Origin of the sequence: Pseudomonas sp. W2-17 (assembly GCF_041060445.1) — a bacterium.
Classification (GTDB): Bacteria; Pseudomonadota; Gammaproteobacteria; order Pseudomonadales; family Pseudomonadaceae; genus Aquipseudomonas.
The window spans coordinates 1-50,385 of sequence record NZ_JAUFNS010000033.1 but is presented as its reverse complement, the minus strand read 5'-3'; the positions used below and the strand labels follow the sequence as shown (position 1 = coordinate 50,385).

General features: G+C 60.0%; 45 protein-coding genes and 1 pseudogene. 17 read left to right on the top strand and 29 right to left on the bottom strand.

Features of this window, described 5'->3' with window-relative positions:
• The 5 genes and pseudogenes from QWI20_RS25860 to QWI20_RS25840 form a co-directional block, all read right to left on the bottom strand.
• Positions 1-1,146: pseudogene (locus QWI20_RS25860) on the bottom strand (RHS repeat protein); the annotation flags it as partial.
• 388 nt (positions 1,147-1,534) lie between these two features.
• Positions 1,535-2,248, bottom strand: a complete 714-nt coding sequence (locus tag QWI20_RS25855) for a PA5502 family lipoprotein (protein WP_369307819.1) — start codon at positions 2,246-2,248, stop codon at positions 1,535-1,537.
• Between the two features lie 157 nt (positions 2,249-2,405).
• Positions 2,406-3,188, bottom strand: coding sequence for a zinc ABC transporter permease subunit ZnuB (znuB, locus tag QWI20_RS25850; protein ID WP_172610143.1), 783 nt, complete (start codon positions 3,186-3,188; stop codon positions 2,406-2,408).
• A complete protein-coding gene (znuC, locus tag QWI20_RS25845) occupies positions 3,181-3,981 on the bottom strand; it encodes a zinc ABC transporter ATP-binding protein ZnuC (protein WP_369307818.1) in 801 nt (266 codons plus the stop codon). Before znuC ends, znuB begins: the two co-directional genes overlap by 8 nt.
• Positions 3,981-4,463 carry a Fur family transcriptional regulator gene (locus tag QWI20_RS25840; RefSeq protein ID WP_369307817.1) on the bottom strand — a complete coding sequence of 161 codons (483 nt, stop codon included), beginning with the start codon at positions 4,461-4,463 and terminating at the stop codon, positions 3,981-3,983. The genes znuC and QWI20_RS25840 overlap by 1 nt, the downstream gene beginning before the upstream one ends.
• Before the next feature lie 57 nt (positions 4,464-4,520).
• On the opposite strand from QWI20_RS25840, the gene znuA reads away from it, so the two are divergent.
• The gene (gene znuA, locus QWI20_RS25835) at positions 4,521-5,450 is read left to right on the top strand and encodes a zinc ABC transporter substrate-binding protein ZnuA (protein WP_369307816.1); all 930 of its coding nucleotides are present in this window, start codon (positions 4,521-4,523) and stop codon (positions 5,448-5,450) included.
• A gap of 92 nt (positions 5,451-5,542) precedes the next feature.
• On the opposite strand, the gene QWI20_RS25830 is transcribed toward znuA, so the two are convergent.
• Together QWI20_RS25830 and QWI20_RS25825 are read right to left on the bottom strand one after the other, a co-directional pair.
• On the bottom strand, positions 5,543-6,493 hold the full coding sequence (locus QWI20_RS25830; RefSeq protein WP_369307815.1) for a homoserine kinase: 951 nt from the start codon (positions 6,491-6,493) through the stop codon (positions 5,543-5,545).
• A gap of 34 nt (positions 6,494-6,527) precedes the next feature.
• Entirely contained in the window at positions 6,528-6,818 is a 291-nt protein-coding gene (locus tag QWI20_RS25825) for a DUF2782 domain-containing protein (protein ID WP_133774125.1), read from the bottom strand.
• A gap of 74 nt (positions 6,819-6,892) precedes the next feature.
• On the opposite strand from QWI20_RS25825, the gene polA reads away from it, so the two are divergent.
• Positions 6,893-9,658, top strand: coding sequence for a DNA polymerase I (gene polA / locus QWI20_RS25820; protein WP_369307814.1), 2,766 nt, complete (start codon positions 6,893-6,895; stop codon positions 9,656-9,658).
• A 238-nt stretch (positions 9,659-9,896) separates the two neighbouring features.
• Here the strand turns inward: polA and yihA are convergent, their stop codons facing one another.
• Positions 9,897-10,532, bottom strand: a complete 636-nt coding sequence (gene yihA / locus QWI20_RS25815) for a ribosome biogenesis GTP-binding protein YihA/YsxC (protein ID WP_065987940.1) — start codon at positions 10,530-10,532, stop codon at positions 9,897-9,899.
• Between the two features lie 234 nt (positions 10,533-10,766).
• Between yihA and QWI20_RS25810 the strand changes: the two genes are divergently transcribed.
• The 6 genes from QWI20_RS25810 to QWI20_RS25785 all read left to right on the top strand — a co-directional run bounded on the left by QWI20_RS25810 (position 10,767) and on the right by QWI20_RS25785 (position 17,768).
• Positions 10,767-11,384 carry a cytochrome c gene (locus QWI20_RS25810; RefSeq protein ID WP_369307822.1) on the top strand — a complete coding sequence of 206 codons (618 nt, stop codon included), beginning with the start codon at positions 10,767-10,769 and terminating at the stop codon, positions 11,382-11,384.
• Positions 11,385-11,575: 191 nt separating this feature from the next.
• Positions 11,576-12,217, top strand: coding sequence for a thiol:disulfide interchange protein DsbA/DsbL (locus QWI20_RS25805; RefSeq protein ID WP_108121293.1), 642 nt, complete (start codon positions 11,576-11,578; stop codon positions 12,215-12,217).
• A 9-nt stretch (positions 12,218-12,226) separates the two neighbouring features.
• Positions 12,227-13,108 (top strand): endonuclease/exonuclease/phosphatase family protein, encoded by an 882-nt coding sequence (locus QWI20_RS25800; protein WP_192174445.1) that lies wholly within the window; start codon positions 12,227-12,229, stop codon positions 13,106-13,108.
• On the top strand, positions 13,105-15,180 hold the full coding sequence (locus QWI20_RS25795; protein WP_369307813.1) for a diguanylate cyclase: 2,076 nt from the start codon (positions 13,105-13,107) through the stop codon (positions 15,178-15,180). Before QWI20_RS25800 ends, QWI20_RS25795 begins: the two co-directional genes overlap by 4 nt.
• Positions 15,181-15,279: 99 nt before the next feature.
• Positions 15,280-16,056: an N-acetylmuramoyl-L-alanine amidase gene (locus QWI20_RS25790; protein ID WP_369307812.1), complete on the top strand. Its 777-nt coding sequence runs from the start codon at positions 15,280-15,282 to the stop codon at positions 16,054-16,056.
• Between the two features lie 92 nt (positions 16,057-16,148).
• Positions 16,149-17,768: an EAL domain-containing protein gene (locus tag QWI20_RS25785; protein ID WP_369307811.1), complete on the top strand. Its 1,620-nt coding sequence runs from the start codon at positions 16,149-16,151 to the stop codon at positions 17,766-17,768.
• Between the two features lie 15 nt (positions 17,769-17,783).
• Here the strand turns inward: QWI20_RS25785 and QWI20_RS25780 are convergent, their stop codons facing one another.
• Together QWI20_RS25780 and algB are read right to left on the bottom strand one after the other, a co-directional pair.
• Positions 17,784-19,571: a KinB sensor domain-containing domain gene (locus QWI20_RS25780; protein WP_369307810.1), complete on the bottom strand. Its 1,788-nt coding sequence runs from the start codon at positions 19,569-19,571 to the stop codon at positions 17,784-17,786.
• A gap of 10 nt (positions 19,572-19,581) precedes the next feature.
• A complete protein-coding gene (gene algB, locus QWI20_RS25775; protein ID WP_192174450.1) occupies positions 19,582-20,928 on the bottom strand; it encodes a sigma-54-dependent response regulator transcription factor AlgB in 1,347 nt (448 codons plus the stop codon).
• A gap of 255 nt (positions 20,929-21,183) precedes the next feature.
• On the opposite strand from algB, the gene QWI20_RS25770 reads away from it, so the two are divergent.
• From QWI20_RS25770 to QWI20_RS25745, 6 genes are all read left to right on the top strand, one after another.
• Entirely contained in the window at positions 21,184-22,038 is an 855-nt protein-coding gene (locus QWI20_RS25770) for a BON domain-containing protein (RefSeq protein WP_192174451.1), read from the top strand.
• 272 nt (positions 22,039-22,310) lie between these two features.
• Entirely contained in the window at positions 22,311-22,595 is a 285-nt protein-coding gene (locus tag QWI20_RS25765; protein ID WP_369307809.1) for a hypothetical protein, read from the top strand.
• A gap of 89 nt (positions 22,596-22,684) precedes the next feature.
• Positions 22,685-22,849 carry a DUF1328 domain-containing protein gene (locus QWI20_RS25760; RefSeq protein ID WP_002555679.1) on the top strand — a complete coding sequence of 55 codons (165 nt, stop codon included), beginning with the start codon at positions 22,685-22,687 and terminating at the stop codon, positions 22,847-22,849.
• A gap of 65 nt (positions 22,850-22,914) precedes the next feature.
• Positions 22,915-23,319 carry an inhibitor of vertebrate lysozyme family protein gene (locus QWI20_RS25755; RefSeq protein ID WP_369307821.1) on the top strand — a complete coding sequence of 135 codons (405 nt, stop codon included), beginning with the start codon at positions 22,915-22,917 and terminating at the stop codon, positions 23,317-23,319.
• Positions 23,320-24,018: 699 nt separating this feature from the next.
• The gene (gene gltP / locus QWI20_RS25750; protein ID WP_369307808.1) at positions 24,019-25,350 is read left to right on the top strand and encodes a glutamate/aspartate:proton symporter GltP; all 1,332 of its coding nucleotides are present in this window, start codon (positions 24,019-24,021) and stop codon (positions 25,348-25,350) included.
• A gap of 97 nt (positions 25,351-25,447) precedes the next feature.
• Positions 25,448-26,686, top strand: a complete 1,239-nt coding sequence (locus QWI20_RS25745; protein ID WP_369307807.1) for a nucleoside recognition domain-containing protein — start codon at positions 25,448-25,450, stop codon at positions 26,684-26,686.
• Here QWI20_RS25745 and QWI20_RS25740 read toward each other — a convergent pair.
• The 9 genes from QWI20_RS25740 to QWI20_RS25700 all read right to left on the bottom strand — a co-directional run bounded on the left by QWI20_RS25740 (position 26,659) and on the right by QWI20_RS25700 (position 36,986).
• Positions 26,659-27,297: an ABC-type transport auxiliary lipoprotein family protein gene (locus tag QWI20_RS25740; RefSeq protein WP_369307806.1), complete on the bottom strand. Its 639-nt coding sequence runs from the start codon at positions 27,295-27,297 to the stop codon at positions 26,659-26,661. The genes QWI20_RS25745 and QWI20_RS25740 overlap by 28 nt on opposite strands.
• Positions 27,294-28,232, bottom strand: a complete 939-nt coding sequence (locus QWI20_RS25735; RefSeq protein WP_369307820.1) for an MlaD family protein — start codon at positions 28,230-28,232, stop codon at positions 27,294-27,296. Before QWI20_RS25735 ends, QWI20_RS25740 begins: the two co-directional genes overlap by 4 nt.
• Positions 28,232-29,038 carry an ABC transporter ATP-binding protein gene (locus QWI20_RS25730; protein WP_369307805.1) on the bottom strand — a complete coding sequence of 269 codons (807 nt, stop codon included), beginning with the start codon at positions 29,036-29,038 and terminating at the stop codon, positions 28,232-28,234. Before QWI20_RS25730 ends, QWI20_RS25735 begins: the two co-directional genes overlap by 1 nt.
• Entirely contained in the window at positions 29,035-30,204 is a 1,170-nt protein-coding gene (locus tag QWI20_RS25725) for an MlaE family lipid ABC transporter permease subunit (RefSeq protein ID WP_369307804.1), read from the bottom strand. The genes QWI20_RS25730 and QWI20_RS25725 overlap by 4 nt, the downstream gene beginning before the upstream one ends.
• A 10-nt stretch (positions 30,205-30,214) precedes the next feature.
• Positions 30,215-31,390 carry a DUF5924 family protein gene (locus tag QWI20_RS25720; protein WP_369307803.1) on the bottom strand — a complete coding sequence of 392 codons (1,176 nt, stop codon included), beginning with the start codon at positions 31,388-31,390 and terminating at the stop codon, positions 30,215-30,217.
• 99 nt (positions 31,391-31,489) lie between these two features.
• A complete protein-coding gene (locus tag QWI20_RS25715; RefSeq protein ID WP_369307802.1) occupies positions 31,490-32,872 on the bottom strand; it encodes a M16 family metallopeptidase in 1,383 nt (460 codons plus the stop codon).
• Positions 32,873-32,939: 67 nt separating this feature from the next.
• Positions 32,940-34,583, bottom strand: coding sequence for a Na/Pi cotransporter family protein (locus tag QWI20_RS25710; RefSeq protein ID WP_192174461.1), 1,644 nt, complete (start codon positions 34,581-34,583; stop codon positions 32,940-32,942).
• A 261-nt stretch (positions 34,584-34,844) separates the two neighbouring features.
• Positions 34,845-35,612: a TerC family protein gene (locus tag QWI20_RS25705; protein ID WP_369307801.1), complete on the bottom strand. Its 768-nt coding sequence runs from the start codon at positions 35,610-35,612 to the stop codon at positions 34,845-34,847.
• 66 nt (positions 35,613-35,678) lie between these two features.
• A complete protein-coding gene (locus QWI20_RS25700; RefSeq protein WP_369307800.1) occupies positions 35,679-36,986 on the bottom strand; it encodes a CitMHS family transporter in 1,308 nt (435 codons plus the stop codon).
• Positions 36,987-37,309: 323 nt separating this feature from the next.
• On the opposite strand from QWI20_RS25700, the gene QWI20_RS25695 reads away from it, so the two are divergent.
• On the top strand, positions 37,310-37,711 hold the full coding sequence (locus tag QWI20_RS25695) for a GFA family protein (RefSeq protein WP_369307799.1): 402 nt from the start codon (positions 37,310-37,312) through the stop codon (positions 37,709-37,711).
• A 30-nt stretch (positions 37,712-37,741) separates the two neighbouring features.
• Here QWI20_RS25695 and QWI20_RS25690 read toward each other — a convergent pair whose 3' ends face one another.
• From QWI20_RS25690 to QWI20_RS25645, 10 genes are all read right to left on the bottom strand, one after another.
• A complete protein-coding gene (locus tag QWI20_RS25690; RefSeq protein ID WP_369307798.1) occupies positions 37,742-39,703 on the bottom strand; it encodes a DUF4105 domain-containing protein in 1,962 nt (653 codons plus the stop codon).
• A complete protein-coding gene (locus tag QWI20_RS25685; RefSeq protein WP_037017155.1) occupies positions 39,700-40,020 on the bottom strand; it encodes a DUF2388 domain-containing protein in 321 nt (106 codons plus the stop codon). The genes QWI20_RS25690 and QWI20_RS25685 overlap by 4 nt, the downstream gene beginning before the upstream one ends.
• Before the next feature lie 38 nt (positions 40,021-40,058).
• A complete protein-coding gene (locus QWI20_RS25680) occupies positions 40,059-40,364 on the bottom strand; it encodes a DUF2388 domain-containing protein (protein ID WP_369307797.1) in 306 nt (101 codons plus the stop codon).
• A gap of 115 nt (positions 40,365-40,479) precedes the next feature.
• Positions 40,480-40,797, bottom strand: coding sequence for a DUF2388 domain-containing protein (locus QWI20_RS25675; protein ID WP_133774179.1), 318 nt, complete (start codon positions 40,795-40,797; stop codon positions 40,480-40,482).
• A 362-nt stretch (positions 40,798-41,159) separates the two neighbouring features.
• Positions 41,160-41,375: a DUF1127 domain-containing protein gene (locus QWI20_RS25670; RefSeq protein WP_093466716.1), complete on the bottom strand. Its 216-nt coding sequence runs from the start codon at positions 41,373-41,375 to the stop codon at positions 41,160-41,162.
• A gap of 319 nt (positions 41,376-41,694) precedes the next feature.
• Positions 41,695-43,188, bottom strand: a complete 1,494-nt coding sequence (locus tag QWI20_RS25665; RefSeq protein ID WP_369307796.1) for an acetyl-CoA hydrolase/transferase family protein — start codon at positions 43,186-43,188, stop codon at positions 41,695-41,697.
• A gap of 186 nt (positions 43,189-43,374) precedes the next feature.
• On the bottom strand, positions 43,375-44,820 hold the full coding sequence (locus QWI20_RS25660) for an NAD(P)(+) transhydrogenase (Re/Si-specific) subunit beta (protein WP_369307795.1): 1,446 nt from the start codon (positions 44,818-44,820) through the stop codon (positions 43,375-43,377).
• On the bottom strand, positions 44,820-45,140 hold the full coding sequence (locus tag QWI20_RS25655; RefSeq protein WP_074892477.1) for an NAD(P) transhydrogenase subunit alpha: 321 nt from the start codon (positions 45,138-45,140) through the stop codon (positions 44,820-44,822). Before QWI20_RS25655 ends, QWI20_RS25660 begins: the two co-directional genes overlap by 1 nt.
• An 11-nt stretch (positions 45,141-45,151) precedes the next feature.
• Entirely contained in the window at positions 45,152-46,273 is a 1,122-nt protein-coding gene (locus QWI20_RS25650; protein ID WP_369307794.1) for a Re/Si-specific NAD(P)(+) transhydrogenase subunit alpha, read from the bottom strand.
• A 424-nt stretch (positions 46,274-46,697) separates the two neighbouring features.
• Positions 46,698-47,594 carry a LysR family transcriptional regulator gene (locus QWI20_RS25645; RefSeq protein ID WP_369307793.1) on the bottom strand — a complete coding sequence of 299 codons (897 nt, stop codon included), beginning with the start codon at positions 47,592-47,594 and terminating at the stop codon, positions 46,698-46,700.
• 171 nt (positions 47,595-47,765) lie between these two features.
• Here QWI20_RS25645 and QWI20_RS25640 point away from each other — a divergent pair, with 171 nt between their 5' ends.
• Both QWI20_RS25640 and QWI20_RS25635 read left to right on the top strand, forming a co-directional pair.
• The gene (locus tag QWI20_RS25640) at positions 47,766-48,947 is read left to right on the top strand and encodes an acyl-CoA dehydrogenase (protein ID WP_122534346.1); all 1,182 of its coding nucleotides are present in this window, start codon (positions 47,766-47,768) and stop codon (positions 48,945-48,947) included.
• Positions 48,948-48,957: 10 nt separating this feature from the next.
• Positions 48,958-50,178 carry a CaiB/BaiF CoA transferase family protein gene (locus QWI20_RS25635; protein WP_369307791.1) on the top strand — a complete coding sequence of 407 codons (1,221 nt, stop codon included), beginning with the start codon at positions 48,958-48,960 and terminating at the stop codon, positions 50,176-50,178.
• Positions 50,179-50,385: the final 207 nt, after the last annotated feature.

The following is a 50,385-nucleotide window of genomic DNA, read 5'->3' as shown; positions in this document are numbered from 1 at the left end:
GAAATCGGTATGGGTAACCGACTCCGAACCCATCGCAAAACTGATGCTCCTGGCCGTCGACCCACAAGCACATTCACAAGGGCACGGACACGTACAGTTCTTCCGCTTGTTAGGCCGGGCTTTCGCAGGCTTCTCGAAACCAACCGCCTCCAGTTTCCCTTCGCCGCCCTGGCGCCTGGCCTGATTAACAACCCCCGGTTTGATGTTGAAGGCTTGCCCATGCCCATTTCGCGAACGCCAACTGACAACTGCCCCAGCCAACGTCTGCAGCAACGCCCCGATGGAGTACTGAGCCCCGGGATCCGCCAACCCCTTGATCTGCGTCCGAAGCTGAGGAGCCAAAACACGCAACAAATCGGCCTGTCTGACCACCTTTTCTTTAACTGCTTCAGGCACGAGATGTTCGACGGCGCCATTCACCGCACCCTTGCCCGCCGCAACGCAAACCTCCGCAGCCGCCGCAAAAATATTCCCAATCGCCGCCTTAGGGTCGTAAGCCCAGAGATCCCCGGCGGCATGGACCAACTGCTCCGCTTCCAGCAAATCAGCCTTGGCGTTGAGGTCCGGCTTAACCAGCTTTTCAAGGCCAGCAGCGATCTCAATCAGCACGCCTTCCCCAAGCTTTCCCGCATCCTCGAGAATCCCGGGAAGCTTGGCCTGCGCCTGACTCACAAAATCATCGAGGGTCCCGACGATGGTTGCATTCAGGTGCCCGATTAGAACCTCGATCAGCGCATCCCCCAGCACCATCTTCCCCGCCTGGCGCATCTCCTGACGCACCAGAAACAGCATCGGCCGCAGCGTCATTCGCGCTGCCGCCATGCCCGGCGGAATAGGCACCATCCCGATCAGGTTGATGCCCAAACTCACCCAATCGAGCGGGTCGCGCTTGTCACTGGTCGCCAGCCGAACGATGTCATTCAGCGCATCGACCAGCGCCATGATATTGCCCACCACCGGCAGCCCACCGGCCACAGTCTTGATCCGCTCAAGCGTGACAACCCCGCCGCTGATCTCCTGCAGCCAGGCATCAACATTCGCCGCACCAAGACCAACGTCTTCAACCTGAATTTGATCAAGCGGAACAATCGCGACCTGAGGTTCGCGTTTATCGCCACCAACGGGAAGATTTAAGGGGGTTGCCAAGGATGCTCTCCGTGCTCAAAAAACCATCGGAAAAGGCGTGAATGCCAATCCGGGGGCCACGGAGATATCAAGGGCTGTGCCAGCCATAAATTAAGGAAGCAAAATCAATAGCTTAAAAGGATAAATAGCAGGTTTGAGCGAACGCTAAACCCGATAACAAAGTGAAAGTGCGCAAGAAGTTGCGCACCCCTGTGCAACTTCTTGTGCACTCGTCTACAGGCCACAAAAGACGAGGCATACAGCGCAGAAAGCACCCTGAAACACACAATCAAGTGCGCAACTTCTTGCGCAGTCGATCCCGCGCCTTTCCCGTGGGAAGGGAGGCAAGCAAGCGCAAAAAAAGGCGTTGCCCGCGAGGGCAACGCCTTTTCTTTTGATCAAAAATCAATCAGAGCTGAGCAGGTTTCAACACGATCCTCGCAGGCTCGGTCCGCTCAATTTCGCGCTGCATCTGCAACTCGAAATCCGGGTTGATCTTCGTTACACGCTTGGTCAGCAAGGTCGCCAGCCAAGGGTAGTCGTCGGTGCGCGGCACCTGCACGGTGACGTCGCAGTTGAAGGCTGTCACGTCTTCAGCGATGTCACTTAGCTGACGGCGCAGCTGCTTCATATCGCTGAGCTTCAGCTCGATGGTCGTGCTCTCGGCGCTCGGGTCGATCACCTTCGCCTTGCGCTTGGCTTCGGCAGCGCGCAGATCGGCTTCAGCCTTTTCCAGCTCGGCTTTACGGGCGTGGGCGATAGCGCCGTTGACACCACTGGTCAGCGCCGGGGCCTTAGGCATCAGGGCGCGAGCGCGGCTCAGCGCAGTAGCGGCAGCATTCATGTCGCCTTTTTGCAGCACGATCTGACTGCGGCTCAAATACGCCTCAGCCAATTGGCGCTGGTATTGCTCGAGTCGGGGATCGTCCGGGGATTTGCTTTGCAGCGCGGCCAGTTGATCTTCGGCGGTGGCCAACTCGCTGCTGGCGATATTCTGTTCCAGCTGCTGATAGGCATCGGGCGCAGCCACAGGCGCGGGCTGCTCGACGGGCTTGCTCTGGCAAGCGCTCAACAGAACGGAAAATGCAGCAAGCAGCAGATAACGGGATGCGAACGGCTTCATTCCTGCGATTCTCTATTTGCGCAAAAAACGAGCAAGTCTACACACAAGTGACTTGCCCCGAAAATAACTGATCACTATCGGTGGGCGCGCAAGGAGTCATTGCACATTGCCGCCATTGGATTATTGCGGAGTATGACTCTACCCGCCACCCAAGGTTCTACCGCTTGGGCAAAAGGAAGCTGAGCAGAAACAGCGCCGCTGCCGAGACCACGATGGACGGGCCTGCCGGGGTGTCCTTGAACCAGGACAACGCCAGACCCGCGCACACCGCAATGACGCCGATGATGCTTGCCCCCAGGGCCATTTGCTCCGGCGAGCGGGCATGACGTTGTGCCGCAGCGGCGGGGATGATCAACAGCGAGGTAATCAGCAGCACGCCGACGATTTTCATGGCCACTGCGATGACCACCGCGATCAGCAGCATCAACGTCATGCGCAGCGTTGCCACTGGCAGCCCTTCAACCGTCGCCAGTTCTTCATGCACGGTGATGGCCAGCAACGGTCGCCACAGCGCACAGATCAACACCAGTACCAACGCGCTGCCCGCGAGAATCCACGCCAGATCGTTCGGGCTGATGGCCAGCAGGTCGCCGAACAGATAGCCCATCAGGTCAATGCGCACGTCACGCATGAAGCTCAACACCACCAGCCCGAGGGACAAGGTGCTTGGCGCCAGAATGCCCAGCAGCGTGTCGGACGCCAGCGGTTGACGCTGCTGCAGGGTCACCAGCAAAACCGCCAATAGCAGGCAACCCACGGTGACGGCGATCGTCGGACTGATGTCCAGCAGAAAGCCCAGCGCCACGCCGAGCAGCGCGGCATGGGACAGCGTGTCGCCGAAATAAGCCATGCGCCGCCAGACCACGAAGGACCCCAAAGGGCCTGCCACTACCGCTAACGCGAGGCCTGCGAGCAAGGCGTAAAGAAGAAAATCAGCCATGCTTGCAGCTGTCCCCGTGGTCGTGATTGTGGGTATGGACGTGATCGTGGATGGGCGCGGGTTGGCAGACTTCGCCATGCAGGTCGTGCGCATGATCGTGATGGTGGTGATAGATCGCCAGGCTCGGCGCGTTCAGGCCGAACAGCTCAACGAAAGCCGGATCGTTACTGACCTGCTCGGGATGACCGGAGCAGCACACGTGGCGATTGAGGCAGACCACTTGATCGGTGGTGCTCATCACAAGGTGCAGGTCATGGGAAACCATCAGCACACCGCATTGATGCCGATTGCGCAGCTGCGTGATCAGCGCGTACAGCTCGGCCTGTCCGGCGACATCCACGCCCTGCACCGGCTCGTCGAGCACCAGCAGCTCCGGTTTGCGCAATAGCGCTCGCGCCAGCAGCACGCGCTGCATCTCGCCACCGGAGATCCCTTGCAGCGGGCTGTCGATGACTTTCTCGGCGCCAACCTCGACCAGCGCTGCCCGAGCGGTGTCGCGATCAACGCCGGGCACCAGCCGCAGGAAGCGCAGGACCGACAACGGCAGCGTGGCATCAATGTGCAGCTTTTGCGGCATGTAACCGACGCGCAGTTTCGGCTTGCGCCAGATCTCCCCCGAGTCAGCCTTGAGCAGCCCGAGAACAGCGCGCACCAGTGTGGTCTTGCCCGCGCCGTTCGGGCCGATCAGGGTGACGATTTCGCCCGAGCTGACGCTCAGCTGGATGTTTTCCAGCACGCTCTGGCCGGCGCGGGTCACGCTGACGTCCTTCAGGCGGATCAGTGCATCGCTCATCAGGCGGCCTTGCACCCGGCACACACGCCAACGACTTCGACGGTCTGGGTTTCAACGTCAAAACCGACCTCGTTGGCGGCGTCAACGATGGCGGCGCTGATGGCGGCGTGCTGCAACTCGATAGCGGCGTGACACTCGCGGCAGATCAGGAACTGGCCCTGATGCGCGTGGGTGGGGTGGTTGCAACCGGCGAAGGCGTTCAGCGACGCGATGCGGTGAACCAGACCGTTTTCCAGCAGGAAGTCCAGCGCGCGGTACACCGTAGGCGGCGCGGCGCGGCGGCCGTCTTCTTCGCTGAGCACGGCGAGAATGTCATAGGCGCCCAGCGGCTTGTGGCTTTGCCAGACCAGCTCCAGCACCCGACGACGCAGGGCCGTCAGGCGCAGGCCTTTGCCCGCGCACAGCGTGTCGGCTTCAGTGAGCGCACTGTGCACGCAGTGGGAGTGATCGTGGGGGCGACTGGCCAGGGGTGTTTTAGACATGAGCGGCGACGGCCTTTGAGAGAGACGTTATTATGTTACCCGTTCCTGCCCTCATGAGTGGTTATCGTGTCCCGACTTTTTTTACTTTTTGTCGTATTTATTACCGGTTTTTCAACCATCACTGCTGCTGAAGCGAACGTCCGCGTACTGACCAGCATCAAGCCGTTGCAGCTGATCGCCGCGGCTGTGCAGGACGGAGTCGCGGTGCCGGAAGTCCTGCTTCCCCCAGGCGCTTCTCCTCATAACTACGCGCTACGGCCGTCCGACGTACGGCGCGTACAGGAAGCCGATTTGCTCTACTGGATTGGCCCGGACATGGAGACGTTCCTGCCACGCGTGCTGTCCGGGCGCAGCAAAGCCTCGGTCCCGGTCGAGTCGTTGCCGAGCATGCACCTGCGTCATTTCACCGCCAGCGCCGAGCATCACGATGATGACGAAGACGAGCATGACCACGATCATCGCCCGGGCAGCGTCGATGCGCATTTGTGGCTGTCGTCAGTCAACGCGCGGGTAATTGCGGCGAAGATGGCCGCTGACTTGAGCCAGGCCGATCCGGCCAATGCGGCGCGTTACGAGAGCAATGTCAAAGCCTTCAGCGCACGCCTTGACGCGCTGGACGCCAAAATCAAACAGCGGGTCGCCGGTATTTCAGGCAAGCAGTATTTCGTGTTCCACGAGGCGTTTGATTATTTCGAAGAAGCGTATGGGTTGAAGCATGCGGGCGTCTTTGCTGTAAGCAGCGAGGTCCAGCCGGGCGCCCAGCACGTCGCCGCCATGCGCGCGCGGTTGACCGAATTCGGCAAGACCTGCGTGTTCAGCGAACCGCCCCTTCGCCCGCGTCTGGCCGACACGTTGAGTGCGGGTCTGCCGGTCAAACTGGCCGAGCTGGACGGATTGGGCGGCTACACCCCCGCCACCGCCCAGGGTTACGAGCAATTGCTGAGCAAACTGGCGGATGATCTGGCGGGGTGTCTGGAGAATCTTTAACTCCTGTGCCAACGCCTTCGCGAGCAAGCTCACTCCTACAGTTGAACGCGGTCCCTGTGGGAGTGAGCTTGCTCACGAAGCTTTTAAGATGTCTACAACGCAAACGGCAAAGGGATATGGGTTTCCTGCCGCTGTTCCAGGCGTTTGCGGAATTCGTCCGGGTCATGGATCAGCACGTCCTGCCCTGCGAAGGTTTCGGCGGCGATGAGACGTGACAGCCAGAAGCGCACGCAACCCACACGCAGCATCGTCGACCACAGCTCGGCTTCGGCGGCAGTAAACGGCCTTAGCGAGGCGTAGGCACCCAGAAACGCCCGGGCGCGCGGCGCATCGATGGTGCCGTTCTCAAACGAGCACCAGTCATTCACGGCAATCGCCACGTCGTACAGCATCGGCCCTGAACAGGCGTTATAGAAATCGATCACGCCCGTCAGGTGGGTACCTTCGAACAGCGTGTTGTCGCGGAACAGGTCGGCGTGCAGATTGGCTCGCGGCAGCGCCATGATGGCCGCCTTGCGATGCTGAATTTCCTCGACAGCTTTGGACAGCAGCGCGCCCTGCGCCTCATCCAGGTGAGAGATGAAATTAGCGCCCTCCTCCAGCATCCAGTCCAGACCCCGATCTGTTTTGCGTTCAATGGTCTGGCTGCGCGTGGCCAGGTGCATGTGCGCCATGAACTCGCCAATCTGCACGCAGTGCTGGGTGTTGGGTTCGGCCGGGTGCTTGCCGGACAGACGCGGTTGCAGCAGCGCCGGTTTGCCTTTCAGCTCGCGCAGGGCCTGGCCGTCGGTGGTGCGCAGCGCGTAGGGCACAGGCAGGTTGGCGTCGTGAAGAACGTCCAGCAGTTCGATGAAGAACGGCATTTCCTGAACCGGGCCTCGCTCGACCAGGGTTAGCACGAATTCGCCCTGCTCCAGGCTGATGAAGAAATTGGTGTTTTCACTTCCAGCGGCAATGCCCTGAAAATCACGCAGGGCGCCAAGCCCGTACGGGGCGAGAAAAGCTTCCAGCTCGGGCCGAGCCAGGGGAGTAAAAACGGACATAGAAGACTGCCAGCAAGAGAGTGAATGTAGGGCGTTACCAGCTGAATAGTACCCATTGGGGTATCAGCATGTCCGGTTGATCCGAACGGATGAATTGACCACTTGTGCCGTCGGCGCGCACCAGATAATAAGGCTTGCCGTGTTTGGGCGTGATCTTCACGGCGTACACGAATCCGTTCGCACGATACTCCTTGATGAAGCCGTCGCTGTCCTGACGGATGGTCACATCAGGCTCTGCCGATGGCGCTTCATCGTCCGCCGCGACCGCCAGCCACGGACAGGCCAGCAACCCGCCGAGCAGTAACAGGCGATTCAGCGCGCGCATGATAACCTTGTGCCTTTGTCGTCAACGGTCCGCGCATTCTAGCGCCGACCCCGCCGAAAAGGTTGATCTTGCACATGAGTCTTGCGCCCCTCGTCCTGGTGGACGGTTCTTCTTATCTTTACCGCGCGTTCCATGCGCTGCCACCGCTCATGACCTCCAAAGGCCTGCCCACCGGTGCGGTCAAGGGCGTGCTGAACATGCTCAAAAGCCTGCGCAGGCAATATCCCGAAAGCCCGTTTGCCGTGGTGTTCGATGCCAAGGGCGGAACGTTCCGCGACGCGCTGTACGGCGAATACAAAGCCAACCGCCCGAGCATGCCGGACGACATGCGCGTGCAGATCGATTTCCTGCACAACTGCGTGCGAGGCCTCGGTTACCCGCTGTTGTGCGTTGAAGGCGTGGAGGCCGATGACGTGATCGGCACATTGGCGCGCAGCAGCGCTGCCGCTGATCGCCCGGTGGTCATCTCCACCGGTGACAAGGACATGGCGCAGCTGGTCGACGGCCACATCACGCTGGTTAACACCATGACCGGCAGCGTGCTGGACGTCGCCGGCGTGAAAGAAAAGTTCGGCGTCGGCCCGGAACACATCATCGATTACCTGGCGCTGATGGGTGACAAAGTCGACAACATCCCCGGCGTGCCCGGTGTCGGTGAGAAAACCGCAGCAGGCCTGCTGGTGGGCATCAACGGCGGCCTGAAAGAGCTTTACGCAAACCTCGACAAAGTGGCAGCGCTGCCGCTTCGCGGTGCTAAATCTTTGCCGGCCAAGCTCGAAGAACACAAGGAGATGGCCTTCCTGTCCTACGAGCTGGCGACCATCAAGATCGACGTGCCGCTGGACATCGAGCTCGACGCTCTGCACTGCGGCGAGCCTGATCGTGAAGCGCTGATGGCGCTGTACACCGAGCTGGAATTCAAAAGCTGGATCACTGATCTGCAGCGTGATGCCCGCCAGGAAGGCGCGGAAGTCGTTCCCGCTGCCGAACCGGCGCCGATCATCGAGGCCACGTATGAGCTCATTCTTGAGCAAACCCAATTCGACGACTGGCTGAAGAAGCTCAACGCCGCGCAGCTGTTCGCCTTCGTGGTGCAGAGCAACGGCACCGACGCCCAGCGCGCGCAAATCGTCGGCCTGTCGTTTGCGATCAAGACCCACGAAGCCTGCTACATCCCACTGACCCATTCCTACATGGGCGTGCAGCAGCAACTGGATCGCGACGCGGTGCTGAAAGCGGTCAAGCCCATCCTGGAGGACGCGAGCAAAATCAAGGTCGGCCAGCACGCCAAGTTTGCGATCAACCTGCTGGCCAACTGCGCCATTGACGGCGACCAGAGCCAGGGCATCAACGTGCAGGGCGTCAAGTTCGACACCATGCTCGAATCCTACGTGCTCGACTCCACCGCGACGCGCCACGACCGTGACAGCCTGGTCGCCAAGTATCTGGATCACACGCCGGTGAATTTCCAGGACATCGCGGGCAAAGGCGCAAAACAACTGAGTTTCGATCAGATCGCGCTGGAACAGGCCGGCACCTATGCGGCTGAAGAGGCTGACCTGACGCTGCGCCTGCACGAGGTGCTGCAGGACAGGCTGGCCAAGACGCCGAGTCTGGCCCCTGTGCTGAACGACATTGAAATGCCGCTTATGCCCGTACTGGCGCGTATCGAGCGTCAAGGCGCACTGGTCGATGCCAATCTGCTGGGCAATCAGAGCGTCGAGCTGGGCAACAAAATGACCGAGCTTGAGCGCGAAGCGTTTGCCATCGCCGGTGAAGAATTCAATCTCGGCTCGCCCAAGCAGCTCGGGGTGATTCTCTACGAAAAGCTCGGCATGCCGATCATCAGCAAGACCGCCACCGGCCAGCCTTCCACGGCTGAAGCGGTGCTCGCTGAACTGGCCGAGCAAGAATATCCGCTGCCGAAAGTGCTGATGCAGTACCGCTCGATGAGCAAACTGAAGAGCACCTACACCGATCGCCTGCCGGAGCAGATCAATCCGCGCACCGGGCGAATTCACACCTCCTACCACCAGGCGGTGGCGGTGACCGGGCGTCTGTCCTCCAGCGACCCGAACCTGCAGAACATCCCCATCCGGACCGCCGAGGGTCGTCGCATTCGTCAGGCGTTTGTCGCTCCCCAAGGCTACAAGCTGCTGGCGGCGGACTACTCGCAAATCGAACTGCGGATCATGGCGCACCTGGCCAAGGACGAAGGCTTGTTGCACGCCTTCCGCAACGACCTGGACGTGCACCGTGCGACCGCGGGCGAGGTGTTCGGTGTCGAACTGCCGGATGTGACCAACGACATGCGCCGCAGCGCCAAGGCGATCAACTTCGGTCTGATTTACGGCATGAGCGCGTTCGGGCTGGCCAAGCAGATTGGTGTCGATCGCAAGCAATCCCAGGCGTACGTGGATCGCTACTTCGCGCGCTATCCCGGCGTGCTGGATTACATGGAGCGCACCCGTGCGCAGGCGGCGGAACAAGGGTATGTCGAGACCATCTTCGGTCGTCGTCTGTACCTGCCGGACATCAACGCGAAGAATCAGGCGCTGCGCAAAGGTGCCGAGCGCATGGCGATCAACGCGCCGATGCAAGGCACGGCGGCGGACATCATCAAACGGGCGATGGTCGCGGTGAACGGCTGGCTGGAAGACTCAGGTCTGGATGCTCGCGTCATCCTGCAGGTTCACGATGAACTGGTGCTGGAAGTGCATGAGGATCTGGTCGAGCAGATCAGCAAAGACATCTGCGTGCACATGAGCGGCGCCGCCGAGCTGGATGTTCCGCTGTTGGTTGAAGTGGGTGTGGGGAACAACTGGGACGAGGCGCACTGATACTGGTTTGTCGTTCCGATTCTGCAGGGAGTCGGAATCCCGCCATCATTAAATTTCCGCCGGTTTTGAACTTCGGCGGACAAAACCCGGTCAGAGTTTGCGAATGGCTGACGTAGCCATTCATGCTCCTATGTTGTGTTAAGTGTTGGCAGATATCCGGACCCCTCCCGAGAGGTCTGGACTTGAACCCCGAACTTCCCCTCCCCACATGAAGTCCGGGGTTTTTTTTGCCTGCGATTCAGGCCGCCGGTGCCTTGTCTTCCAGTTCCATCCAGTCGGCCAGCACGGTGTAAGCCTCTTCCAGGCCCATGCGCTTGGGTGCCGAGAACAGCTGGATGGTGATTGCGTCACCCCAACCGCGATGGATTTCCGACTGGACTTTGAGCAGCGTGTTTTTCGCCGCGCCGAAGGTCAGCTTGTCGGCTTTGGTCAGCAGAATATGCATCGGCATGCCGCTGGCGATGGCCCAGTCGAGCATCAAAAGGTCGAAGTCGGTCATCGGGTGGCGGATGTCCATCATCAGGATCAGCCCCTTCAGACTTTCACGGCCGCCCAGATAGGCTTCGAGGTGGCGCTGCCAGTGCAGCTTCAGCGGAATTGGCACCTTCGCGTAACCATAGCCAGGCAAGTCGACCAGACGGCGGTCGTCATCCAGGCTGAAGAAGTTCAGCAGCTGGGTACGGCCAGGGGTTTTCGACGTGCGCGCCAGGCTGGCGTGAGTCAGGGTGTTCAGCGCGCTGGATTTACCGGCGTTGGAGCGGCCGGCGAACGCGACCTCAAAGCCTTCGTCGTCCGGGCATTGGTCGACTTTGGCAGCGCTGAGCATGAACTTGGCTTGTTGGCACAGGCCGAGAATAGGGTTCTTGAGTTGCATGGGATATCCGGTGGGGGCGTTGCGACGTGCGCGGCAACGGCGTGTCTTTTTCCGTTCAATGGGCGCGAGTATATAATGCCGCGGATTTTCATGTGTGCCTTGTCCTGCCCCCGCAAGGGTGTTGCCGACGCGAGAACGCGCCTGGCATGTGCACCGCAACGTCCAAAAACAGGCCGCTTCCTCTCAAGACAGCCCATCATGAGGGCCGCACTTTCAGCCGCATCGGATCAACCCATGAACGCATTTCTTTCCTGCCTGCTGTTGACCCTGAGCCTGAATGGCGTCGTGCAGGCCGCTGACTCGCCCGTGGGCGATCCGGTCGCCGGCCAAGGGAAAACGGCGGTCTGCGGCGCGTGTCATGGACCTGATGGCAATAGCCTGGTGCCTATCTTTCCGAAGCTCGCGGGTCAGGGTGAGCGCTATCTGCTCAAGCAACTGCACGACATCAGGGACGGCAAGCGGGTCGTGCTGGAAATGACTGGACAGCTTAATCCGCTCACGGATCAGGATTTGGCCGACATCGCCGCTTACTACGCTGGTCAGAAAGGCAGTGTCGGCGCTGCCGATCCCGATCTCGCCGCCCGAGGTGAAGCGCTGTTTCGCGGCGGCAAACTCGATGAGGGCATGCCGGCCTGCATCGGCTGCCATTCTCCAGACGGCGCGGGCATTGCAACGGCAGGCTTTCCGCACGTGAGCGGGCAGCACGCCGATTACATCAGGAAACAGCTCACGGCGTTCCGCGAAGGTGACCGCACCAACGACGGCGACACGCTGGTCATGCGCACCATCGCTGCGAAGCTGAGCGATAAGGATATCGACGCGCTCGCGGCGTACATTCAAGGGCTGCATTGAGCGTCAGGGCAGCGATCCTGACGGACACGGCTGGTAAAACAAATTGCCGACAGACCTGCCCGGACGGGCCAAAAAGGGTAGCGAACGGCTGCCCTTTTTTGTGGCTGCAGGCGTTACACTTGCGAACTCATATCACCTCGGCCGGTCGAACTGCGGCCACCGAAGTGACCTTCCATGCCCAGGAGTTAAGCATGCGTAATCTGATTCTCAGCGCCGCTCTGATTTTCACCAGCCTGTTCGGTCTGACCGCTCAAGCAGCAGAGCCCATCGAAGCCGGCAAGCAATACGTCGAGCTGAAAAGCGCTGTTCCTGTTTCCGAGCCGGGCAAGATCGAAGTCGTCGAAATGTTCTGGTATGGCTGCCCGCACTGCTACGCCTTCGAGCCGGTCATCAACCCATGGGTCGAAAAACTTCCCGCTGACGTCCACTTCATCCGCGTTCCCGCCATGTTCGGCGGCCCTTGGGACGCTCACGGCCAGCTATTCATTACCCTCGACACCATGGGTGTGGAGAAGAAAGTCCACACCGCCGTGTTCGACGCGATTCAGAAAGGCGGCAAGCGTCTGACCGACCCGAACGACATGGCTGAGTTCGTTGCCACCCAGGGCGTCGACAAGACCAAGTTCCTCGAAACCTTCAACTCGTTCGCTGTGAAGGGCAAGATCGCCCAATACAAGGAACTGGCCAAAAAGTATGAAATCACTGGCGTTCCTACCATGATCGTCAACGGCAAATACCGCTTTGACCTCGGGACTGCCGGTGGTCCTGAGCAAGCGCTGCAAGTGGCCGATCAGTTGATCGCCAAAGAGCGCGCGACGCTGACCGCCAAGTAAGCGCTGACCATGGCGCGCTGGGGAACTACTGAACGGGTCGTTGCCCGGCACAAGCCGAAGGTCAACGAGCATCATCTTCACGAAACAGGGTTGCCGGCCGACGGTCGGCTTCGCCTGCTCAGCTTCAATATCCAGGTGGGCAACAGCACCGAACGCTACCGGCACTACCTGACCCGGGGTTGGCAGCATCTGCTGCCCCACAATGGCAGAGCCGGGAATCTGCAGAAGATCGGCGATCTGCTGCGCGACTATGATCTGGTCGCGTTACAGGAAGCTGATGGCGGCAGCCTGCGTTCGGGCTACATCAACCAAGTCGAACACCTTGCCCAGCTCGGTTCTTTTCCGTACTGGCACCAGCAACTCAATCGAAACCTCGGACGCCTCGCCCAGCACAGCAATGGCGTGCTCAGCCGTTTGCGTCCGTGGGACATCGAAGACCATCCGCTGCCAGGCCCCGCCGGGCGTGGCGCCATTCTCGTTCGCTTCGGCGAAGGCCCGGATGCGCTGGTTGTGGTGGTCATGCACCTGGCACTGGGCGCGCGGACCCGCACACGGCAGCTCGCGTACATTCGCGAGCTGATTGGTGGTTATCGCCATCAGGTGCTGATGGGCGACATGAACACCCACGCCAATGACCTGCTGCAAACGTCGCCACTGCGCGATCTCGGCCTGCTCGCGCCGCAGATCGAAGCGACTTTTCCGAGCTGGCGTCCCCAGCGATGCCTGGACCACATCCTTCTGAGCCCGACCCTGACCCTTGAAAAAGTGCAGGTACTGGCGCAGCCCATTTCCGATCATCTGCCCGTCGCGGTGGAGATTCGCTTGCCGGCCTCATTAATCGGTGACTCGCTGCCGATAACAAGCACATCTCCTCGCGGACCTGTGGAATGACCGACGAAGCGCAGCGCTGGAAAGAAAAGTACCTCAAGAGCATCGAGCAGCAAGACAAACTGGAGCGGCGCTGGAACGCGCGGCTCGACTTGCTGCGTCGAGGCCTCGTGCGCAGCAGCCTGGCGGCCGAAGGTGCCGACAAGGCGGTTGATGCGTGCATGAAGGAAATGCGCGAAATCGTTCGCAAGGACGACATGGACGCAGGCCTGGCGGCCTTGATTCCGCGCCTGGAAAAAGCGGTGCTGGACTCCGAACAGCGTCGCGAGCAGCGCGTCGAGCAGATGGGCACGGCGTTGACCTCTTTGGTCACCCAGTTACAGGCGTTGCCACTGCCGAAGGACGTCAGCAAGCCGCTCAAGCGATTCGCCAAGAGCCTGGAAGATCGCATCACCCAAGCCCGTGAGCTGCCGCTGATACTAAGTGAGTTAAGCGGACTTCAGGGGCAGGCGCTGTCGCAGATCGAACACCCGGATGAAGCGTCCCGCCCGGGTTTCCTGCAGCGATTGTTCGGCAGTCACCGTGAGGCGGGCAGCGAAGGTGATGAGTCGGCCCCGGTGCCCCATTCCGTTGCCGAGCCGGCCGGGCTGCAGGCTTCCGATGATGCGCCTCAGCATCCAGCTGCCGTGCTGGACGCGGCCCCAGAGAACACCGAGCTGGAGGCTGAACTTCGCAGCACCGTCCCGCCGGTTCCCCAGCCTGTCGCCGAAGAGCCCGAGCGCTCCATCCCGACGCCCCACTCGGAAGTTGCAGTCCAGCCGGTAATGCCCGAGCCCGAGCTTGCCCAGCCAGCCCAAGAGCCCGAGACACCGCTCCACACCGCCGACATCCCACAGGCCTCCGCCGCCGAGTCTCCCCACGACGAAGCCTCCGAGCCTGCGGCTGAAGCGCCCTCTGCCGATCCCGAAGAGATTGCTGAAGCCGTCGTTATTGCCGACGACATCGAAATCGTCGCTGAAGACGAAGAGCCTGACGAGACCGTCGCCGAAGAGGACAGTCCCTACGCACTGCCCTCCTCGCCCGAGCCGAGTTACAGCTCGGTCGCCGTCCACATCGAAGAAACGCTGCTGGGCCTGCTCGACGAACTGACGCTGCCCGAACACCATCGTCCGCAAGCCGAAGCCATGCGCGCCCGGCTTGAGCATGGGCTGAACTGGTACGAACTCCTGCCGATCCTCGACGATCTCGCCGTGCTGATGCTTGCTATCACCGACAGTGGCCAGCACGAATTCGAGGCTTATCTCAAGCAGCTCAACGAGCGCCTTGAGTCGTTTCAGAGCGGCTTGCTGGCTGCCAGTGAAGACCACGCCGATCAGCATTCGGCGTCGCGTCAACTGGATCATCAGTTGCGCGAGCATGTCGACGACCTGCAAACCAGTGTGCAGCAGGCGGCCGATCTGGACAGCCTGAAGCATGTGCTGGAAAGCCGTCTCGAAGGGCTGATTGGCACCATGGATCATCATCAGCAGCAACGCGATCAGCGCGAACAGGAAGTCGCCACCCGCCTGCAAGCCCTCTCCAGCCGCGTGGCAACGATGGAGCAGGAAGCGCTGGGTTTCCGGGTTCATCTGGAAGAACAACGGCAGAAAGCGCTGATCGACACACTGACAGGCCTGCCGAACCGCGCCGCGTGGAACGAGCGGCTGGAGCAGGAGATCGATCAGTTGCAGAGGAAGCGTTCAAGCCTGCTGCTCGGCATTCTCGACCTGGATCACTTCAAGCGCATCAACGACGGTTACGGCCATCTGGCAGGCGACAAGGTCTTGAAGATCATCGCCGGTCAGCTGCGAAAGCGGTTACGGGCTTCGGACTTCATTGCGCGTTTCGGCGGAGAAGAGTTCGTGATCCTGCTGCCGACCACGCCGATGGATGAGGGGCTGCCGCTGTTGGAGCGTCTGCGGGAGGGCATCGAACAATGCCCGTTTCACTTCAAGGGTGAGCGGGTGACGGTCACGGTGTCCATGGGTATCACGCTATTCGCTCCGGGTGAGCGCAGTGATGTGGTGCTCAAACGTGCGGATCAGGCGCTGTACCGCGCCAAGCACGAAGGGCGCAACCGTATCGAGCAGGGCTGAACGCTTCGTCTGGTTGGCTGCCTAGGCTTGATGCATTTTTGAATGCGCCGCCGACGTTACGTTACACTGTTGCATTATTTGCCTACACGTCGTGCCGCCATGAAGTCTATTTCCGTCCTGTTTCTGTTGTTGCTGCTCACCGCTTGCAGCAGCGGTCCGAAGATCGACACCAGCCACCCTTCCGTCAATTTCGACAGCCGCGTGCAGTTCGTGGTGGTTCATTACACCTCTGCTTCCCTCGACCGGTCGCTGGCCTTGCTGACCCACGGTGAGGTCAGCGCGCACTACCTGATCGGCGACGGTCCGGCCACCACCTACAAGCTGGTCGACGAATCCCAGCGCGCATGGCACGCCGGTGAAAGCGAATGGGACGGGCGCACTTGGCTCAACTCAAGCAGCATCGGTATCGAGATCGTCAATCCGGGCTATCGCGATACGCCCACGGGTCGGCTCTGGTATCCGTACAGCGAAGCGCAGATTCAGGCGCTGATCGTTCTGCTCAAAGACATCGTTAAACGCAATCACATCGAACCCCGTCACGTCATTGGTCACAGCGACATCGCGCCTTTGCGCAAGCTCGATCCGGGACCGTTGTTCCCGTGGAAGCGGCTGGCCCAGGAAGGCCTGGGCATCTGGCCGGATGAACAACAGGTCGCACAGCGTCAAAGCCAGTTGATGGGCGTCGTGCCAAATATCGTGTGGTTCCAGCAGCAACTGGCGCTGCTGGGTTACCCAACGCCGCAGACCGGTGAGCTGGACATCGCAACACGTCACACGCTGGCTGCGTTTCAGATGCACTATCGACCACAAAAATTTGACGGTGAGCCGGATCTGCAAAGTGCAGCTATGCTGCAAGTACTTAACTTCAGGCACTAAATTCCGCTCATTGCCGGTTTTTTTCGGACTATTTTTGCGCTTGTTGCTATACCTCAGTGGTTATGGAAATCCCACCATCTGGATGACTGCCGATGTTCACGGCGACGCCGCGACTGCGCTCTTTACTTTATCGTCCCTGGCTTCTGGCATTAGTGGCCGCGCTGTTAAGCGCGGCCGTCTTGCTGGCGGGCAGCTTCGGGCTGGCGATGCATCAGGCCCGGCAGGACGAACGTGCGCAAATGAATGCACAGGGCGAGCGCTTTCTGGTGCGACTGGAGCAATTATTCGGTCAGTTGAGGGCCGGGCTCGATCAACTTGAAGCGCAGCCGTTGCGCGGTTGTAGCCCCGCAATGATCGAGCAGTTACGTCAGGTGAACTCGCGCTACCGTTTTATCTACGAAGTGGCGTACGTCAGCGACAGTCAGTTCTGTTCAAGCTGGACGCGGCAGAGCCTGATTGGCAAGCCCAGGCCGCCGGACATTCGCGGCCCCACTTATGATTACTGGCTGAATACCTCCACCCAGCCTGACGACAACCTGGCTTCACTGATGCTCGGGCGCGGGGAGTTTCGTGTTTCCACTTCCCGTGGCCATTTGACTGACGTCGTTGACCTGCCGGTGGGCGGCAGTCTGGTGGTGGTGTTAGATCGTGGCTCCAAGGCAGTCCCGGTCCTGGGCCCGCCTCAGACATGGCCGCCCACGCCGGACTGGTCGCCGACCTCCACTGAAACGCTGATGACCACTCAGGACAAACTCGTCTACCGGATGCCTACCCAGAGCCCGGAATATCAACTGGTCCTCATTACGCCGCGCAGTGCCTTGCAACAGAAGATCACCGGCGCGTGGTGGCTGCTGGTCCCGGCCAGCCTGTTGATTTCGTTGTTCATCGGCATTCTCGTCCTGCAACTGGTGCGTCAGCGGCAGTCATTGGGCGGCGAGCTGCACGGAGCGCTGCGCCGTGGCGAGCTGAAGGTTCTGTATCAGCCGATTTTCGACCTCAACACGCGGCTGTGCGTGGGCGCCGAGGCCTTGGTGCGCTGGCGGCGACCGGACGGCACGTTGACCAGTCCTGACCTTTTTATCCCGCTGGCGGAAAACACCGGGCAGATCCGTCAGATCACCGATTTCGTGCTCCAGCAATTGCTGGAGCAGCTCGGCCATCTTTTACGCGCCAATCCGCACCTGTACGTGTCAGTCAATCTGGCAGCGTGCGACGTCATGGCCCCGCGCATCGGCCGGGTAACCGCGAAGCTGCTGGCATTGCATCGAGTGGCGCCTCGGCAGATTGCGTTTGAAGTCACTGAGCGTGGCCTCGTGGACGTGGTAGTCGCGCGCAATCATCTTCAGGCGCTGCGCGATCGGGGCCATCAGGTGTTGATCGATGACTTCGGCACCGGCTATTGCAGCCTGGCATACCTGCAGACGCTGCCGGTGGATTGTTTGAAAATCGACAAGGCGTTTATTGACGCCCTCGGCCACGATGCCGCCAGCAGTGGCGTGGCGCCGCATATCATTCGGATGGCCCATGCGCTGCAACTGCGGGTGATCGCCGAGGGCATCGAGTTCGAGTCACAGGCGATGCTGCTGAAAAGCGAAGGGGTGATGTATGGTCAGGGCTGGCTGTTCGCCCGGCCCCTGAGCGCGACCAAGTTCACTGAACTGGTGACCGGCGGCAGACGCAGCGCCGGGCGGCGTGCGGATGATGTGGCGTAGCGCAGCGAGACCGTTCTACAGCGGCAGCGCCATGTAGAACTGCGTGCCCTGCCCCGGTCGGGAGTAGACGCCCATTCGCCCGCCGTGCAGCTGAACGATTTCCTTGCACAGGGCCAGCCCCAGGCCTGCACCCCCTTTCTTGCGTCCAACCTGAACGAAAGGCTCGAAGATCCGGGCTTGCTGGCCGTAGGCAATGCCTTCGCCGTTGTCTTCCACGCTGATGATCAACCGCTCGCCATGACGCCGCGCCTGCAAGCGGATCAGGCCGGATTTCGGGGTATGGCGCAGGGCGTTATCGAGCAGATTATCGAGCACTCGGTCGAGCTGCGCCTTGTCCGCCTGTACCCGTGGCAGCGGCTCCTGGGTTTCCAGCAGCACCATGACGTCCTGATCGTGGGCGGTATCGGCAAAGCGCTGACGCGCCGCTTCGAGCAATTCGTTGATATCACAGGGCTCGAGCGTCAGCTTCTGCAGGCCGTTCTGGTAGCGCGAGAAGTTGAGCAGGTCGTTGATCAACTGCATCAGGCGCTGCATTTCTTCATTGACGGTGTCGAGCAGGTCCTTCTCTCGCGAATCCGGCGGGAAGTGCACGCGCTCCTGAAGCAGGCCGAAAGCCATGTGCATGCCAGTGACAGGCGTGCGCAACTCGTGGGAAGCGCGCAGCACGAACTCGCTGCGCACCCGTTCGAATGCTCGCTGCTCGGTGACGTCGTGCAGCACCATCACGGCGCCGACGATGTGCCCTTTGGTGTGGCTGACCGGCGTGAGGCTGTAGGTCAGCAGGCGGACTTCACCGTCGATCTCGATGGAAAGGTCATCGGGTGCCCGTTCCAGTGTGCCGCCGCGCAACACCAGATACAGCTGCTCGTCCAGTTCCGGGCGTTGCAACGCTTCGCCGAGCCCTTGGCCCAAGCGACTTTCTTCCCAGCCCAACTGTCGTTGCGCGACCGGGTTCAGGTGCTCAAGCCGCCCTTGTCGATCAATCATCAGCAAACCGTCGTCAATGCTGTCCAGCACCGCCTGCAAGCGCTGTTGGCCGGCGAGCAGTTCATCGACATTGGTTTTCTGATGCTGGCGCAATGCGTCGGCCATCATCCCGAAACGGTGAGTCAGCAGATTCATTTCATCCGACGAGGATGTGGGCAGCGTAACGTCGAAATCCCCCTGGGCAATCCGGTCCGCCGCCTTGGCCAGCTGCTCGATGGGACCGCCGAAACGCCGGGCGATGCCGTGGGCGGTGACGAAGCCGATAACCAGCACCGCCAGCCCCACCAGTCCCAGCAGCGCGGAAACCCAGAGCGCTCGCGATCTTGACGCGGTTTCAGCCTGGCTGATGTTCTCAAGCGCCTGACGATGGGCGTCGAGCAAGCCGTTACGCAACGTGTTGAACGCCTCTGTCACGGCCTCATCGTCGCGGATCGCGTCACCATGTTCGCTGGATTGCTCAATGGCTTTGACGAAGCGGGCGTAGTTCACCCGTGCCGCTTCGAATCCGCTGGGAACGCCGGTCTGCTGATCATGATCAATGCCCTGATCGAGCAGGTTCTGAAACTCCTCCTGATTGCGCTTGATCGCCGCCTGATCGGGGTTGTCCTGGAGCATCATGACCAATTGGTCGCCCAGGTTCTGTCGCAGCTTCAGGCCGATATCGAGGGTGATGAAGTTGTGCCGAATTGATGATTCCTGAGATTTGGCCATCTGCATGACGCTGACGAGCCCCAGCACCAAGCCCAGCAGGGCAACGGTGATAAGGGCAGAAATACTCAGGAAGAGTCGGGTGCGCAACTTCATCGCAAACATCATCGGCGCCTTGTCACAGGTTGTACTGCTTGCGTTTTCGGTACAGCGTCGAGGCGTCGATGCCCAGCGTGCGCGCGGCCTGATCCAGCGTATCGCTGGTGGCCAGTACTGCGCCGATGTGGGCTTTCTCCAGCTCATCCAGGCTCAACGCTGCGCCGACGCGTGGGGCGTTATTGACCGGCTGTTCGGCCATGCCCAGATGGGTGATTTCGACTTTTTCCTGCGGGCAGATAATGCTCGCCCGCTCGATGACGTTGCGCAGCTCGCGGATGTTGCCGGGCCAGCGGTAATTGAGCAGCGCGCTGCGTGCCTGTTCGCTGAAGCCACGCGCTGGTCGGCTGTATTCCTTGACGAAGCGCGCCAGAAAGCGGTCCGCCAGCGTCAGGATGTCTTCGCTTCGTTCGCGCAGCGGCGGCAGGTTCAGGGTGATCACGTTCAGGCGATACAACAGGTCCTCGCGGAAACGCCCTTCGCGGACCATGTCTTCGAGGTTCAGGTTGGTCGCCGCCAAGATGCGCACGTCGGCACGACGGGTGACCGGGTCACCGACGCGTTCGTATTCCTTGTCCTGAATAAAACGCAGCAGTTTCGGTTGCAACGTGAGCGGGAAGTCGCCGATTTCATCGAGGAACAACGTACCTCCGTCCGCCTGATTCACCCGACCGAGCGTGCTCTCGCTGGCGCCGGTGAAGGCGCCACGGCTATGGCCGAACAGTTCGCTTTCCATCAATTCGGCGGTGAGCGATGGACAGTTGATGGTCACGCAGGCCTTCTTGGCGCGCTTGCTCCAGCCGTGAATGGCCCGCGCCAACTCACCTTTACCCGTACCGGATTCGCCGAGGATAAGAATGTTCGCGTCAGTGTTGGCGACTTGGCGGGCGGTTTCGAGGATCGCCATCATCGACGGGCTGTGGGAATCCAGGCCGTCTTTCGGTTTGCGTACTTCGCCTTCTAGCGCTTCAAGTCGCGCGGACAACTGGCGGACTTCGAGCTGCTTGGCAGTGGCGAGGCGCAGTTGATCCGGGCTGCAGGGTTTGACCAGGTAATCGGCAGCGCCGGCCTGTATCGCATCCACGGCGGTGTCGACCGCTGAGTGCGCAGTCACTATCACCACGCGCATCCAGGGCGCCTGCACGCGCATTTGCGCCAAAACGTCCAGCCCGTTGTCCTCGCCCAGACGCAGGTCGAGGAAGCACACATCGAATACCTGACGCTGCAGCAGCGATTCCGCCTGCGCCGCGCTGTTGGCGGTGGCTACGCTGTAGCCCTCGTCTTCCAGGCAATAACGGAAGGTGCGAAGGATGGCGGATTCATCATCCACGAGCAGAATACGGCCCTGATTCTCAGCGGCTGCTTCCATTTTTCCTACGCTCCTTAATGAATAGTCTGTGTTAGTCCCGGAAACATCGGGCAAGTTGCATGGTTCATTCTGATTGATTCTTTACGCTGCATGGTAGCGATCTTCTGAAAAAGCCGTTATGCGCTGATCCATGACAGGGCACGTGGGATCACCGTCGCCTCGAATTCCCCTGTAGGCAAAATCGGGTCACGCCGAACATCTGGGCGAAAGACCAGTCTGTCCAGAGGTACCTTTTGCAATTGTCTGGAGATTCCCATGCCCCCGTTGAAGAAGATCGCCCTGGCCATCACCACCGCCAGCCTGCTCGGACTGACGCCCGTCATTGCCCATGCCGCAGCCGCCGATCTGCCGACCCAGCTGGCCGAAGCGCGCCAGGAGGGTTCGATCTGGACCGCCTTTGCCCTGAACCGGCATTTGAGTCCCTTCAAGATCAGCGTGGATGTGGAACAGGGCACGGCAATCCTCAAAGGCAAGGTCGAAAACCAGGTCGACAAGGATCTGGCCGCGCAGATAGCGGGCGACATTCAGGGCATCAACAAGGTCGATAATCAGCTTGAGATCGATCCACAGGTTGCGGCCGATCCGGGCACCAAAGCCACCATGGCCCAGCGTTTCGACGACGCAACGCTGATAGCAACCATCAAATCCAAGCTGCTCTGGAACAGCGTGACCGAGGCACTGAATATCGATGTCAGCGCTGCTCAGGGTGTCGTCACCCTAAAGGGACAGGCGAAAGACGCAGATGCCAAGCAGCTGGCCGGTAGCCTGGCCACCAATACGGACGGCGTGACGGAGGTGAACAACCTGATCAGCGTCAGTGCGCGAGATACCCAAGCCATCAAAGAGCAGAGCGAACTCCAGGCCAATGCCGTTCGCGAGGAATTCAGCGATGCATGGATCACCAGCAAGGTGAAATCCAGCCTTATATATAGCCGCACCCTCGATGGCTTGAACATCAAGGTTGAGACCAAAAACGGTGTAGTCACGCTGGACGGTGTGGTAGCCAATTACGCCGAGAAGGAACTCGCGGTCGAAATCGCGCGCAACATTCGCGGGGTTAAAGGCGTCGATGCCGACACGCTGCGGGTCACAGCGCGCAGCGCAGGCTAGAGCGTTGCGCGGCGGTCGAATGACGGTTCTGAGATGAGAAATCACATCCTGAATGAATTCGGTCGCCAACGTGGTGTCAGGCGGTTCGTGCATTCCGCACGATGGCAAATGTTCAATCGTGCAGCTTGCGCGTAAGACGCTTCTGCATGGTGGTTGTAAGCTATTGATTCATAACGGTTTATTGGTCTGCAAAAAGCTGGCACACAGCGTGCAATATCCTTGGTAACAAAGGCCCGAACAGACGGCCGACAAGATTGCCAGGAGTCCGCTGAATGAACGCTCAACATCTCGCCAACAAACTGCGTATCTCTCCTCTGCACTTGCAGCAGGTTTTGTTTGCCAGTCTGGCGCTGATGATCACGCTCATTGTTGTGCAGCAGTTCAATCACTGGAATCAGAAACAGGAAGTGACTCAGGCGCACTATTCCCACGCCCACGCCGCACCGTTTGCCAAGGCAAGTGCGCTGAAAGCCTCGGATGTCGCCCTGAGCATGCAAGTTGATGACGCGGCCGCTACTCCTGATGAAGCGCCACGTCAGCAAAGCTGGGTTTTCTGAACCTCCGGGTCGAAGACGCGATCTACCCCGAGGGTCATTCCGACGCCTCGACGTAGCAAAAAAATCAATAAACAGTAAGGAGATTCACCATGTTGAGTTGGGCAATCACATTTCTGATCATCGCTATCGTTGCAGCCGTCCTTGGTTTTGGTGGTATCGCAGGTACTGCTACCGGCATTGCCAAGATCTTGTTCGTGGTCTTCCTGGTTATGTTCGTAGTGTCGTTCTTCTTTGGCCGTCGCGGCCGAGGCTGAATATGGGCTTCAAGCATTTCCATGCACTGACATTGGCGCTCCTTGGGAGCGCCAGCGTTACAGCTATGGCGGCCAACGACGGTCAGTCTCGGGCGAACGAGCTTTTGAGCTCCAATCCCGAGTACCGTGAGACGTGGTCGAGCGTAGTGAAGAAGGAAGAGCGGCTGCCCGACTGGGTGATCAATCTCTCTGGTTCCGCGGAGCAAATGAACGCCGTGACCGAAGACGGTGACAAGTATCTGGTAGGGCCGCTCTGCGAAACCGAGGACACTTGCCGCAACAAGCGCCTCATCGTCGCGTTCAGTCTCGACAAGTCCCATGCTTACGCCATGTTGGTCGAAGTGCCGGCGGGACTTCCCGCAGACAAATCGCCGACGCGTCATGCGGATTACCGGTTTTTGGGCAAGCCGGATGAGGGCATGCAAGGCCTTCTGAAAGAGCAGCTCAAGAAAGATCCGAACTGGTACTGATTTGAATGAGGGGAGACCTGTCCCTGACAGACCTTCCTGATAGGCGCGCAGCCCGAAGACGGTGCGCGTATGACCAAGGGGCCGGGGCGTTACGATCAAAGGAGTGATTGAAGCGTCCTAGGTGTACAAGGAGTACTCCCACACGTGGGCCGGGTCAGGCAAGTCGCAACGCAAGTCCATCGTCCGATACTGTTTTAGCCTTTAGCCGACAGTGGACTTGTGAGGCGCAAATATCCTCTATTTCCTTCAAGGTCTCCGGACTTCAAGAGTCCTACAGAGCAGCTGCTACGTTTCCTACGACCGTATATCGCCAAAAATCCCCCGCTTAAACGGCTTGTCTGCCACCTTTGACCAATCTGTCATATTGCCATCGCGCCTCGCGTAAATCGGCTACAGGCGACGTTTTAGCCACTTCTCAGCATTCTCCAGTCAACCAAGTTCGCCCTCTTTTGGCGCACTGCGACGCAAGTGATTGATTTGCATCATGCCGATTCGGCATGGGGTAGTCATTTACGGCATTAGACGATGACAGTCACCGTGGGAATAGTTGCGCCTTTTTCGCCTGCTCAGAGCTCGGATGCTCGCCTGCGGCCACTTACGAGACAGTCCTGACGGCGACCGCGGCGTCGCGCTTGCTGGCAAGCGCAATGATGAACGTGTGGTTGGGGGATGTCCCGGCAATGACAACAAGGTAATGACATGAAGAAGGCAAAACTGAGCCTCGCCTGGCAGATCCTCATCGGCCTGGTCCTGGGTATCGCCATCGGCGCCGTCCTGAACCACTTCAGCACCGAGAAGGCCTGGTGGATCAGCAACATCTTGCAGCCAGCGGGCGACATCTTCATCCGCCTGATCAAAATGATCGTTATCCCGATTGTGATCTCCTCCTTGGTCGTAGGCATTGCGGGCGTTGGCGACGCCAAGAAGCTTGGCCGCATCGGCCTGAAGACCATTCTCTATTTTGAAGTCGTCACCACGATTGCCATTGTCGTGGGTCTGCTGCTGGCCAATGTCTTTCATCCCGGCACCGGCATCGACATGAGCACGCTGGGCACGGTGGACATCTCGCAGTACGAGAAAACCACCTCCGAAGTGCAGCATGACCATGCCTTCGTGGCGACGATCCTCAACCTTATCCCGTCGAACATCTTCGCGGCCGTTGCCCGTGGCGACATGCTGCCGATCATCTTCTTCTCGGTGTTCTTCGGGCTGGGCCTGTCGAGCCTGAACGCGGAAGTGCGTGATCCGCTGGTGAAAGTCTTCCAGGGCGTGTCGGAGACCATGTTCAAGGTCACCCATATGATCATGAACTACGCGCCGATTGGCGTGTTCGCCCTGATCGCCGTGACCGTTGCCAACTTCGGCTTCGCCTCGCTGCTGCCTTTGGCCAAGCTGGTGATTCTGGTGTACGTCGCCATCGCCTTCTTTGCCTTTGTGGTGCTGGGCCTGATTGCGCGCCTGTTTGGCTTCTCAGTCCTCAAGCTGATGCGCATCTTCAAGGACGAGCTGGTGCTGGCCTACTCCACCGCCAGCTCGGAGACCGTGCTGCCACGCGTAATCGAGAAGATGGAAGCGTACGGCGCGCCGAAGGCCATCAGCAGCTTCGTGGTGCCGACCGGTTACTCGTTCAACCTCGACGGCTCGACGCTGTACCAAAGCATCGCGGCGCTGTTCATCGCTCAGCTGTATGGCATTGATCTGTCGATCGGCCAGCAGTTGATGTTGGTCCTGACCCTGATGGTGACGTCCAAGGGCATTGCCGGTGTGCCGGGCGTATCGTTTGTCGTGCTGCTGGCAACGTTGGGCAGCGTGGGCATTCCGCTGGAAGGCCTGGCATTCATTGCCGGCGTCGACCGCATCATGGACATGGCGCGCACCGCGCTGAACGTGATCGGCAACGCGCTTGCGGTGTTGGTCATCTCCCGCTGGGAAGGCATGTACGACGACGCCAAGGGCGAGCGCTACTGGAACTCCCTGCCGCACTGGCGTGGCAAGGACCCTCTGCCGGCGGGCCAATCGACGGTGGAGTAATCACTGTCTGGCGTGAATCAGCAAACCCTGGCCCCGGCCGGGGTTTGTTGTTTCTGCCCCCGCCGTTATCATCGCCGCATCTTGCGAGGGGATTTGTATGCTGAACGGCCTATGGCTTGGGTTTTTTTTGGTCGCGGCGATATCTGCGCTGGTGCAATGGCTGGTGGGAGGCAATGCCGGCGTCTTTGCCGCCATGGTCGAGAGCATCTTCGCCATGGCCAAGCTATCGGTGGAAGTCATGGTGCTGTTGTTCGGCACCCTGACCCTGTGGCTGGGCTTTCTCAACATCGCCGAGAAGGCCGGAATCGTCGACTGGCTGGGCAAAGTCCTGGCGCCGCTGTTTCATCGCCTGATGCCTGAAGTGCCGCGCGGCCATCCGGCGTTGGGCTTGATCACCCTCAACTTCGCCGCCAACGCGCTGGGTCTGGACAACGCCGCCACGCCCATCGGCCTCAAGGCCATGCGCTCGCTGCAAGAGCTCAACCCCAGCCAGACCATCGCCAGCAACGCGCAGATCCTCTTTCTGGTGCTCAACGCCTCTTCGCTGACGCTGCTGCCAGTGACCATTTTCATGTACCGCGCCCAGCAAGGCGCCGCCGATCCCACCATGGTGTTCTTGCCTATCCTGCTCGCCACCAGCGCCTCGACGCTGGTCGGTCTGCTGTCGGTGGCCTTTATGCAGCGCCTCAAGTTGTGGGACCCGGTGGTGCTCGCTTATCTGATTCCCGGGGCGTTGCTGCTGGGCGGCTTCATGACGGTACTGGCCGGGCTGTCCGCTGCTGCGCTGTCGAGTCTCTCGTCGGTGCTGGGCAACGTGACGCTGTTCGGCATCATCATGCTGTTCCTGGTGGTTGGCGCGCTGCGCAAGGTCAAGGTCTACGAAACCTTCGTCGAGGGCGCGAAAGAGGGCTTCGACGTCGCGAAGAACCTGCTGCCTTATCTGGTCGCGATGCTCTGTGCCGTCGGCGTATTGCGAGCGTCCGGCGCGCTGGATCTGATCCTTGAAGGGATTCGACACGGGATTCAGTGGATGGGCATGGACACGCGCTTCGTCGATGCGCTGCCGACGGCGCTGGTCAAGCCGTTCTCCGGCAGTGCGGCGCGGGCGATGCTGATCGAGACCATGAAAACCCAAGGCGTCGACAGCTTCCCGGCCCTCGTCGCGGCGACGATTCAAGGCAGCACCGAAACCACGTTCTACGTGCTGGCGGTGTACTTCGGCGCCGTGGGCATTCAGCGCGCACGACACGCCGTGGGCTGCGCCCTGCTGGCGGAATTCGCCGGTGTGGTGGCTGCGATTGCCGTCTGCTATTGGTTCTTCGGCTCGGCGATGTAACGCTTCTCGCCCTGCTCGACGGTCCATTGCACTACTTGGGCGGCCAGCGTATCGCTGGCCTGACCGAACGCCGAGACCACCGCCGACACCTGCTTGTCGGCCACCGGCTGATGCACTTCAAAGCGCCGGCTCGCCACAATTCGCTGGTGATCGTCAGCGAGCCGTGCATCGAGTCGAATCACCACTTCAATGGCGGCCCCGCGATACTCGCTCTGGAACGCCTGCAGCTCTCCGCCTAATTCAAAATCGGCCTGCAGATTGCTGTCGTCGGTGCTGATCGACTGCACTCGCCCGTCGCGGTAGAAAGCGTCGGTCAGTCGATTGCGCAGCAGCACCGGCGCCGGATCACTCCAGCGCGCGCCCTTGTAGCTGCTGATGACATTGCCTTGGGGGATGACGGCGATGCGCGGAGTGTCCAGGGTCTCGCTGGATTTGGGACGCACCACCCGCAACGACCACGACACCGGCGGCGCCCCTTTGCTGGCGGGCAATGCCGTCGGCAAACGGTAGACGTCTGACGGGGCCTGCTCGGGAAGGAGCGAACAGGCGCCGAGGGACAACAGGGTTGCCGCCAACAACAGTCGAGTGATGGACTGACCGACAAGCCTCATGGCTCGAACTCCTTATTTTTTTCACTGCCCAGCAAGTAGCCGCTCGGGTTGGCGTTCAGGCTGCGGGAGATGGTTTTCAATGAACTGAGGGTTTCACGCAGCTCGCGAATCGCTGGGCCCAGTTCGCCCAGCCCTTGCAGGCCATCGTTCACCGAGTTCTGGTTGTTCTTGAGCAGCGTATTGATGGTCTGGCTGCTCTGTTCGAGAGACTTCATCGCCTGTTGTGCGCTGGCGATGGTTTGCCTGCCGTCGCTGGTCAGCAATTGGTTGGCGTTGCGCATCAGCGTAGAGGTCTGCTCCAGCGTCGCGCCGGCCTGCTTGCTCAGCAGCGTCATCTGTTTCAAGGCCTGACGAATGTCGTCGCGCTGATCGGAGATCGCTCCAGTGGTTTGCTCCAGATGCTGGAGCGTGCGCGACAGCGTCTCCACGTTGTTCGAGGAAAACATTGCGTTGGCGTTATGCAGCAATGCGTTGGTGCCGCTGAGCAAGTCGTCACTGTCGTTCAGCAAGCGCGAGATCGGCGACGGCGAGGCGATGATCACTGGCAGGTTGCCGCCCTCGCCCTTCAGTGCCTCGCTTTGCGGTGTGCCGCCGCTGAGCTGGATGAGTGATGTACCGGTAATGCCGGCCAGTGCCAATTTTGCGAAGGTGTCGCGCTTGATCGGGGTTTCGCCGGCAACGCGGATCTGCGCCAGTACGCGGCGCGGGTCTTGGGGATCGAGGCGCAACTGCACGACGTCACCGACCTTGATCCCGCTGTACTGCACTGGACTGCCGCGAGACAGGCCGGTCACCGCCTCGTTGAAGACAACCTGATAGTCCTTGAACGCAGAGTCGACGCTGGATTTTGCCAGCCACAAGCCGAACAGCAGCGCGGCGGCGACCACGATGACCGTGAACAAGCCGATCAGAACGTGATGGGCGCGGGTTTCCATCATGAGACCTCGTGTGGGTGGGTGGCCGCCGAATAGGCCGAGCGGCCGCGTGGGCCATGAAAGTACTCGTGAATCCAGGCGTCCTTGGTTGCCGACACCCTGTCGATGGTGTCGGCAACCAGCACGCGCTTCTGCGCCAGCACGGCGACGCGGTCGGTGATTGTATAAAGCGTGTCGAGGTCATGGGTGACCATGAACACGCTCAGCCCCAAGGCGTCGCGCAGGGTCAGAATCAACTGATCGAAGGCGCCGGCGCCTATCGGATCGAGCCCGGCAGTGGGTTCGTCCAGAAACAGGATGTCCGGATCCAGCGCCAGCGCTCGTGCCAGCGCCGCGCGCTTGATCATGCCGCCAGAGAGCGACGCAGGGTATTTGTGCGCCGCCGACAGCGGCAGTCCGGCCAGCGCCATTTTGATCCCGGCCAGATGCTCAGCTTCCTCGCGGCTCAGGCCGGCGTGTTCGATCAGCGGTAGCGCGACGTTCTCCGTGATGGTCAGCGAGGAGAACAGCGCGCCCTTCTGAAACAGCACCCCGAAACGTCGTTCAACCTGGGAGCGCGCTTTGTCGGACAGATTCAGCAAATCCTGACCCAAGACGCGGACGCTTCCTGCGGCAGGCCTTTGCAGCCCGACAATGCTGCGCAGCAACACAGACTTGCCGGCGCCGGAGCCGCCCACCACGCCGAGGATTTCCCCGCGGTACAGGTCAAGATCGAGGTTCTCGTGCACCACTTGCGGGCCGAAACGATTGCTAAGCCCGCGAACCTCAATCACCTTCTCGACGGGTCGTACGCAACGGCGGGTCACCAGCCAATCTCCATGCAGAACATCGCGACCAAGGCGTCCAGCACGATGACCACGAAAATGGACTGCACCACGCTCGACGTTGTATGAGCCCCAACAGACTCGGCGCTGCCCTCGACCTTGAAGCCCTCCAGGCAACCGATCGCTGCAATGAAGAACGCAAAAATAGGCGCCTTGGCGATGCCGACGAGAAAGTGCTGCACGCCGATGTCGGCCTGCATCAATGATAGAAACATCGCCGGCGAGATGCCCAGCGACAGAGCGCAGACCACGCCGCCACCGACAATGCCGCAGATCATCGCGAGAAAGGTCAGCATGGGCAGGGAGATGAGCAACGCGATCACGCGAGGCAATACCAACAGCTCTGTAGGACTCAGCCCCAGGGTTTGCAGCGCGTCCAGTTCCTCATTGGCTTTCATCGAGCCGATCTGCGCGGTGAAGGCGCTGGCCGTGCGACCGGCCAATAAGATGGCAGTCAGCAGCACGGCGAATTCCCGCAGGAACGAGAAGCCGATCAGGTCAACGGTAAAAATCGTCGCGCCAAAGGCCTTCAGCACCGTGGCGCCTAGAAAGGCTACCACCGCGCCAACCATGAACGTCAGCAGCGCCACAATGGGCGCGGCGTCCAGTCCGATTTGCTCAATGTGGGCGATGACGGACGTGATGCGCCAGCGTTTGGGGCGAAACAGGGTGGACGCGAAGGTCTGCAGGATAAGCCCGATAAAGCCGAGCAGCTGCAGCGTGTCCTTCCAGATCACCTCCACTGCCGAGCCAATTCGCGACAGCAGCTGCATGCCCACGGCCGCCTCGGGCTCTCGGACTGGCTGGCAATAGTCTGCCAGTGCGCTCTGGATGGTCTGCATCAGCGCGCGGCTGGACTCCGGCAGGTTGGGCGCTTGCACGGCCAGTAGACGCAGGCGCTGTACGCCGAGCAGTTCCACCAGCAACGAGGCGCCAGCGGTATCGAGGGCGCCGAGCTCGTCCATGTCCACGAGGGTGGCTGGACCGAATCCGGCGCTCAGCGCATCGGTCTGGCGCTTGAGTTCGCGGTAATGGGCAAGCGTCCAGTCTCCGGCAATCCGCAGTTGCACGGGATTGATCGAAGTGTCCAGTAAGACGCGTCCTGGAACCTTGGGCGCGGAGGAAGCCTGCGTGGTCAATGGGGTCATAGCGACGAGCTTAGTTGGTTTTGGCCGGGGCAGATGGGCTCTCGGCTGGCGCACTGTCCGCAGGTTCTTTCGCGTCCGAATCATCCGGATCCGGAGCGTCGGTGCCTGGCTTCAGGCCTGCCGACTTGATCTTGTTGCGAGTGACGGCAGGCTGGTCGCGCTCGGTGACGTCAAAGCGCAGCACACCAATCATCTGCCCGTCCTCAGTGAGCACCCTCACCTGCCATTTACCCAACACGTCCGGCGGAAAATTCTGTTTGTGCGTCCAGGCCCGGTAGCCTTCCTCTCGACCGCCCTTGATGTCTAGAGCAATGCGCTCTATTTCCTCGCCGTTATGGCGCCACACATGATAAATCCGTTCATTCAGGCCGCGCGGGGCGTTGATCGACGTATAGGCGTAAAGCCCGGCGCTGCGCAGCTGGTTGACGCCGATCTCCTGAATGCTCTCGCCGGGGGTGCGATTCTGGTTATCAAAGCGCGTGCTGATCGCCGCCTCGGTCAGCCAGAGCGTCGCCGGCGGCACCCAGAATCGCGCCATCCAGCCTGCACCGCCGATGGCCAGTGTCATGGCAACCACGCCGACGCCGCGTTTCCAGTTGTTGATCGGATAGCCCGACGCCAGGCTCGGGAACGACAGCAGCATCGCAATGCCCAGCGCCAGCTTGTAGCTCTGGGCCGTGGTCAGGTGAACGATGATCGGCAGCGCCGTGAGCAGTGCGGCGAACAGCGTCAGGGTGTGCAGGGCCATGAACGCCCAGCGGCGCGGCGCCAGCCATTTGTAGTACAGCGGGTCGATGATCGAAATCAGGCCTGCCGCCCCGAGCAACCCGGTGAACGCCAGCTGGCCGCTGTACCACGTGGTGGTCACGAAGAAGAACGGCAGTACGAAAAACAGGCTTTCCTGATGGATCATCTGAGTGCCGTAGCGCAACAGCGGCTGCGGGATCTCACGTTTAAACATTTTCGCGAACAGGGCGACCGCGCTGTTTTCCACCATCAGCCAGATCCAGCTCAACAGCAGAATGACCGCAATCCAGGTCGCCAGCTTGGCCTGGCGATCCACCAGAATGAAGCTGCCGATGCCTGAGCAGAACCCGAAAAACGCAATCAGCCCGGGGTAGCGCTTGATGAACTCCAGCACGCGCTGTACCAGCGAGTGCTGAATGATTGCGTTAATGTCCGGCATTTTGGGGCGTCGCTCTTAGGTATAGGTCGAGGTGTATAAAAAAAACCAACATCGGACTGCGCCCACTTCGACGAAATCTTACAGAGCCAAGCGCCTCGCTTACAGCGGCCGCTTCTTGTAAACCCGCCACCGCCAGAGAATCAGCAACGCCACCAACGCCGTCAGCAGGCATCCGACTGCGTACAGCTCGTCGTAGCTGAGCAGTGGCTCCTCAACGCGAAGATACCCGGGTTGCGCCAGCAATTGACGCATCGCCTGATTGGCCAGATCCAGACTCACGCCTCGGGTCCTCTTGGCCGGATCCTCAAAGCGGCCGTCATCGTAATCATTCAGCGCCCCCCAGTAATAGTCGGCCAGCGCACTGTTGCCTTGAACCGCCCAGGCCTGCTTGGCAATGGACGCCTGCTGCAGCCGCGCAAAGGTCGCCGGGTCCATGCCTTCCTTGCGCAGCCGCTGGAGCATCGCGCGCACTCCGGCAGTGGCCGAATCGACATCTTCGCGGTTCAAATCGGCATTGAGGCTGAGAAACCCGGTGTCCCCGAACGCTTCGCGATCGGCCCACGGCCCGTAGGAATAACCCTTGTCCAGACGCAGTTCGCTGTACAGCGCCCAGTCCAGATACGCTTTCACCAGATCCCAGGTTTCATCGTGCTGCTCGCCCATGTCTGGCTCGGGGAACAGCAGATGCAGCTTCGCGCCATCGCCCAACGCGCCGCGGATCAACGTGCGCTCAGGGTCGGCCTTTTCGGTCATCGAACGAAGCGGCGGATGTTCCGTTGGATCGACCGCATTGAGCTGGCCGAAAGTGCGCTCCAGGTAGGCAGGCAGCAGTTTGTCGAGGTCGCCCACGATGATCAGCGTCATGTTGTTGGAGGCGTACCAGTTGTCGTGGATATCCTCGATCTGCTCCAGCGTCAGGTGATCGACCTCAGGCCGCTCCGGGCACTTGAGGCCAAGCTCCACGGCAAGCTGGCTGCTGGCGCCGTGGCCCAGATCGCGTTTGTCCAGCCAGCGTTGCAAATGCGGATAATGGCCCCCGTCTTCACGGGCGACGATGCGCTTGGCGGTGTCCAGATTGGCTTGGTTGATTTGCGTGTGGGTCAGCAGATTGAGCAACAGGTCGAGCACCTTGCGCTGATTCTGCGCTGGCGCCTCGATGACAAAGGTGGTGTCGGTATTGCTGGTGAACGCGTTCCACTCGCCGCCCAGCGCCTGCATCTGCTGCTCGAGGCCGCCCTCACCGCTGTTGTCGATCCCGCTGAACAGCAGATGCTCAAGCAAATGCGGCAGTTCTTTGTCTTCGCATTTGAAGTCATCGAAGCCAATGCCTACAACCAGGCGAATGGCGACGTGACCTTTGTCCGCAGGCTTGAGCAGCAACTGCAAACCGTTGGGCAGCACGTAGCCCTCGACCTGAAACCGGTCGAGGGCCATGGAAGAAAGGGATGTCAGAACCAGACAAACGAACAGCAGGCAACGCATAAAAACGGGCTTCCTTGCGGGCCGGTATGTGTAACAGACTTCGCAGAGGCCCCTGCGTTCACCACGATTAATCCGCGTTGCCCTCGCTGGACAAGGCGCCTGTGTCGGTGGTTTCAAGGACCGCGTAGGCGCTGCTGCAGAACAGCGAGTTCAGGCGTTTCATGTCGGAAATCAGCTCGAGGTGCAGAGAACTGGTCTCGATACTCTGCACGATCTTGCGTTGCAGTCTGCTGACATGGGCGTGGGCCAGCCGCCGCTCCTGTGCCCGGAAACGACGTTTCTCGCGCAACAACTGGCGCGCGCTCTCCGGGTCACCGCTGAGGAAGACCGACAGGCCAAGACGCAGATTCGCCATCAGTTGCTCGTGCAGCCCGGAGAGTTCTTCCAGGCCGACGTCGGAAAACGACCGCCGCTGCGAGGTCTTCTGCTGCTGGACCTTGCGCAGCATGCGCTCGATCAGCCCGCTGGCCAGCTCCAGATTGATCGCCAGTTCGATGATCTCGGCCCAGCGGCGATTGTCCTGGTCGCTGAGGTCGTCGCGGGGCATCTGCGCCAGGTACAACTTGATGGCGTTATAGAGCACCTCTACATCGTCGTTGAGCCGACGTACTTCCTGAGTGACCGCCGTCTGGTTGCCCCGCAGCACTTCTTGCATGGCATTGAGCATGCTGTCGATCAGATCACCCATGCGCAAGGTTTCGCGCACCGCGTTTGCCAGCGCCAGGCTCGGCGTGGCCAGTGCGGTCAGGTCCAGATGGCGAGGCTTGGTCTGGCCGTTGATCTCGGCCTGCTGCGGCAGAATCGACGCGCACAGACGCCCCATCGGCCCCACCGTCGGCAGCATGATCAGGCAGCGCAGGGAGTTGTAGATCACATGAAAGCTGATGACCAGGCTCGACGGACTGACATTCAGCGTGTCCATCCATGCCACCAGCGGGGTCAGCACCGGGGTGATCAGCAGCAGGCCGATCAGTTTGTACAGCAGGCTGCCCAGCGCCACTTGCCGACCGGCGACGTTTTGCATGCTGGTGCTGAGGAACGCCAGCAGACCACTGCCGATGTTGGCGCCGATCACCAGACCGATCGCCACCGGCAGGCTGATGATTTCCGCGCCTGCGAGGGTCGCCGTCAGCAGCACGGCCGCAAGGCTTGAGTAGGAAATCAGCGCGAACATGGCGCCGACCAAGGCGTCGAGCAGAAGATCGCCCGTCAGTGACGCGAACAGCACCTTCACCCCGGCCGCCTGGGTGATGGGCGCAGCGGCAGTGACAATCAGCTGCAAAGCGAGAATGATCAGGCCCAGCCCGATGCCGACCCGACCCAATTGGCCGACACGGGTCTGTTTGCGCGACAGAAAGAAGATCACGCCCAGAAAGATCAGCAGCGGCGACAGCCACGACAAGTCGAACGTCAGGATTCGCGACATCACCGCAGTACCGACGTCGGCGCCGAGCATGATGGCCAGCGCAGGTGTCAGCCCCATCAAGCCCTGGCCGACGAAGGACGTCACCAGCATCGCCGTGGCGTTACTGCTCTGCACCAGCGCGGTGACGAGTATCCCCGCGACAAATGCCAGCGGGCGTTTGGACATGTTCTGGCCAATGACTCGGCGCAGCTGCGAGCCGTAGACACGCAGAATGCCGGTCCGAACGATGTGTGTGCCCCAGATCAACAGCGCGACGGCGGATAGCAAATCGAGCAGGGTCAGCATACGGAGAGCCCCCTGTAGGTTGCCCATCGGGCAAAGTTAAAGGTCCAGCGTGTAGCGAGCGAAAGCGCTTGAGGTGTATCGAACAGCGCGCTCAACTAAAGCTTTAGTCGGCCTGCGGCCTTAATGCCAGCATGGCACAGCGGATTATTTCTTGAAACAAATCTGTCATAAATCAGGTGTTTGACAGCTGCACCTTTGCGGCGTGCCAATAAAAAACGGGGCATTCACCGCCCCGTTGTTTTGACGTCTGTGCGGCGGAGGTTATTGACCCGGCACGTCCTTGTGAAGTTTTACAGGGTCCTGCATCGCACGTTTTTTAGCCATCGACGTGCGCATCTTGATGTTGATCGCTTCGACTGCCAGCGAGAACGCCATGGCGAAGTAGACGTAGCCCTTCGGCACATGCACATCGAACGACTCGGCAATCAGCACGGTACCGACGACGATCAGGAACGACAGCGCCAGCATTTTCAGCGACGGGTGCTTCTCGATGAAGTCGCTGATGACGCCCGCGCACAGCATCATGATCAGCACTGCCACGATGATCGCCGCCACCATCACCGGTACGTAGGAGACCATGCCGACGGCGGTGATGACCGAGTCCAGCGAGAATACGATGTCGATGATTGCAATCTGAATGATGGTGTACAGAAACAGGCCGCCCTTGCCTTTCGGCTCGTCCAGCGTCTCTTCTTCGCCTTCCATGCCGTGGTAGATCTCTTGCGAGCTCTTCCACAACAGAAACAGGCCACCGAAAAACAGAATCAGGTCGCGACCCGAAATGCCCTGGCCCCAGACCACGAACAGGTCATCGGTGAGGCGCATGACCCAGGTGATCGACAGCAGCAGCAGAATCCGCGTCACCATCGCCAGCGCCAGGCCGAAGATGCGGGTGCGTGGCTGCATTGCCTTGGGCATGCGGCTGACCAGAATCGAGATCATGATGATGTTGTCGATGCCCAGCACGATTTCCAGGGCGGTCAGCGTGAAGAAAGCAACCCAGATCTCAGGGTTGGTCAGCCATTCCATTACGTATTCCTTTGAGCGTTCGTTTTCCCTCCGGCACGGTTGCGCCAGAGGGAGCGTTGAGTTGCGTTATAGGCTGCTGAAGAACGGGAAGATTCCCATCAGCAGCGCGGCGATCAGAATGCACACGCACACCAGCACGGCCCATTTGAGGGTAAAGCGCTGGTGATCACCGAATTCGATGCCCGCCAGTGCCACCAGCAGATACGTCGACGGCACCAACGGACTCAGCAGGTGGACGGGCTGGCCGACGATCGAGGCACGTGCCATTTCCACCGGGCTGATGCCGTAATGCGAGGCGGCTTCGGCCAGTACCGGCAGCACGCCGTAGTAAAACGCATCGTTGGACATGAAGAAGGTGAACGGCATGCTGACCACAGCAGTGATCACGGCCAGATAAGGGCCCATCGCTTCAGGGATCACGGCCAGCAGGTTCTTCGACATCGCGTCGACCATTCCGGTGCCGGACAGGATACCGGTAAAGATCCCCGCAGCAAAAATCAGTCCGACCACTGCCAGCACGCTGCCGGCGTGGGCCGCAACGCGGTCTTTCTGCGCTTGAAGGCACGGGTAGTTGACGATCATGGCGATGCTGAACGCAATCATGAACAGCACCGGCAGCGGCAACAGGCCCATGATCAGCGCAATCATCAGCACCAGCGTCAGTGCGGCGTTGAACCAGATCAGTTTGGGACGGCGGGCTTCGGGAAACTGCGAAACGCTGATGTCGCTGTGATCGACTTCGTCACCGGGAAGGTGCAGTTCACCCAGGCGCGCGCGCTCACGTTTGCCGTAGAAGTAGGCGATCACCAGAATCGCCACGACGCCCGCCAGCATTGCCGGAATCATGGGGACGAAGATGTCGGATGGATCGACATGCAGGGCGCTCGCCGCACGCGCGGTCGGGCCGCCCCATGGCGTCATGTTCATCACACCGCCGGCCAAGATGATCAGGCCCGCCATGATGCGCGGGCTCATGCCCAAACGGCTGTACAGCGGCAGCATGGCGGCCACGCAGATCATGTACGTCGTGGCGCCATCACCGTCCAGCGAGACAACCAGCGCCAGCACCGCCGTACCGACCGACACTTTGACCGGGTCGCCTTTCACCAGCTTGAGGATCTTGCGCACGGCCGGGTCGAACAGCCCGGAGTCGATCATCAGTGCGAAATAAAGAATGGCGAACATCAGCATCACGCCCGTTGGCGCAAGCTTGGTGATGCCGGCCAGCATCATCGGGCCGATTTCGGAGGCGAAACCACCGAACAGGGCAAAAACAATAGGAACGATGATCAAGGCAATCAGCGCTGACAGGCGCTTGCTCATGATCAGGTACATGAAGGCGACGACCATGGCGAAGCCGAGGAAGGTCAACATAGCAATACTCCAGCGTTACGCGGCGTGGGAACGGACGAGGCGAATCAATCAGCTCAAAACGAGCGGCGCGTGGAGTCGGGGATTACGGAGGGGGTACTGCAGGGCACATGCAAGCATCGGGAATCACCTAATTGTTGTTGTAGATGGGCCGGAGAACGTCAAGCGCGTTCGTCCTGGCCGACCGGTCTTTCGCCGGCGGTGAGGTGATGCTAAACGGGGAAGCTTTCAGCCAGCTTTCGTTGCACTTTTGAAGTTGACGAGCGGGAGTTTGAGTTATCGACCCCAGGATGCGGTCAGACCCCTACATAACCGGGAGAGTGCTCATGAGTGAATTGCATACCGGCGGATGCCATTGCGGCAATCTGCGTTACCAGCTCGACGGCCCTGTGAATAACATTGCCCACTGCCACTGTTCGATTTGTCGCCGCACGTCAGGGGGGATCGTCGTGACGTGGACCAGCGTGCCGGTCGAGGCTTTCAAATGGCTGGCGGGAAGTCCGACCCCCTATGATTCAGGGCCGACGTGCGTCAGGTATTTCTGCAATAACTGTGGGGCGCAGGTCGCGCTGTTCAGCCGCAACAGCCCGGAGACCATGGACGTGACCATCGCTACCCTTGATCACCCGGAGCTGACGCCTGCCGATCGGCACATCTGGACCGACAGCCGCCTGCCTTGGCTGCACCTGGACGAGCATCTGCCGGGTGAGCCTGGGGAAACAGCCTGAATCATTGCGGGCCGTGCAGCTGCGCAACGATCAAGGCAGCTCCAGGCCGCCGGCTGCTTTGTGCAGTGCCCGCAGGTGATCACCGACCTGCTTGAGATTGTCTTCGGTCGCAGCAATTTCGGCAGCGCGGTCGGGGTCCAGCAGCGCCCTCACCTCTTTATCCAGATCGCCGCTGAGCCGCTGCAGTTGTTTCTGCCGCTGGCTGCTCTCGTCTTCCAGCCGCTTCCACTCGCCTTCCTGTGGCAGGCCGTAGCCGCCGCTGCCGAGCAATTCCGCCGGGCGACTCAGGAATCCACTGTTGGCCAGAATGTCCTGCAACGTGCCGGTCGCCTTGGAAACGCCGTTATCCTTCTGCTCAACGGCACTGAGGTATCGCTGCTTGACCTCATCCTGCGCGAGCAATAACTGACGCCGCAGCCCGGCCTGTTCCAGCAGCAGCATCGCCGCGCTGGTGCGCAGATCCGCCTGAGCGAAATACGGGTGCCGCTCTTGGGGCGTCAATGCCAGCCAGTCTTCCACCGTGGTTTGCTTGACGTTGGTGGTCTTGCGCAGCACATCGAACATCGCCTGATACCGGTCGCGGTACGAGTCGAAACGGTAGCCCATGCGCAGCGCTTTCTTTGGATCGTCCAGCACGCTGGTGTCCGCCAGCCCCCTGCCCTTCAGGACTTCCAGCAGCCCGTTGGGCATGATGCTGTCCAGCCCGACAAGCCGCGGATCATTAGTGCCACTGCGCAGCAGCTTCAGGTTTTCCACCGCGCAGTTATTGGACAGGAACCAGTAATCCCCGTCATAGGCCCAGTGCATCTCGGCTGCATGTTGAACCAGACCGTTGATCTCCTCGCGGGACAGTTTCAGCGGGACCGAGGCCAGGCCGCGCAGTTCGGTCTTGGTGTACTCATCAATCACCTGACCCAGGGGCAGGACGAACAGGCGCGACGGATATTTGCCGGTCAAGCCGCTCCAGCTGGACAGCTGCAGATCATTGACGAAGGCGCGATACGACAGCACCAAGTGCTGATCCAGGTCCAGCCGGCAGTCGGGGCCACGCGGGCGACCGGGCTTGCAGATGACCAGCCGCAGCATGCTATGGCCCCAACGGCTCGCCAGATTCTGGTTGGCTTCGGCCAGCAGGTAATCCACCTCATACACCCGCTCGGGATCGAGCTTACCCAGTGGCTCTCGGGCAAAGTCGTTACCGGCGTTGAGATAAGGATAGGACGTCGGACACTGATCCTTCGCCGCTGGCGCCCAGTCGAACCGAGCCTTGTAATAGTCGTACAGCGCCGGACGGCGGCAGGCGTAGGCCGGATCGAGGAGGAAATACTCCATGTTCACCGCGACGAATTCCAGCGGGCTGCTGATTTCGTAGATGTCCGGACTTCGCGCGACCTGGCCGTTGCGCTCTTCCCTGTCACCGCGGCGGCCGACGTACTGCGGCCATCCCGCCAGATCCAGAAGGCGCGGATCATCACTCAGCGTGAAGCGTCTGTCAGTCTGACCCCGGCAGCTGTCACGCAGACCAACCTTGCCCACGCTCTTGCCCTGCCTGGCACACGCGACGATCAGCTTGCGGTCTTCAGGGGACCAGAGCTGCGCGTGATCATAAATATGGGTCAGCTCATGCAGGACCGTGGCGAGCATTTCCTCGCGCACGGTGCCGTGAGGACGGTTGGTTCGTGTCGTTGCGGCGCTGCCGTCAGTTAGGCCTGCGAGCAGGTGCTCATTCAGGTCCAGACGGTAGGGACCGTCTGCACGGCCGTAGGCATTGGACGGCATGTCGTCGGTCCAATGCACTTCCACCTTGCGATCAAGCTTGCTGACGAACAGTGGCGGCAGGTGCGCCATGGCTTCGTCGAGCAATGTCTGGCTGGCCCTTTGTTGCGCAGGACTGAGCCCGTCGGTGTGCAACGACAGGCTGAGGTCGGCGAAGGCGCTCGTGCAAATCAGCGAGAGCGCCGACGTCAGCAGCCAGACAGCGAGGCGTTTCACAGTGCGAGGATGGCCTCGGCGAGGTCCTGATCACTGGCATTACGGGCTTCAGGCAGGCGATCGCGCAGTGTGATGAAGGCTGCGTCGAGCAGTGCGCCATGGATATCGCCGTTGCTGGCGACGTAGCTGGCGGCATCGTCACGGGCTTCAAGCACGAGTTTCCAATTGCGCACGGATGAGGTGGTGTCGGAGGTGAAATCGATGCTGCGGCCGAGGGCGCGAACGACGATATTACTGGTGGCCTTCAGGGTTTGTGCCTGTGCCATATCTGTCAGCAAGAGCAGGCCAAGGGCGGCAGCGATCAACGGGGTACGCATGGAACGTCTCCAAAATACGGAAGTTACAAAAAAAGTGACTATTGGACGAGGATTGCCTGCGCCAGTTCAAGGTCGCTTGCATGAAGTTTTGGGCGGGTTTGACGCAGGTACGCCAGCGCAGACTCCAGCCGTGCTCCTCGCAGTTGGCCGTCACTGGCGACAAACACTGCAGCATCATCCTGGGCGGCAATTATCAACTTGCTATCGAAAGGCCCGGTCGTCACCTGGCTGGTGGCGTAGCCGGTTTTGACCAGGCTTTGTGTGGTCACGTCGAACCCCAGAACCTGAGTGGAAATACTCAAGGTGGCGGCGACGGCAAGCACTAGGCGAGACAACGAATGCATGGCTATTCAGGGCTGTTCAGGTTCTGCGATACGAGTCGCAAGGCTAGCGCAACACCTGGGCCAGAGCTAGTGCAACGACCTGGGCGTGCGCTTGAAAACCTGTCGCGATACTGAATCAGATGGCAAGAATCGCTTGCGCGAGTTGCGCGTCCGACGCCTGTAGGCCAGGTGCAACCTCGCGGATGTGTTGCAAGGCGCCCTGGAGCTTCACGCCACGGATCTCGCCTTCGCTGGCAACGAAGCTTGCTGCGTCGTCGCGGGCGGCCAGGACGATCTTGTCATCATGAAAAGAGGACGAAATTTTTGACGTGGCATTAGAGGAAGCATCTAGCGCACGGACGATGGTGTCGGTAGTGACCACGAAACTGGAAGCCTGGGCTCCGGTGGCAGCAACGATCAGGAAAGCGGCACTCAACAGGCGAACGCGAGACATACAGGCACTCCAACATAACGGGATTCGAAAACCACTGACGCTTAAATCGGAAGCTCAGCGGTAGCTGTCTCGCGAGTGCGTGGTCAAGGTGGCGCAAGATTAGCTTATAAGCGGGCGCGCGAACCATCCCGGCCTTATGCCAGTCGGCGCCATGCGACGCATACCTGCTCAAAACGCCCCAAAACATTGGTCTGTATGGGTGTGTAGTTGTGGAGGTGAAAACTGTACTGTTTAGGCTTGTCGGGCTATATGCTGCGGCCAGTAACGACAAAACCCGTTAGCAGTGACCTGCTGACGGGTTTTGTTTGAACAATTCGGGTTGCTGGCGAGAGGCGCATAGCCTGGGACCAGCAGACGCTAAATTAGCGCCAGAACGGCTTGCTCAGCTCTTCGTAACGCTGGGATTCGCTGATACCGGCGTCAGCCAGCAAGCGTGCATCCAGACGAGCCAGTTGATGGCGGCTGGACAGACGACGCTGCCAGAGCATCAGGTTGGCGAACATGCGCAGCGGCAACGAGGCTTGGGCGGTTTTTGCGGTGTCTTCGTAGAACAGTTCGGAACTGACGGTGCGTTCCATGATGCTTCTTCCTTCCGCTTGTGGCGGGATTAGAGAGTGACTTGATTGGTGACAATATTCCTCTCATTGCCCTTTCCTCTCTAGACACAGTTCATTTGTATTGTGCTGCTCCAGTTAACTGTTAATCACCACTGTTTTGTTCGGAAGTGGGGCAACTGTACGGGTCTGCACCAGAAGTGTGCCTTTTGGATGGTTATGCCAGTCATTCCCTGTTTGACCTACGCGAAATCACCCGTACAGCAGTACAGTTTTTGCCGGATTTGCGTTCAGTCGACGAACTGTGACGACGAAAGGTCGTCGCCGCTGACAAATTGTGTTTTCAGATCGCCAACATGCGGCCGGTTTCTTCCAGGTTTAGGTGCCAACTGAGTGCATCCCGCAGCACATGGGGTGTGTGACCGCCAATTGCGCAGGCGCGGCGGAAGTAGTCATTCAACGCCTCGCGATAGGCCGGATGCACGCAGTTGTCGATGATGACCCTGGCGCGTTCACGGGGTGCCAGGCCTCGAAGGTCCGCCAGTCCGATCTCTGTCACCAGGATGTCCACGTCGTGTTCGGTATGGTCCACATGGCTGACCATTGGCACGACGCTTGAGATCGCACCGGCCTTGGCAATGGATTTGGTCACGAAAATGGCGAGATGGGCGTTACGCGCAAAATCCCCCGAACCGCCTATCCCGTTCATCATCCGTGTGCCACCCACGTGAGTGGAGTTGACGTTCCCATACAGGTCAAACTCCAGGGCGGTGTTAATGCCAATGATGCCCAGGCGGCGAACGACCTCCGGATGGTTTGAGATTTCCTGGGGCCGCAATAACAGTCTGGATCTGTACTGCTCGAGATTGTCATAGACCGCAGAGTGCTTGCGCGCGGACAGCGTCATGGAACAGCCCGAGGCAAAATCCAGCTTGCCCGCCTCGAACAGATCGAATGTCGAGTCTTGCAGCACTTCCGAATACATGGTCATGCCGTGAAAGGGTGAATCGATCAGCCCTGTCATGACGGCATTGGCGATCGTGCCTACCCCCGCCTGCAGCGGCATGAGCTGATTGGTCAGGCGGTTCAGCCGCACTTCGTTCTTGAAGAACTCGACCAGATGCCCTGCGATGGCTTGGGTGTCGGTGTCTGCCGGCAATACCGTCGACGGCGAGTCGGGTTGATTGCTGATCACGATGCCGACAATTTTGGCCGGATCTATCTTCACGGCTTGGCTGCCGATTCGGGTATCGGTTTTGAGCACCGGGATCGGCAGGCGCGTTGGCCGGTAAGTGGGTATATAGATGTCGTGCAGCCCCTCGAGCTCCAAGGGTTGGGCGAGGTTGATCTCGATGATCACGTGTTCGGCAAGAATGGCGAAGCTCGCCGAGTTGCCAACTGACGTGCTGAGCACCAGGTGGCCTTCTTCGGTGATCGCCACACATTCAATCACGGCAATATCCACGGCCTTGATCTGGCGATTGCGCAGTTGCTCGACGGTGTCCGACAGATGCTGGTCAATGAACATAACGGTGCCGTCATTGATGGCCTTGCGCAGGGTGCTGTCGACCTGAAACGGCATGCGGCGGGAGAGCACGCCGGCTTCGGTCAGCTGCTTGTCCAGATCGTTGCCCAGGCTGGCGCCCGTCATCAGGCTGATCTTCAGCGGAACAGTCTTGGCGCGTTCGGCCAGCGCCTGGGGCACGGCCTTGGCTTCGCCGGCGCGGGTGAAGCCGCTCATACCGACGGTCATGCCGTCCTTGATCAAGGAAGCGGCGTCGGCCGCGCTCATTATCTTGCTCATCTGCGAGGGCAGACGGATTCGTTCACGGTGCATGTTGTTTAATCTCATGACAAAGATGCGTGAGCGAAGTCTAGAGATTTGAGGTGTGTTCGTCCCGCTACCAAGGTCGCACTAAAGGCTCTAATTAGCGCCTCTGCGCGAGAAACACTTTTACCCGGGCTGTAAAAAATCCTCGGCCATGACCTGCGCCGAGGGTTGTTTTATCGCGAGTTGCAGCGATTATTCGATCGCTTTGACCATGTCCTCGATGACCTTTTTGGCGTCACCAAAGACCATCATGGTTTTGTCCAGATAGAACAGTTCGTTATCCAGGCCCGCGTAGCCGCTGGCCATGGAGCGCTTGTTGACGATGATGGTCTTGGCCTTGTACGCCTCGAGAATCGGCATGCCGGCAATTGGCGACTTGGGATCATTCTTGGCCGCCGGATTGACCACATCGTTGGCGCCAAGCACCAGGACGACGTCCGCCTGGCCGAACTCGGAGTTGATGTCCTCCATCTCGAACACCTGATCGTAAGGCACCTCGGCCTCCGCCAGCAGGACGTTCATGTGCCCCGGCATCCGGCCGGCCACCGGGTGGATCGCGTACTTCACAGTGACGCCCGCGTGGGTCAGCTTTTCGGTCAGCTCTTTCAGCGCGTGCTGCGCTCGAGCGACCGCCAGTCCGTAGCCCGGAACGATGATCACAGTGTCAGCGTTGGTCAGCAGGAAGGTGGCATCGTCAGCCGATCCGGATTTGACCGGACGGGCTTCCTTGGTGCCGCTCGCTGCACCGGTATCCACAGCGCCACCGAAGCCGCCGCCGATCACGTTGAAGAACGAGCGGTTCATCGCCTTGCACATGATGTACGACAGAATCGCGCCGGATGAGCCGACCAGAGAGCCGGCGATGATCAGCATCGAGTTGTTCAGCGAGAAGCCAATACCCGCCGCGGCCCAGCCTGAGTAACTGTTGAGCATCGACACAACAACCGGCATGTCTGCGCCACCAATGGGGATAATCAGCAGCACGCCAATCACGAACGCGAGAATCAGCATGATGGTGAACGCGAACAGGCTACCCGTCAGCATGAACGTGATGCCGAACAGCAGCGTCGCCAGACCCAGAATCAGATTGAGTTTGTGCTGACCGGCAAACTGCACCGGTGCGCCCTGGAACAGGCGGAACTTGTACTTGCCCGACAATTTGCCGAAGGCAATGACCGAACCGGAGAACGTGATCGCCCCGATCGCTGCGCCCAGGAACAACTCCAGACGGTTGCCCGCAGGAATCGGATCGCCCAAGTGGTGAACGATGCCCAGCGACTGTGGCTCGACCACTGCAGCGATGGCGATGAACACGGCGGCCAGACCAATCATGCTGTGCATGAAGGCGACCAATTCCGGCATCTTGGTCATCTCGACGCGCTTCGCCATGATCGAACCGGCAGTACCGCCGACCAGCAGACCGATAAGGATGTAGCCAATGCCTGCGCTGGCACCGTCGGTAGATAGCGCAGCCAGTTTGAACACCAGTCCTATCGTCGTCAGAACAGCCAGGCCCATGCCGAGCATGCCGAACAGGTTGCCTCGACGCGATGTGGTCGGGTGAGACAAGCCCTTCAGCGCCTGGATGAAGCAGATGGCCGAGACGAGGTACAGCAATGTGACGAGGTTCATGCTCATTACTTGGCCACCTCGTCTTTAACCTTGGGCGCTTTCTTTTTGAACATCTCCAGCATCCGCCGGGTGACCAGAAAACCGCCGAAGACGTTAACGGCCGCCAGCGCGACGGCGAGGGTGCCCATGGTTTTGCCCAGTGGCGTTACTGTCAGCGCGGCGGCAAGCATTGCGCCAACGATGACGATGGCTGAGATAGCGTTCGTGACTGCCATCAGTGGCGTGTGCAGCGCAGGCGTCACGTTCCAGACCACGTGGTAACCGACGTAAATGGCCAGTACGAAAATGATCAGGTTGTAGATACCGGGTGAGATGAACTCTTCCATTATTTTTATCCTCAGCCGTTCTTGCGGATGACTTGGCCATCGCGGCACATAAGGCACGCGGCAACGATGTCGTCTTCGAGGTTGATCTGGAACTGGCCTTCGGGGGTGAAGAGCAGCTTCATGAAGTCCAGCAGGTTGCGGGCATAAAGAGCAGACGCATCCGCCGCGACCATGGCGGGGAGATTCGTGTGGCCGACGATGGTCACGCCGTGCTCGACCACCACTTGATCGGCTACCGTCAGAGGGCAGTTGCCGCCCTGGGCTGCAGCCAGATCGATCACCACCGAGCCGGGCCTCATCTGCGCGACTGTTTCGGCGCTCAACAGCACCGGTGCCCTGCGACCGGGGATGAGCGCCGTGGTAATCACGATGTCCGCCTGCCTGGCGCGCTCATGAACGGCCACAGCCTGACGCTGCATCCAGCTGGCCGGCATCGGGCGGGCGTAACCGCCGACGCCCACGGCAGCTTCGCGCTCCTCGTCAGTCTCGTAGGGCACGTCAACGAACTTGGCCCCTAGCGACTCGATCTGCTCCTTCACCGCCGGACGTACGTCCGAGGCCTCAATGACCGCACCCAGACGTTTGGCAGTGGCGATGGCCTGCAGCCCCGCAACCCCCGCGCCGAGAATCAGCACGCGCGCTGCTTTCACCGTACCGGCCGCAGTCATCAGCATGGGCATAAAGCGCGGATAGTGATGCGCCGCCAGCAGCACAGCCTTATAGCCAGCGATGTTGGCCTGGGAAGACAGCACGTCGAGGCTTTGCGCGCGAGAGGTACGTGGCGCGGCTTCGAGGGCAAAAGCGGTGATACCGCGTTCAGCCAGCTTGGCGATCATGTCGTTGTTGAAAGGGTTGAGCATCCCGACCACCACTGCGCCGCTTTTGATTAGCGGCAACTCGGCATCGCCGGGAGCGGAGACCTTGAGGATGAGTTCAGCGCCGAACGCATCGGCGGTGCTGCCGATCAATGCACCTGCCGCCTCATAAGCACTGTCGGTCACGCTCGCCGCAATGCCCGCGCCGTTCTGCACAGTTACGGTGTGGCCTTGGGCGATGAGCTTTTTGATGGTTTCGGGAGTGGCGGCGACCCGGGTTTCACCAGGCTGGGTTTCGAGGGGGACTCCAATGTGCACGTCAAATCTCCTGCGTGATCTTATTGTCTTAATTAGGCCAGCGCGCTACGGCCCGAGGGCTGGGATTGCGATCACTACGCCCGTTAAAACAGCCGGGCGCGGCATTTTGCAGGGGATGCCAGAGGCCTTCAAGGGTTTCTGTAACTGAACGAAAAATGTACTACAAGTCACCCTATGACCGATTGACGCACATAACTGATTAAGCCATTGATAAGAATGCCATTTTCATGGTTATGGGTTCTACGAAGCGTGTTAAAGCAAAATTTCCAAAATGAGTCGGAACCAGGCTGCAGAGCGCTATTTGTATGACTATTGGGATAGCGCGAGCAGAAAGAAGCGTATGTCGCAAATGCGACAAATCGAGATATATGTAGTTTTTAGGATCTTCGTACTACACGGAAACGTGCGGGTTGTGGATAGGCATTCAGGGCAGGGAGTAGGTCTTGGCCTGCTGAATCAGCCAGTCGCGAAACGCCTTCAGCGACGCTGATTCCGTTTTGCGCTCCGGAATCATCAAGTAATACGCCTTTGAGCTTGAGAGCTGGTGAGGGTTGGCAATCACCAGGCGCTTTTCGGCCAGTTCATGCTGAATAAGAAATGGTGGTATGAGCGCCACACCCATGTCGTGCATGGCTGCCTGCGCGAGCATGGAGAATAGCTCGTATCGGGGACCTGTCATGTCGCGGGCCACGCCCATGTCCAGCGAGTTGAACCACTGCCGCCAGGCGTAGGGCCGAGTGGTTTGCTGGAGCAGCGGCATCTCGGCCAGCTCTTGAGCGCTGATGCTGTTCCGTGCCCCAAGCAGTGCCGGACTGCAGACCGGCATGGGATTTTCGCCCATCAGTCTGTGCGACTCGGTACCGGACCAATCGGCATCACCAAAGTAGATCGCTGCGTCGAATTCGGTATCGGCAAACAAAAACGGTCGCGTGCGGTTGGTCAGGTTGATAGTGACGTCAGGGTGGTTCTTCTGAAAATCCTTTAGGCGTGGCAGTAACCATTGCGTGCCAAAGGTGGGCACTACCGCCAGTTCGATCACATTGACGCCCTGATGACCCATCACTGACAACGTGTCGCGTTCAACAGCGTCAAGTTGCGTTGCGATGCGCCGGCTGTAGGAAAGGCCAGCCTCAGTGAGCTTCACACCCCGTCGCGAACGTCGGAACAGGCCGACATTCAAGAACTCTTCCAGGCTCGCGACCTGACGGCAGATCGCGCTCTGGGTCAGAGAAAGCTCCTCAGCCGCCTTGGTGAAGCTCTCGTGCCGCGCGGCTGCCTCGAAGCTCACCAGCGCAGCGGTGCTTGGGATTTTACGACGCATGTACCTTTGCCTCACTCACATCGACAGCCCGGTGGCACCAGCCGTGTCTCGGAGTGAGAAACTAGCACAGGATGATGCGAAATCGTCGTTTGCTCGATCCAGGGTTCAGGCCTAGGCTCGCTTCATTACTTCTCCGGCAGGTCCGGAAGCGCATTTGGTGAGGAGAGAGTCATGAGCGGCAAGGCAAGTTTCAGTTGGATCGACCCCCTGTTGCTGGACCAGCAACTCACCGAAGAAGAGCGCATGGTTCGCGACAGCGCCGAGCAGTTCGCCCGGGACAAGCTGGCGCCGCGTGTGCTTGAAGCCTTCCGCCACGAAAAGACAGATCCCGCGATTTTCCGCGAGATGGGTGAGATAGGTCTTCTCGGCGCGACGATTCCTGAGCAATACGGCGGCAGCGGCCTGAACTATGTGTGTTACGGCTTGATCGCCCGCGAGGTCGAGCGCGTCGATTCCGGTTATCGTTCGATGATGAGCGTGCAGTCCTCCCTGGTCATGGTGCCTATCAACGAATTTGGTACCGAAGCGCAAAAGCAGAAATACCTGCCAAAGCTTGCGTCCGGTGAATGGATTGGTTGCTTCGGCCTTACCGAGCCCAATCATGGTTCGGATCCGGGCGCGATGATCACCCGTGCGCGAAGCGTCGAAGGCGGCTACCGTCTGACCGGAAGCAAAATGTGGATCACCAACAGCCCAATTGCCGATGTCTTTGTTGTCTGGGGCAAAGATGACGCTGGCGATATCCGCGGCTTCGTACTGGAGAAAGGCTGGCAAGGCCTGACTGCTCCGGCGATTCACGGCAAGGTCGGCCTGCGCGCTTCGATCACTGGCGAGATCGTGATGGACAACGTGTTTGTGCCGGAAGAGAACATCTTCCCGGACGTCCGTGGTCTCAAAGGTCCGTTCACGTGCCTGAACTCCGCCCGCTATGGCATTTCCTGGGGCGCCTTGGGTGCTGCCGAGTTTTGCTGGCACACCGCGCGTCAATACACGCTGGACCGTCAACAGTTCGGCCGGCCGCTTGCTGCTAATCAGTTGATCCAGAAAAAGCTCGCTGACATGCAGACCGAGATCACGCTGGCGCTTCAAGGCTGCCTGCGCCTTGGCCGGATGAAGGACGAGGGCACCGCGGCGGTCGAGATCACTTCCATCATGAAGCGCAACTCCTGTGGCAAGTCGCTGGACATCGCGCGTATGGCGCGTGACATGCTGGGTGGCAACGGCATCTCTGATGAGTTCGGTATCGCAAGGCATCTGGTCAACCTGGAAGTGGTCAATACCTACGAAGGTACTCATGACGTCCATGCGCTTATCCTGGGTCGCGCGCAAACCGGCATTCAGGCCTTCTATTAAGGAGCCTGCAATGGGCGCGTTATCGCATTTGCGTGTGCTGGACCTGTCCAGGGTCCTCGCCGGCCCTTGGGCAGGGCAGATTCTGGCTGACCTCGGTGCCGAGGTGATCAAGATCGAGCGCCCGGGTAACGGCGACGACACGCGCGCGTGGGGGCCGCCCTTCCTGAAGGATCCGCGCGGAGAAAACACGTCTGAAGCTGCGTACTACCTGTCAGCCAACCGCAACAAACAGTCCGTCACCATCGACTTCACCCAACCCGAAGGCCAGAAGCTGGTCCGCGAACTGGCGGCGAAGTCCGATATCGTCATCGAGAACTTTAAGGTTGGCGGGCTGAAGGCCTACGGTTTGGATTACGAATCGCTGCAGCTGGAGAACCCCAGGCTCATCTATTGCTCCATTACCGGGTTCGGTCAGACGGGACCCTACGCCAAGCGAGCAGGTTACGACTTCATGATCCAGGGGCTCGGTGGGCTAATGAGCCTTACCGGTCGTCCCGAGGGGGAGGATGGCGCGGGACCGGTGAAGGTCGGCGTGGCGCTGACGGATATTCTGACGGGGCTGTATTCGACTTCTGCGATTCTTGCTGCTCTGGCGCATCGGGATCAGGGAGGACCTGGTCAGCACATCGACATGGCGTTGCTGGATGTGCAGGTCGCCTGTCTGGCAAATCAGGCAATGAATTACCTGACGACGGGCGTATCGCCAAGGCGACTGGGTAATGCTCACCCGAATATCGTGCCCTACCAGGATTTTCCCACCGCCGATGGCGATTTCATTCTCACGGTGGGGAACGACAACCAGTTCCGCAAATTCGCGGAAGTGGCCGGGCAGCCGCAGTGGGCCAGCGATCCTCGGTTTGCGAGTAATAAGCAGCGCGTGGCGCATCGTGCCGAGCTGATCCCGCTGATCCGGCAGGCCACCGTCTTCAAGACCACGGCCGAATGGGTCGCGGCGTTGGAGGGGGCCGGCGTTCCGTGTGGGCCTATCAATGATGTCGCCCAGGTATTCGCAGACCCACAGGTGCAGTTCCGCGGTTTGCAGGTGGATTTACCACATGCATTGGGCGGTACTGTCCCTCAGATCGCCAGTCCCATCCGCTTGTCAGCGACGCCTGTTGAATACCGGCGAGGGCCGCCGTTGTTGGGGGAACACACACTGGAGGTTCTTACCGGTGTATTGGGCTTATCAGGCGCCGAGGTGATGATGCTGCGTGAGGCGGGTGTACTTTGAAGGCTGATGCTTTTTCAGGTGTGCATAGCCAGGGTCTATATAAACAGAAGCAACTACAGGATTTCCTTAAAGTTTTACCTTTTTCACTGAAAGTTTAAATAAGTGCTTGACGCCCCTCTGGATCTGTCTATAATTCGCCCCACTTCCGGCGCAGACGAAACGGAAAACTCCTTGATAATCAACGAGTTGGACGAAGTAAGCAGCGAG

What these genes read in the sequence shown, in the direction of transcription:
- QWI20_RS25715 (WP_369307802.1), bottom strand. Translation starts at nt 32,872, where the DNA reads ATGCGTTGCCTGCTGTTCGTTTGTCTGGTTCTGACATCCCTTTCTTCC.
- QWI20_RS25780 (WP_369307810.1), bottom strand. Translation starts at nt 19,571, where the DNA reads ATGATGTTTGCGATGAAGTTGCGCACCCGACTCTTCCTGAGTATTTCT.
- QWI20_RS25675 (WP_133774179.1), bottom strand. Translation starts at nt 40,797, where the DNA reads ATGTCTCGCGTTCGCCTGTTGAGTGCCGCTTTCCTGATCGTTGCTGCC.
- QWI20_RS25705 (WP_369307801.1), bottom strand. Translation starts at nt 35,612, where the DNA reads ATGGAATGGCTGACCAACCCTGAGATCTGGGTTGCTTTCTTCACGCTG.
- QWI20_RS25800 (WP_192174445.1), top strand. Translation starts at nt 12,227, where the DNA reads ATGGCGCGCTGGGGAACTACTGAACGGGTCGTTGCCCGGCACAAGCCG.
- QWI20_RS25795 (WP_369307813.1), top strand. Translation starts at nt 13,105, where the DNA reads ATGACCGACGAAGCGCAGCGCTGGAAAGAAAAGTACCTCAAGAGCATC.
- polA (WP_369307814.1), top strand. Translation starts at nt 6,893, where the DNA reads ATGAGTCTTGCGCCCCTCGTCCTGGTGGACGGTTCTTCTTATCTTTAC.
- znuB (WP_172610143.1), bottom strand. Translation starts at nt 3,188, where the DNA reads ATGGCTGATTTTCTTCTTTACGCCTTGCTCGCAGGCCTCGCGTTAGCG.
- QWI20_RS25685 (WP_037017155.1), bottom strand. Translation starts at nt 40,020, where the DNA reads ATGCGTACCCCGTTGATCGCTGCCGCCCTTGGCCTGCTCTTGCTGACA.
- QWI20_RS25645 (WP_369307793.1), bottom strand. Translation starts at nt 47,594, where the DNA reads ATGCGTCGTAAAATCCCAAGCACCGCTGCGCTGGTGAGCTTCGAGGCA.
- QWI20_RS25720 (WP_369307803.1), bottom strand. Translation starts at nt 31,390, where the DNA reads ATGCCGGACATTAACGCAATCATTCAGCACTCGCTGGTACAGCGCGTG.
- QWI20_RS25655 (WP_074892477.1), bottom strand. Translation starts at nt 45,140, where the DNA reads ATGGAAGAGTTCATCTCACCCGGTATCTACAACCTGATCATTTTCGTA.
- QWI20_RS25805 (WP_108121293.1), top strand. Translation starts at nt 11,576, where the DNA reads ATGCGTAATCTGATTCTCAGCGCCGCTCTGATTTTCACCAGCCTGTTC.
- QWI20_RS25765 (WP_369307809.1), top strand. Translation starts at nt 22,311, where the DNA reads ATGAACGCTCAACATCTCGCCAACAAACTGCGTATCTCTCCTCTGCAC.
- znuC (WP_369307818.1), bottom strand. Translation starts at nt 3,981, where the DNA reads ATGAGCGATGCACTGATCCGCCTGAAGGACGTCAGCGTGACCCGCGCC.
- QWI20_RS25660 (WP_369307795.1), bottom strand. Translation starts at nt 44,820, where the DNA reads ATGAGCATGAACCTCGTCACATTGCTGTACCTCGTCTCGGCCATCTGC.
- QWI20_RS25785 (WP_369307811.1), top strand. Translation starts at nt 16,149, where the DNA reads ATGTTCACGGCGACGCCGCGACTGCGCTCTTTACTTTATCGTCCCTGG.
- QWI20_RS25760 (WP_002555679.1), top strand. Translation starts at nt 22,685, where the DNA reads ATGTTGAGTTGGGCAATCACATTTCTGATCATCGCTATCGTTGCAGCC.
- QWI20_RS25755 (WP_369307821.1), top strand. Translation starts at nt 22,915, where the DNA reads ATGGCGGCCAACGACGGTCAGTCTCGGGCGAACGAGCTTTTGAGCTCC.
- QWI20_RS25810 (WP_369307822.1), top strand. Translation starts at nt 10,767, where the DNA reads ATGAACGCATTTCTTTCCTGCCTGCTGTTGACCCTGAGCCTGAATGGC.
- gltP (WP_369307808.1), top strand. Translation starts at nt 24,019, where the DNA reads ATGAAGAAGGCAAAACTGAGCCTCGCCTGGCAGATCCTCATCGGCCTG.
- QWI20_RS25770 (WP_192174451.1), top strand. Translation starts at nt 21,184, where the DNA reads ATGCCCCCGTTGAAGAAGATCGCCCTGGCCATCACCACCGCCAGCCTG.
- QWI20_RS25695 (WP_369307799.1), top strand. Translation starts at nt 37,310, where the DNA reads ATGAGTGAATTGCATACCGGCGGATGCCATTGCGGCAATCTGCGTTAC.
- QWI20_RS25635 (WP_369307791.1), top strand. Translation starts at nt 48,958, where the DNA reads ATGGGCGCGTTATCGCATTTGCGTGTGCTGGACCTGTCCAGGGTCCTC.
- algB (WP_192174450.1), bottom strand. Translation starts at nt 20,928, where the DNA reads ATGGAAGCAGCCGCTGAGAATCAGGGCCGTATTCTGCTCGTGGATGAT.
- QWI20_RS25640 (WP_122534346.1), top strand. Translation starts at nt 47,766, where the DNA reads ATGAGCGGCAAGGCAAGTTTCAGTTGGATCGACCCCCTGTTGCTGGAC.
- QWI20_RS25825 (WP_133774125.1), bottom strand. Translation starts at nt 6,818, where the DNA reads ATGCGCGCGCTGAATCGCCTGTTACTGCTCGGCGGGTTGCTGGCCTGT.
- QWI20_RS25665 (WP_369307796.1), bottom strand. Translation starts at nt 43,188, where the DNA reads ATGCACCGTGAACGAATCCGTCTGCCCTCGCAGATGAGCAAGATAATG.
- QWI20_RS25830 (WP_369307815.1), bottom strand. Translation starts at nt 6,493, where the DNA reads ATGTCCGTTTTTACTCCCCTGGCTCGGCCCGAGCTGGAAGCTTTTCTC.
- QWI20_RS25670 (WP_093466716.1), bottom strand. Translation starts at nt 41,375, where the DNA reads ATGGAACGCACCGTCAGTTCCGAACTGTTCTACGAAGACACCGCAAAA.
- QWI20_RS25680 (WP_369307797.1), bottom strand. Translation starts at nt 40,364, where the DNA reads ATGCATTCGTTGTCTCGCCTAGTGCTTGCCGTCGCCGCCACCTTGAGT.
- yihA (WP_065987940.1), bottom strand. Translation starts at nt 10,532, where the DNA reads ATGCAACTCAAGAACCCTATTCTCGGCCTGTGCCAACAAGCCAAGTTC.
- QWI20_RS25735 (WP_369307820.1), bottom strand. Translation starts at nt 28,232, where the DNA reads ATGGAAACCCGCGCCCATCACGTTCTGATCGGCTTGTTCACGGTCATC.
- QWI20_RS25855 (WP_369307819.1), bottom strand. Translation starts at nt 2,248, where the DNA reads ATGAAGCCGTTCGCATCCCGTTATCTGCTGCTTGCTGCATTTTCCGTT.
- QWI20_RS25710 (WP_192174461.1), bottom strand. Translation starts at nt 34,583, where the DNA reads ATGCTGACCCTGCTCGATTTGCTATCCGCCGTCGCGCTGTTGATCTGG.
- QWI20_RS25790 (WP_369307812.1), top strand. Translation starts at nt 15,280, where the DNA reads ATGAAGTCTATTTCCGTCCTGTTTCTGTTGTTGCTGCTCACCGCTTGC.
- QWI20_RS25740 (WP_369307806.1), bottom strand. Translation starts at nt 27,297, where the DNA reads ATGAGGCTTGTCGGTCAGTCCATCACTCGACTGTTGTTGGCGGCAACC.
- QWI20_RS25700 (WP_369307800.1), bottom strand. Translation starts at nt 36,986, where the DNA reads ATGTTGACCTTCCTCGGCTTCGCCATGGTCGTCGCCTTCATGTACCTG.
- QWI20_RS25725 (WP_369307804.1), bottom strand. Translation starts at nt 30,204, where the DNA reads ATGACCCCATTGACCACGCAGGCTTCCTCCGCGCCCAAGGTTCCAGGA.
- QWI20_RS25840 (WP_369307817.1), bottom strand. Translation starts at nt 4,463, where the DNA reads ATGTCTAAAACACCCCTGGCCAGTCGCCCCCACGATCACTCCCACTGC.
- QWI20_RS25745 (WP_369307807.1), top strand. Translation starts at nt 25,448, where the DNA reads ATGCTGAACGGCCTATGGCTTGGGTTTTTTTTGGTCGCGGCGATATCT.